The sequence below is a fragment of the Streptomyces sp. DT224 genome, assembly GCF_049844595.1.
Classification (GTDB): Bacteria; Actinomycetota; Actinomycetes; order Streptomycetales; family Streptomycetaceae; genus Streptomyces.
Map to the genome: position 1 here is coordinate 3496 of NZ_JBNCLI010000015.1, position 56337 is coordinate 59832.

Genomic DNA, 56337 nt, shown 5'->3' on the forward strand with positions numbered 1-56337 from the left:
GCCGGCCGTGTGGGGGGCGGTGGTGGACCGCGGGGCCACCTGCCCCGGGGCCGCGGGGACGGGCGGACGCACCGCCCGTCCCCGCGGCCGAGCGGTCATCGGTGGGGCCATTCGGCGTAAGCCGCCGCGACATGCGACGATGTGCGGCATGTCGCAGCAGCCCCCCGGTCGGAGCACGGCCCCGCCGTCCAAGCGCCCCGACGCGTCCATGCTGCTGCTGACGAACGTGATGGAGCACAGCCTGGACGACGGCTACGCCGAAGCGGCGGCGCGGCGGGCGGCGGAGGGGCGTGCGGGGATGCCCCGCACGCTCAAAGCCAAACTCGGCCTCGCCGCCTGCCTGGTCCTCGCTGCGCTGGTCGTCACGCTCGGAGCCGCCCAGGCGCGGGTGACCGCGCCGGTCCTGGCCAAGGAGAAGCAGGAGCTGATCGACCGTATCGACGCCGAGACGGCGGCGGCCGACACCCTGGAATCCCAGGTGGAGCAGGTCCGCGACGACGTCAGCAGCCGGCAGCGCAAGGCCCTCCAGGAACACGGGGGAGACCAGGGCGAGCTGGTGGCGCTGCTCTCCGGGGCCACGCCCGTGCACGGGCCGGGGGTCAAGGTCGTCGTGGACGACGCCGAGGACACCGACCAGGGTGGTGGCGGGCCCCGGGAGACGAGTGGCTTCTCCGACACCGGGCGGGTCCGGGACCGGGACATGCAGCGCGTCGTGAACGGGCTGTGGGAGTCCGGCGCGGAGGCCATCGCCATCAACGGACAGCGGCTGACGGCCCTGTCGGCGATCCGGGCCGCGGGCGACGCCATACTGGTCGACAACAAACCGCTCGTGCCCCCGTACTCGGTGCTCGCGGTGGGGGACGGCAAGAAGCTGGGTGCGGCCTTCCGGGACAGTGCCGACGGCCAGTACCTGCAGGCGCTGAAGGACACCTTCGACATCCGGACCAGCATCTCCGTCCAGGAGAAGCTGAGCCTTCCGGCCGCCCCGAGCCTGATCGTACGGACAGCAGAGCCCTACAAGGCCGCAGACACAGGGAAGGGCACATCGTGATCGCCGTACTGGGCCTCGTCGTGGGAGTCGTGGTCGGACTGTTGGTCCGGCCCGAAGTTCCGGCGGTGGTCGAGCCCTATCTCCCCATCGCCGTCGTCGCCGCGCTCGACGCGGTGTTCGGCGGGCTGCGGGCCATGCTCGACGGCATCTTCGTCGACAAGGTCTTCGTGGTCTCGTTCCTCTCGAACGTGGTCGTGGCGGCCCTCATCGTCTTCCTGGGCGACAAGCTGGGCGTCGGCGCCCAGCTCTCCACGGGCGTGGTGGTCGTCCTGGGCATCCGCATCTTCTCCAATGCCGCGGCGATCCGCCGGCACGTCTTCCGGGCCTGATGCCGATGAGCAACGACGCATTCAACGACGGCGGGGAGCAGCCGGCGGACGCCCCTCAAGAGCTCACCGGGCGTCAGCGGCTGGTCGCGGGCCTCTGGCCGCTCCGGGTGACCCGCGCCCAACTCATCGTCGCCCTCCTGCTGTTCGGCCTCGGCCTCGGGCTCGCCATCCAGGTGCGGTCCAACAGCGACAGCAACGCCCTGCGCGGCGCGCGCCAGGAGGACCTGGTGCGCATCCTGGACGAGGTGGACGACCGCACACAGCGGCTGGAGGACGAGAAGCAGCGCCTCGACGCCCAGCGCACGGAGCTGGAGAACAGCTCCGACCAGGCCGAGGAGGCCCGGAAGCAGACGGTCGAGAAGGAGCGGCAACTCGGCGTGCTCGCCGGGACCGTGGCGGCCCACGGCCCAGGGATCACCATGACGGTCGACGACGTCGGCGGTGGCGTGCGGCCCGACATGCTGCTCGACGCCCTGCAGGAGCTCAGGGCGGCCGGAGCCGAGGCCGTCGAGGTCAACGGGGTCCGCGTGGTGGCCAATACGTACTTCTCCGGTGACGCGGGCTCCGTCAAGGTGGACGGGCGCAAGATCACCGCGCCGTACGTCTTCAAGGTCATCGGCAAGCCGCAGGATCTGGAACCGGCGCTGAACATCCCCGGGGGTGTCGTGCAGACGCTGGAGAAGGAGCAGGCCACGGTGCATGTCGCCCGCGCCGACGACATTGCCGTGGACGCCTTGCGACCGGCGGAGCGGCCTGACTACGCTCGGTCGTCGGGCCAGTGATCCCCGGGCGCCCGGGCGTCGGGGAACACGAGCGGACGGTTGCGGGGGGTCGCCGCATCGTAATCGTGGCGCGTGGTGGAAACTGTCGGGTGGATACGGACGTTGTGAAGATGTCCGGGTCGGCAGGTGTATTCATTCAGGGTTCGTCCTGCCCCACGGGCGGGTCTGTTTCGGTCAAGGGGAATCGCCCGTGAAGTTGTTTGGGAAGTTGTTCGGCAAGAGCGCCCGCGATGAGGCCGCACGTCATCGTGCGCCGCGCCACGGTCAGCCCGACGAGCAGGGCGCGGAGCGCCCGCTCTTCCGCGACCAGGTGGCAGGCCAGGGGGGTGACTACCCGGGCGGTCCCGGCGCGTCGTCCGTTGACCCTGCCGGTCCCGGCCGCATAGGTTTCGGAGCCCCGAGCCAGGAGGCTTCGTCCATGCCGGTGTGTACGAGGTGCGGCCACCGCAATGCCGAGGCCAGTCGTTTCTGCTCCAACTGCGGCGCTCCGCTGCGGGGCGGGATCCCGGAGCGCGCCTCGGAGACGACGTCGACCATCTCGATCTCGGGCCTCGAGGCGTACGAGGCGGAGGCCACCGGCCAGACCGCCGTGCCGTCGCTGTCGCCCGAGGCGCAGGCCGCCGTCGACGCCCTGCCGCTCGGCTCGGCGCTCCTGGTGGTGCGACGGGGCCCGAACAGCGGCAGCCGGTTCCTGCTGGACGGCGAGCTGACCACGGCCGGCCGCCACCCGCAGAGCGACATCTTCCTGGACGACGTGACGGTCTCCCGCCGTCATGTGGAGTTCCGCCGGGGTGCCGACGGCAGCTTCACGGTCGGGGACGTCGGCAGCCTCAACGGCACCTATGTCAACCGTGAGCGGATCGACTCCGTCGCCCTGTCCAACGGCGACGAAGTGCAGATCGGCAAGTACCGGCTGGTCTTCTACGCGAACCAGCGGGGCATCTGACCCGCCCCCGGACGCCGTCCGGGGGGAACCCCAGGAAGGTCCATGCTGAGAACACCGAGCGGCGGTGCCCGACACGGCGCCGCCGCCGACAACCGGCCGATGAGCATCGGCACGGTGCTCCTGCAACTGCAGGAGGAGTTTCCCGAGGTCACCATCTCCAAGATCCGCTTCCTGGAGGCCGAGGGGCTCGTCGAACCGCAGCGGACCCCTTCCGGCTACCGGAAGTTCGTCGCGGCGGACGTCGAGCGGCTCGCCCAGGTGCTCCGCATGCAGCGGGACCACTACCTGCCGCTGAAGGTCATCCGTGAGCATATGGACGCCCTCGCCCGCGGCGAGCAGGTGGCCCTCCCGACGCCCGGCGGGGACCCGCGGCAGGCGGACGACGAGCCCGCCGGGGCGCCGGGCCGGGCCACGGCCGCCCGTATCGGCCGCGCGGAGCTTCTGGTCGCCGCCGAAGTCACCGAGAGCGACCTGGACGACTGGGAGTCGTACGGGCTGGTCGTGCCCTCGGCGGACGGCGGGTACGACGCCGGGATGGTCACCGTCGCCAGGCTTGTGGCGGAACTGGGTCGATTCGGTCTGGAACCTCGTCATCTGAGGGCCGTGCGGGCTGCCGCCGACCGGGAGGCCGGGCTCATCGAGCAGATGGTCGCGCCGCTGCGCCGGCACCGGAATCCGCAGACCAGGGCGCATGCGGAGGCGACCGCGAAGGAGCTGGCGGAGCTGTCCGTACGGCTGCATTCCGCGCTCGTGCAGACCGCTCTGCAGGTACGGCTGCACTGAAGGCGGACCAGCCCGACTACCCAAACCTGCCGGGCACGTCCTAGGGTTGCTGTGTGAACGAGCTCGACGTTGTGGGTGTCCGGGTGGAAATGCCCTCCAACCAACCGATCGTGCTCCTGCGTGAAGTGGGAGGCGACCGGTATCTCCCTATTTGGATCGGTCCCGGTGAGGCGACCGCAATCGCCTTCGCCCAGCAGGGCATGGCTCCGGCCAGGCCGCTGACCCATGATCTCTTCAAGGATGTGCTCGAGGCCGTCGGCCAGGAGCTCACCGAGGTCCGGATCACGGACCTGCGCGAAGGGGTTTTCTACGCGGAGCTGGTCTTCGCCGGCGGTGCCGAGGTGAGCGCGCGGCCTTCCGACGCCATAGCCCTCGCCCTGCGTACCGGCACGCCGATCTATGGCAGTGACGGGGTGCTGGACGACGCGGGGATCGCGATCCCCGACGAGCAGGAGGACGAGGTGGAGAAGTTCCGCGAGTTCCTCGACCAGATCTCTCCGGAGGACTTCGGGACGAACAACAGCCAGTGACGTCTACGGGGGCGGCCACCGGCACATCCGGTGAGCCTTTCCCCGTCAACGGTCACGCGAAACCACCCTCAGGGTGATTATCACTCGGCGTGCCGAGTGTGGCGATCGTTGACGCACCCCGGGTGACTGCCTACCTTCGAGTGGGCAGGTCAAGGACGGAGGTCGGCGTGAGAAGCAGCGGCGACGGTACGGCAGCGGGTGCGCCGTATCCGCAGCAGGGGAGTACGGCCGGCCGGACCATCAGGCAGTCGGCCGCGCCGGCTGCGACGGCGGGGGGCGGCGTGGCATCGGCCGACGACATCGGCTACCGAGGGCCCACGGCGTGCGCGGCGGCGGGAATCACGTACCGGCAGCTGGACTACTGGGCACGCACCGGTCTCGTGGAGCCGAGCGTCCGTCCGGCGTACGGGTCGGGCACCCAGCGGCTCTACAGCTTCCGGGATGTCGTCCTGTTGAAGATCGTGAAGCGCTTCCTCGACACCGGAGTGGCGCTCCAGAACATCCGGACCACGGTCCAGCACCTGCGGGCCCGCGGCTTCCAGGACCTGGAGCGGATGACGCTGATGAGCGACGGGGCCACGGTCTACGAGTGCTCCTCACCGGCCGAGGTGGTCGACCTGCTCCAGGGCGGCCAGGGCGTCTTCGGGATCGCCGTCGGAGTGGTCTGGCGGGACGTCGACGCGGCCCTGTCGCAGCTGCACGGGGAGCGCGTGGACACCGGCGAGACGCTGATCGGGCACAACCCGGCCGACGAGCTCGCCCGGCGCCGCAACCGGGCCGTCTGAGCCCCTGAGGGCGCGCCCCGGGGGCGGGAATCGCGGGCGCCCGGCCCGGGCCGACGCGGCGATTGTCAGTGCCGTAGGGCAGCATCGGCTGGTGTGAGAGCCGCGCCCACCATCCTGCACCTGGACATGGATGCCTTCTACGCCTCCGCGGAGCAGGCCGCGAAGCCCAGCCTGCGCGGCAAACCGGTCGTGGTGGGCGGGCTGGGGCCGCGCGGGGTCGTCGCGACCGCGTCGTACGAGGCGCGGCGCTTCGGGGTGCACTCGGCGATGCCGATGGCGCAGGCGAGACGGCTCGCTCCGAACGCCGCCTACCTGGTCCCGCGCTTCACGCTGTACCGGACGGTGAGCGACCAGGTCATGGAGCTGCTGGGCCGGCTCTCACCGCTGGTGGAACCGCTCAGCCTGGACGAGGCGTTCGTGGACCTCGAAGCGGGTGGCACGGCCGATGACACCGCCTCCGCCCTGGAGATCGGCCGGGAACTGCGCGAGGCCATCCGGGCGGTCACCGGGCTGAGTGGTTCCGTCGGGCTCGCCGGCTCCAAGATGCTCGCCAAGATCGCCTCCGAGGAGGCCAAGCCCGACGGGATCCGCCTGATCGAGCCCGGGACCGAACGCGCGCACCTCGCGCCCATGCCGGTGCGCACCCTGCCCGGCGTCGGCCCCGCCACGGCGGACCATCTGCGCCGCGCCGGCATGACGACGGTCGACGACCTCGCCGAGGCGGGCGAGGCGGAGCTGGTCCGGCTGCTGGGCAAGGCGCACGGAGCCGCGCTGCACCGGATGGCCTCCGGCTTCGACGACCGGCCCGTCGTCGCGGAGCGGGACGCGAAATCCGTATCCGTCGAGGACACCTTCGACATGGACCTGCACGACCGTGTCCGGGTGCGCGCCGAAGTGGAACGCCTGGCCGACCGGTGCGTCCAGCGCCTGCGGGGCGCAGGGCGCTCAGGGCGCACGGTGGTCCTCAAGGTGCGCCGGTACGACTTCTCCACGCTGACCCGCTCCGAGACGCTGCGCGGGCCCACGGACGACCCCGCGGTCGTCCGGGAGGCAGCCGCCCGGCTCCTGGAGGCCGTGGACACCACCGGCGGGGTGCGGCTGCTGGGCGTCGGCGTCACGGGGCTCGCCGACTACACCCAGGAGGACCTGTTCGCCCAGGCTGCCGGTGCCCGGGAGGCGGCGGCCCTCCCGGAGGACGACGGGGCACGGCCGCGGGAGGACGCAGACGGCCGCGAGGCGGCGGCGGACGGCGGGCCCGGACCGCAGGAGACCGCCGAGCAGCCGGCCGCGCGCCGCTGGCCGGCCGGGCACGACGTGCTGCACGAGGTCCACGGACACGGCTGGGTGCAGGGGAGCGGGGTCGGCCGGGTGACCGTGCGGTTCGAGGAACCGGGCGCCACGGCGCCCGGCCGGGTGCGTACGTTCCGCGTGGACGATCCCGCGCTGCGGGCCGCCGACCCCCTGCCGCTCGTCCCGGACCCGCCCGACTACTCCTCCTGGCCCGCCAGCCGGCCGAAGTCGCGGTCCGGGGCCGGCGGGCCCGGTGCGGCGTCCAGGCCGTAGTGACGGTAGAGCTGGAGCTCCTGCTCGGGGGAGAGGTGCCGGCCCACGCCGAAATCGGGGGCTTCCTTGATCAGCGCCCGGTCGAAGGGGACGCGCAGCGTGTCGTCCACGAATTCGCTGGGCTCCAGGGGGACGAAGGCGTCACGGCTGAAGAGCCCGGTGCGCACGGCAGCCCATTCGGGGACGCCGGTCGCGTCGTCCAGGTACACCTCGTCCACGGTCCCGATCTTGGTGCCCTTGCGGTCGAAAGCCTTGCGGCCGATCAGGCTGCGCGGGTCGATGTCGGTCTGCACGGGGTCCCTCCCACACGGGTCGCGGCTGGTCCACAGGGACTACAGAAATGCAGTTCCGTGGTCTTGGCCACTCGAGAATTCTCGCCGTGTACCCCGCTGGTAGGCTGGCCATGGCTGCTGACCCCGTGCGGGAGAGTCGTCCGGAGTCGATCCGGAGGACGCCGAAGGAGCAAATCCTCCCCGGAATCTCTCAGGCCCCCGTACCGCACGGACGAGGTCACTCTGGAAAGCAGGGCGGGTTGCGCGCGGCCGATGGGCCGTACGGAGCCTCTCCCTCACCGACGGTGAAAGCCGGCGCCCGCGTGGTGCCGGTGAAGCTCTCAGGTTGAGATGACAGAGGGGGAGGCCGTCAGGGCACCCGACGCCGCGGTGCCCCTCGCAGGTCGTGACAGACCAGGAGGCCTCCACCATGACCCCCCGTCGCACCCCGCTCACGCAGCTGGAACAGGGCATCCCCTTCGAGCAGCGCCACATCGGCCCGGACGCCGAGGCGCAGGCGAAGATGCTCGCCCAGGTCGGCTACGGCTCGCTGGACGAGCTGACCGCGGCCGCTGTGCCCGACGTGATCAAGAGCGCCGAGGCGCTGGCCCTGCCGGGGGCCCGGACCGAGGCCGAGGTGCTGGCCGAACTCCGCCTGCTCGCCGACCGCAACCAGGTCCTCGCCCCGATGATCGGGCTCGGCTACTACGGCACGTTCACCCCGCCGGTGATCCTGCGCAACGTCATGGAGAACCCCGCCTGGTACACGGCCTACACGCCGTACCAGCCCGAGATCTCCCAGGGCCGCCTCGAAGCCCTCCTGAACTTCCAGACGATGGTCGCCGAGCTGACCGGCCTGCCCACCTCGGGCGCCTCCCTGCTCGACGAGGGCACCGCCGCCGCGGAGGCCATGGCGCTCGCCCGGCGCGTCGGCAAGGTCAAGAACGGCGTCTTCCTGGTCGACGCCGACACCCTGCCGCAGTCCGTCGCGGTCATCGAGACCCGCGCCGAGCCGACCGGCGTCGAGGTCGTCGTCGCCGACCTCACCGACGGCATCCCGGCCGAGGTCGCCGAGCGCGGCGTCTTCGGTGTGCTCCTCCAGTACCCGGGTGCCTCCGGGGCCGTCCGGGACCTCAAGCCCGTGATCGACCAGGCGCACGAACTGGGCGCGATCGTCACCGTCGCCGCCGATCTGCTGGCCCTCACGCTGCTCACCTCGCCCGGCGAGCTGGGCGCCGACATCGCCGTCGGCACCACGCAGCGCTTCGGCGTGCCGATCGGCTTCGGCGGCCCGCACGCCGGCTACATGGCGGTCCGCGACACGTTCGCCCGCAGCCTGCCCGGCCGTCTGGTCGGTGTCTCCGTGGACGCCGACGGCAACAAGGCGTACCGGCTGGCCCTGCAGACCCGCGAGCAGCACATCCGCCGTGAGAAGGCCACCAGCAACATCTGCACCGCGCAGGTGCTGCTCGCCGTCATGGCGGGCATGTACGCCGTCTACCACGGCCCCGATGGCCTGCGCACGATCGCCCGGCGCACCCACCGCTATGCCGCGATCCTCGCCGAGGGCCTGCGTGCCGCCGGCGTCGACGTGGTGACCGGCTCCTACTTCGACACGCTCACCGTCCGCGTCCCGGGCAAGGCCGGCGAGGTCGTCGCCGACGCCCGCGAGCGCGGGGTGAACCTGCGCCTGGTGGACGCCGACACCGTCTCGCTGGCCTGCGACGAGACGACGACCCGTGCCCAGGTCGCCGCCGTCTGGGCCGCTTTCGGCGCCGACGGGGACGTCGAGGCGCTGGACGCCTCGACCGAGGACGCGCTGCCCGAGTCGCTGCTGCGCACCGACGCGATCCTCACCCACCCGGTCTTCCACCAGCACCGGTCCGAGACCGCGATGCTGCGCTACCTGCGCAAGCTCGCCGACCGCGACTACGCGCTGGACCGCGGCATGATCCCGCTCGGCTCCTGCACCATGAAGCTGAACGCGACCGCCGAGATGGAGTCGATCACCTGGCCCGAGTTCGGCGCGCTGCACCCGTTCGCGCCCGCCGAGCAGGCGCAGGGCTTCCTGACGCTCATCCGCGAGCTGGAGGAGCGGCTGGCCGAGGTCACCGGTTACGACGCGGTGTCCATCCAGCCGAACGCCGGCTCGCAGGGCGAGTTCGCGGGGCTGCTGGCCGTCCGCGCGTACCACCGCGCCAACGGCGACGAGAACCGGACCGTCTGTCTGATCCCGTCCTCCGCGCACGGCACCAACGCCGCGAGCGCCGTGATGGCCGGCATGAAGGTGGTCGTCGTCAAGACCGCCGACGACGGCGAGGTCGACATCGAGGACCTGCGCGCCAAGATCGCGCAGCACCGCGACGAGCTGGCCGTGCTCATGATCACCTACCCGTCGACGCACGGCGTCTTCGAGGAGCACGTCGCCGACATCTGCGCCGAGGTGCACGACGCCGGCGGCCAGGTCTACGTCGACGGCGCCAACCTCAACGCCCTGGTCGGCCTGGCCAAGCCCGGCCGGTTCGGCGGCGACGTCTCGCACCTCAACCTGCACAAGACCTTCTGCATCCCGCACGGCGGCGGCGGCCCGGGCGTCGGCCCGGTCGGTGTGCGCGCGCACCTCGCGCCCTACCTGCCCAACCACCCGCTTCAGCCCGCGGCGGGCCCGGAGACCGGCGTCGGACCGATCTCGGCGGCCCCCTGGGGCTCCGCCGGCATCCTCCCGATCTCGTGGGCGTACGTACGCCTGATGGGCGGCGAGGGCCTGAAGCGCGCGACGCAGGTGGCCGTACTCGCGGCCAACTACATCGCCAAGCGCCTCGAACCGCACTACCCGATCCTGTACAACGGCCCGGCCGGTCTCGTGGCGCACGAGTGCATCGTGGACCTCCGGCCGATCTCCAAGGCGACCGGCGTCAGCATCGACGATGTCGCCAAGCGGCTCATCGACTACGGCTTCCACTCGCCGACCATGTCGTTCCCGGTCGCCGGCACGCTGATGATCGAGCCGACCGAGAGCGAGGACCTCGCGGAGCTGGACCGCTTCTGCGACACGATGATCGCGATCCGCGCCGAGATCGAGAAGGTCGCGTCGGGGGAGTGGAGCGCGGACGACAACCCGCTCGCCAACGCCCCGCACACCGCCGCCGCGCTCGGCGGGGAGTGGAAGCACGCGTACAGCCGGGAGGTGGCGGTGTTCCCGGCCGGGGTCTCGGCCGCCGACAAGTACTGGCCGCCGGTGCGCCGGATCGACGGGGCGTTCGGTGACCGCAACCTCGTCTGCTCGTGCCCGCCCCTGGACGAGTACGACAACTGATCAGGTGAGCGAAGCGGTGTGACGCGGACACGCGTCGGGGCCGGTGCGGAGACTCTCCGGGCCGGCCCCTTCTCCGTACCTGCCGCTCAGGCGGCCTTGACCACCCGGCTCGCCGCCAGGGGCCTGTGCGGGGCGATGATCTGCCCGTCCGGAAGCAGCTCACCGGTGTCCTCGAAGAGCAGGACGCCGTTGCACAGCAGGCTCCAGCCCTGCTCCGGGTGGTGGGCCACCTGGCGGGCGGCCTCCCGGTCGGCTGAGTCGGCTGTCGGGCAGGGTGGCTGGTGCTGGCACATGGATGGGTTCTTTCGCTGCGTCGAGTTGAGTGGCCTGCGGTGTGAAGAGGTGTTCATGACCGCCCCCGTATCGATCGGTCGAATCCCAGTGTTGCCCTACGGGCGACAATCCGCAGGGATTTCGCCGCAGCGCTTCCACTCCTCCCATGACGCGTCACCCGCCCGGACGGTTCAACTCAACTGCACTGTCACTTCGGGTGGTTCGGGGTGGCCGGATGGGACTAGTCCGGATGGGCGGGGTGCCGTACGCGCGTCCGCGTGCCGCGCCCCGCCGCCCGGAGGGGGCGACGGGGCGCGGCACGCGGAGGGGACGGTCTCAGGCCGGGGCCGGCGAGCCCAGCAGCGGACCCGGGCCGGGCGTGATGCGGGTGGTGATCACCGGCAGCAGGTCGGCGGCCCGGTGCGGCCGGTGGGCGGCGAAGCCGGGAGGCGCCGGGGACAGCGGCACGAGCACGTCGTCCGGAGCGGGCGCGCCGCAGGAGGCGTCCGCCGTCGGGTCGCCGTGCAGCCACAGGGCCAGCATGTACAGGTCGGGGATGGACAGCAGCCTCGGCTGGTAGGGGCCGCTCATCCCTTCCGCCTGGCGCAGCGCCAGCTCCGTCGAGGCGATGTACGGGCCCTCGAAGAAGTGCGAGAAGGCCCAGCCGTCCGCGGTGAGCATGGTGTCCGCCGCCGCCACCGCCCGCTCCGTGCTGCGGATCTGGAAGCGCCAGGCGGCGAGCCGGGTGGCGGGTGCGAGGTCGCCCGGGGCGACGCCCAGCACATGGACGGGCAGCGGGTGTTCGGGGCTCAGAGGTCCCTGTGCGGACCGCAGGGCGGGCGTGCGGGCCTCGCGGACGGCGGTCGGTGAACCGAGCGCCGCGAGGACGCTGCGCAGCGCGGGCGCGGGGGCCGGGGGAACATGCAGCGGCATATTGGGTCGCCTCTCACTTCGGAGACACGGTGGTGCGCGGGCGGGTGCGGACGGCGTTGTCGGCGTGCGGGGCCAGAGGAGGCCGGTGACTGAGCCGGTGCGTCAACTCTCTGCCTCGTCCGCGGAGTTTATACGACACGTGTTCACGCGGTGTTTCCACTAGCCGCCACGGCTATTGCCGGCAAGGCGGTATCCGGACTTTATTATGCGGAGATCATGCTGATTCGGCGCGAGCGGCGCAGCCGCCGCCTCGGGTTTTTCCCGCGCTGCGGTCGGCCGAAACCCGTCGGGGCTTTACGGGCCCGCCGCACGGGGAAACGGCCCCCTGCGTCATGCCGAGTGAATGTGCCCGGGGCCCCGGCGCTCAGATTAGCGTGTGTGCGCCGTCCGCGGGGCGTTACGGATCACGTCCTGCGGGCATTATCGATCGTGATGCGGGCGGCCCGGGCCGCGTGCCGCCACTTGAGGAGGACACTTCGATGGGGGAGAAGGTCGTCGCGGGCGCCTTTGACCTGTCCGACCGGCAGAGGTATCGGAAGAAGCTGCAACAGTGCCTGGAGGCGCTGTCCGGGCTCCTGGCCGAGCGGCGGTTCGACCGGCCGCGCAACCTCATGGGCATGGAGATCGAACTCAATCTCACGGGCGCCGACGCCATGCCGAAGATGTTGAATGGGCAGGTGCTGGAGCGCATCGCGAGTCACGATTTCCAGACGGAACTGGGGATGTTCAATCTTGAGGTGAACATAGTCCCCCATCATCTGTCGGGGCGTGTTCTGGATCAGTTGGCCGAAGAGCTGCGGACCGGACTCGGATATGCCGACCGCAAGGCCGGTGAAGTCGATGCCGGGATCATGATGATCGGAATCCTGCCGACGCTCGGCCGTGACGACATGGTCCGGTCCAATCTCTCCGACGTCGACCGCTACGCCCTCCTGAACGATCAAATGCTGGCGGCGCGCGGGGAGAGTTTCTCGCTCGATATCGAAGGCGTCGAGCGGCTGGTCGCCACCGCCGGATCGATCACCCCGGAGGCTGCCTGCACCTCGCTGCAACTGCATCTCCAGGTCACTCCGGAACGCTTCGCCGACGTGTGGAACGCGGCGCAGACCGTCGCCGCCGTCCAGGTCGCCCTGGGCGCCAACTCGCCGTTCCTCTTCGGCCGCGAGGTGTGGCGTGAATCGCGGCCGCCGCTGTTCGAGCAGGCCACGGACACCCGGCCGCCCGAACTGCGCAACCAGGGCGTGCGGCCCAGGACCTGGTTCGGGGAGAGGTGGATCGGCTCGGTCGAGGAGCTCTTCGAGGAGAACCTGCGCTACTTCCCGCCGCTCCTGCCCATCTGCGACGAGGAGGAGCCCCTGCGGGTCCTCGCCGACGGCGGGGTGCCCCAGCTGAAGGAGCTGGTCCTCCACAACGGCACGGTCTACCGGTGGAACCGCCCGGTGTACGGGATCGCCGACGGCGTCCCGCACCTGCGGGTGGAGAACCGGGTGCTGCCCGCGGGCCCGACGGTCGCCGACGTCATCGCCAACACCGCGCTCTACTACGGCCTGGTGCGGGCGCTGGCGGGGGAATCGCGTCCGGTGTGGACCCGGATGCCGTTCTCCGCCGCCGCCGAGAACTTCGAGACCGCGTGCCGCCACGGCATCGAGGCCGAGCTGCTGTGGCCCCGGCCCGGCCGCTCCGGCGGGCTGACCCGGGTGCCCGTGACGAAGCTGGTGCGCGACGAGCTGCTGCCGCTCGCCGCCGCCGGGCTCGACGGCTGGAACATCGAGCCGGCGGACCGGGACCACTACCTCGGCATCATCGAGGAGCGGTGCAAGCGGCGGACGAACGGCGCGTCCTGGCAGGCCGACGCCTACCACCGGGGACGCGAGGCGGGCCTGGACCGGAGCGCCGCGCTCGCCGCGATGACCCGGCGTTACGGCGAGCTGATGCAGGGCGGCGACCCGGTGCACACCTGGCCGGCGGGCGTCCCGGCACCCTGACGGGCGGCCGGTGCGCCGCCGGTCCGGCCGCCTGCCCCTACTCCCCGGCAGCCCGGGCGGCCTGGCTCGCCGTCATCACGGCCTGGAGGATCACCGCCTGGATCTCGGCCGGGTCGTTCACCTGGTAGCCCCCGCCCCCGGTGACCTCGGCGATCTCCTCCAGCTCCGTGCGGTCCGCCTCGGGCCCGACGGCGATGGCCAGCAGCGGGACCGGGCGCGTCGGGTCGGCGATGGACTTCAGCTCCTCCACGAGGGCGGAGCGCGAGATGGACCGCTCGTCCTGGTTGGACCCGTCCGTGAGGATCACCACCGCGTTGAACTTGCCCTTCACATACGTGCGCTGCGCCTCCTTGTACGCGGCCAGCGCGGTGTCGTACAGACCGGTTGCGCCGTCCGGCACCGGCCGCAGCGCGGCGAAGGCGGCGGCGAGCTTCTCCCGGTGGGTGCCGCCGCCCTTCACGGGGTCGCCGAGCCTGGCGGTCGTCACCAGCCGGCGGTAGTCCTTGTCCCCGTCGAGCGTGGTCGCGAACTCCCAGAGTCCGACCTCGTCGTCCGGGGTGAACTGGTCCAGCGCCTGGATCAGCGACGCCTTGGTGACGTCCATCCGGGACCGGCTGCGGCCCGGCACCGTCGCGGCCATGGAACCGGAGGCGTCGACCACGGTGGTGAGCCGCGCGCTCTGCACGGTGATCGTCCACATGCCGAGCGTCTCCTGGAGCGCCTCGTCCGTCGGGGCGGGCGGCTGCGTGGCGTCGTACGGCTGGGGCGACCGGCCGCCCGCCGCCGCGACCAGCTTCCCGTCCGCCGTTCCGTACGTGGTCCGGAAGCCGTGCTCCCGGAAGGTGCGTACGGAGCTCTCCTCGGAGAGGAGGATCATGAACCGCAGCGCCGCCCGGCTCTCGTCCGTGGACTGGTGGCGCTCGTCCACCATCGTGAGCGGGTAGTTGAGCAGGGGGGTCCCGTCCTCGGGATAGAACAGGTCCAGCTTGCCGTCGGCCGTCGACTCGGCGTTGTGGGCGAAGGCGGCCTGTTCGGAGAGGAGCACCGCCTGGTTGCGCGCCGGGTTGCCCGCCTCGGCGCCCGAGCCGTCCTGCGGCAGGGTCGCCACGACCTGGGTGTCCCCGTCGGACATCCGCTGGGCGAGCAGCTTCGCGGTGGCCGCGACCCGGGTGTCGCTGTCGCCGCCCTGCTTCCCGGCGGAGACGCCGATGCTGTTGAGGGCCAGCAGGCCGGTCGCCGAGCGTGCGGGGTCGGCGGAGCCGAGACGTACCCGGTCGGACTGCATGGCCGCGCCCGTCAACTCGGCCCAGGTGTACGTCTTCTTCGGCCAGCCGAGGCTCTTGGCGGCGCGGGGGACGCCGGCGAGCGCGACCGGTGAGGTGGCGACGGAGGCACCGGGGGTGATGGGGGTGCCGTCCCCGGCGCCCTTGGCCCTCGTCAGCCACAGGTCCGAGTCGGGGAGCCATATCTGGTAGTCGGGACGGCCTCCGCTCGCGAGCGCGTCCGCGACCTTGTACGAGTCGCGGGCCACCACGTCCACGTCGACGCAGCGCCCGTCCGAGCGCACCTCGTCCGTACGCGCCCGGTCGGCGATGGCACGTACGGCGGGAGCGATGTCCGGGGAGGCGGCCATCGACAGGTGGACGGCACCCTCCTCGCACGACGTGGAGAACGGGAGCAGACCGCCCTGCACGGCGACCGCCGCTCCCCCCGCCACGACGAGGACGAGCACGGTGGCGATGGCCACGTTCCGGCGGCGGCGCGGTGGACGGTCCCCGCCTCCGGCCGCCGGTCGGTCATCGGGCAAGCTGTGACGTCCCATGTCGGTGGTGCCCCTCCTTGAGGATGTACAAGGAAAAGGGGGACCACGCCATCGGCAATGGCGCTCGTCCCCCGGCCAGTCGCGCATGATCTTCGTACCTGCATTCGAGACCCTAGCGGGGCGGTGAAGGGCGTGGGACGCGAATGCACAACTGAGGGCAGGTGTACAGGTGGAGGCGGGGCGCGTGGCTGATTCTTTTCCCCAGGAGGCCGTGTCACAACGGATTCTCCGGTCCGAGACGGTGCTGGTACTGGCGCTCTCGCTGGGGGCGAGCGGCGTATCCGCCCTTATCAGCTTTGTCGGATCGCTGACGAAACCAGGGGGTTTGAAGGACCAGGCGGCGACCCTCAACAGCTCGGCCGCCCCGGGCCGCCCTTGGCTGGATCTCGCCTGGCAGCTCTTCGGTATCGCGAGCGCGCTGGTGCCCGTCGCGCTGGTGGCGCATCTGCTCATCCGGGAAGGGACCGGGCTGCGGGTCCTCGGCTTCGACCGCACCCGGCCCGGACAGGACGCGGCCCGGGGCGCGGTCGTCGCGGCGGGCATCGGCAGCGCCGGGCTGGCCTTCTACCTGGTGGCCAGGGCGGCCGGCTTCAACCTCACCGTCGTGCCCGAGTCACTGCCCGACGTGTGGTGGAAGTTCCCCGTGCTCATCCTGTCGGCCCTCCAGAACGCCGTACTGGAAGAGGTGATCGTCGTCGGATACCTGCTGCGCCGGCTGGGGCAGCTGGGCTGGACGCCGATGGCGGCACTGCTGGCGAGTTCGGTGCTGCGTGGCTCGTACCACCTCTACCAGGGCATCGGCGGCTTCATCGGCAACATGGTGATGGGCGTCGTCTTCGTGCTGCTGTACCGGCGCTGGCAGCGGGTGGGCCCCCTCGTCGCGGCGCACGCGCTGCTGGACATCGGCGCGTTCGTCGGGTACGCCCTGCTCGCCGGGAAGGTGGGCTGGCTGCCCACGCCGTGAGCCCCGGTGTCACGGGCCGACGAGGAGTTCGCCGTCCAGCACCGTGACCGCGCGGCCGGTCAGCAGGGTGCGCGCGCCGCGCAACGAGGTGTGTACGAGACCGGAGCGGGCGGAGACCTGGAGCCCGGTCAGCCGGTCGCGGCCGAGCCGGGCCGACCAGAACGGGGCGAGAGCGGTGTGCGCGCTGCCGGTCACCGGGTCCTCGTCGATGCCCACGGCCGGGAAGAAGCCGCGCGAGACGTAGTCGTACGCACGCATCGGCGTGGAGGCGGCCGTGGCGATGACGCCGCGCCGCGAGAGGGCGGCCAGCGCCGCGAAGTCCGGGGCCAAAGCCCGTACGGCCGCCTCGTCCGCCAGCTCCACCAGCAGGTCCCCGACCTGCGCGCCGGTGTCGTGCACCGACACCGGCTCCGCGCCCAGGGCCTCCGCGAGGCCGTCCGGGGCCGGCTCGGGGGTCAGCGGGGCGGTCGGGAAGTCGAGCGTGAGGGAGCCGTCCGGGTGGGCGGCCGACGTCAGCGTGCCGCACCGGGCGGCGAAGCGGACCGTGCCCGTGGCGGCGCCCGTGGTGTGCAGGACATGGGCCGTGGCGAGGGTGGCGTGGCCGCACATGTCCACCTCGGTGACCGGGGTGAACCAGCGCAGCGCCCAGTCCGCCTCGCCGCCCGGCGGCAGCGGATGGGCGAACGCGGTCTCGGAGAGGTTCAGCTCGGCGGCGACCTGCTGGAGGAAGGAGTCCTCGGGGAAGCCCTCGGGGCCGAACAGCAGGACGCCGGCGGGGTTGCCGGTGAAGGGGCGGTCGGTGAACGCGTCTACGGTGCGAATCCTCATGCGCCGACCGTAGGGCTCCGTCCCGGCCGGGAACCAAGGCCAATCCCGGACCGGTGGCACCGAAACCGCGCCCGGCTTGACCTTGTCACGGTGACAAGCGCTTCACTCGGCCGTGAGGAGGTGGTCCCGATGACCACGGCGAACGAGGACACGGACATCACACGCGCGCTGCGCGGGCTGGAGCATGGTGACGCGTCGGTGCGGTTGCGGACCGCGCTGGCGGTCGGATCGGCGCCCGACGCACGGCTGGTGGACCGGCTCGTGGAGCGGTGCGCGACCGAACCGGACTTCTCCGTACGGGAGATGCTGACCTGGGCGCTCACCCGGCACCCGCGGGACCTGACGGTGCCCAGGCTCGTCGGCGAGCTCCGCTCGGAGCGCCCGCAGGCGCGCGGCCAGGCCCTGCACACGCTGTCCAAGACCGGGGACCGGCGGGCCTGGCCGGCGATCACCCGGGCCCTGCTCACCGACACCGACGAGGAGGTGGCGCGCGCCGCCTGGCGCACCGCGGTCGTCCTCGTGCCCGAGGACGAGGCGCCCGCACTCGCGGAGGTGCTGGCCGGGCAGCTCGGGCGCGGCGGACGTGAGACGCGGCTGAGCCTCAGCCGGGCGCTGATCGCACTGGGGGCGGCGGCCGCTCCGGCGCTGGACGCCGCCGCCGCGCACCCCGAGCCCCGCGTCCGCGAGCACGCGCTCGCCACCGAGGAGCTGCGGCGCGACCCGGACGCCGGGTTCGACCTCGCGATCGAGGAGGCGAAGCGGAGGGTGGCCCTCGGGGCGTACGGTCGGGAGGGGTGAGGGATGGTGCTGATCGGTGAGGTGGCGCGGCGGTCCGGGGTCAGCGCGCGCATGCTCCGGCATTACGAGTCGCTGGGGCTCGTGCGGCCCACGGGGCGCAACGACGTCGGATACCGCGAGTACTCCGGTGAGGACGTCCGGCGCATCTTCCACATCGAGAGCCTGCGGTCCCTCGGCCTCTCGCTGCGTGAGGTGGGGCGCGCCCTGGACGATCCCGGCTTCAGCCCGGCCGGTCTCGTGGACGACCTCGTCCGGCGGACCCGGGAACGCATCGCGAGCGAGACGGAGCTGCTGACCCGGCTCAGCCGGATCGGCGCCGCCGAGCCCGGGGACTGGGAGGGTGTCCTGCGCACCGTCGCCCTTCTCCAGGCGCTGGGCTCCGCCAGCCCGGGGACCCGGCAGCGGGCGGCTCTCTCCTCGGCGGGCGAGGCGCCCGTGCCGGTGGAGGCCCTGGTCGAGGCGGTGCTGAGCGAGCGGGACCCGAGCGTGGCCGGTGCGCTGCGGTGGGCGCTGGCGCGGACGGGCGACGGGCTCGCCCTGCTGGCTGAGGGCCTGGACTCGCCCGTCGCGGCGGTGCGCGCCCGCGCGGTGCGGGCGGTCGCCGGGATTCCGGGCGAGGCGGCGAGCGCCCTGCTGCGCGACGCCCTCGGGCATCCCGATGTCGCGGTACGCCAGTTCGCGGCGCCGGCGCTCGGTGCGCGCGGGGTGGCCGAGGCGGTCCCGACGCTCATCGACATGGTCGCGGACGCGGTGCGGGACGTGGACGCGGCCGACGCGCTGGGTGTGCTGGCAGCCGGTCCGGATACGGCCGAGCGGATCGCCACCGCGCTCGTCGAGCGCCTCGCCGACACCACCCTCGACGCACCGGCCCGCCGCCGCCTCACCCAGGCACTGGCGGACATCCCGGGCCCGACGGCGACCCGGGCGCTCGGGGAGCTTGCGGAGGACGGGGACCGGGGGGTCGCGGTGACGGCGGTGTACCTGCTGGGGCTGCGGGGGCGATGAGGGCGCGGTCACGTCGCGCGCAGGGCCGCCGCAGCCTCCAGTAGGGGCCAGCCGTCCACCTCCGTCCGACGCCGGTCGTCCGGCTGCCATCCGCGGGCGGCGGCCACGTCGAGCAGGGCGCGGACGGCGCCCGGTTCGTGCAGGTTGAGGGAGGCGCCCCGGACGTATCCCACGTCTCCGGAGCCCAGGGGAGCCCCGCCCGGGACGTACCGGTCCGGGCCCTCGGCGAAGACGATGCGCAGCGACCCGCCGGAACCGGCCGGCTGCCGGTGCAGCGTGAGGACCTGGCGGCAGGAACGGCCGTCGTCGTGCAGGTGACGCAGCGTCCACAGATACGTGTGCCCGTCGGCGACCAGCCGCCGGGCCTTCCTCGCTTTGCGCGGCATGGGCAGAAGGCTACGGCGCCCGATGTGCGGGGCGGGCCGCTCCGGGGTTGTCATGCAATCCTTTCCGATATATCGTTGAGGCATCGCGACAGTACAGCGATAGGAAACAGATCGATGTAGACAAAGGAGTGCGTCATGAGGGCACGTGGATTCGAGCATGAACATGGGCGTGGTCACGGGCGTGGCCCGTACGGACCCGAGGGGCGCCCCGGCGGTTTCGAGGGGCACCGGGCGGCATTCGGGCCGTTCGGGCCGCCGTTCGGCGGCGGGCCCTTCGGGGGCGGGCGGGGCCGGGGTGGCGGCCGGGGAAGGGCGCGGCGCGGTGATGTGCGCGCCTCGATCCTGGCGCTGCTCAAGGACCGGCCGATGCACGGGTACGAGATGATCCAGGAGATCGGCGAGCGCAGCGGAGGGGCCTGGCGGCCCAGCCCCGGCTCGGTGTACCCGACCCTTCAGCTGCTGGAGGACGAGGGGCTGATCACCAGCGCGAGCGAGGGCGGCAAGAAGCTGTTCACGCTCACCGACACCGGTCGCACCGAGGCCGAGACCGGGTCCGAGGCGCCCTGGGAAGAGGCCGGACGCGGTGTCGACTGGGAGAGCATGAACGAGGTCAGGCAGGCCGGGTTCGGTCTGATGGAGGCGTTCGGCCAGGTCTGGAAGACCGGTTCGGCCGATCAGCGCGACAAGGCGGTCGCCGTCATCAACGAGGCCCGCAAGAAGCTGTACCTCATCCTCGCCGACGAGCACTGAGCCCCGCCGTGGGCCGGTGCGGACGGAGCCCGGTGGCCTGCGCCGCCGGGCTCCACGCCGTCTACGCGTCCGTCGTGACGGGCCAGATCCGCGCGGCGTCGAAGCGGTCGGAGGCGCGGGGGTGCGGTCCGTCGTCGTGGCAGTGGAACGCGCACCAGAACAGATCCGCCGGCAGGGCGTCCAGTGGCGCGTGGACCTGGTAGACGTACTCGCGCCCGTCGAGCGCCGGCAGGGACACCAGCCAGCTCACCCGGCCCCCTCCCGCCGCACCGCGAACAACCCGCTCCGTCCTGTGGGACGTGTACGGGCGGGGGCTCGGTTGCCCCGTCCCGCGGAGTGCCGCACGCGTCAGGTGTCACCGGGGTGACGCTCCTGACCGCAGCTGTCATGATGTGCCGATGCACGCGTCTCAGGGGAGAAGCGCCGGCCTGGGACTCGCCCTCGCCTCGGCCTTCGCGTTCGGCGGTTCCGGAGTGGCGGCCAAGCCGCTGATCGAGGCGGGGCTCGACCCGCTCCACGTGGTCTGGCTGCGGGTGGCGGGCGCCGCGCTCGTCATGCTGCCGGTGGCCTGGCGCCACCGGGCGCTGGTGCGCCGCCGGCCCGTGCTCCTGCTCGGCTTCGGACTGCTCGCCGTCGCGGGCGTGCAAGCCTGCTACTTCGCCGCCATCTCCCGGATCCCGGTGGGCGTCGCGCTCCTCGTGGAATACCTCGCCCCGGCGCTCGTCCTCGGCTGGGTGCGCTTCGTGCAGCGGCGGCCGGTCACGCGGGCGGCGGCGCTCGGGGTCGTTCTCGCGGTCGGCGGCCTCGCCTGCGTGGTCGAGGTGTGGGCCGGACTCGGCTTCGACGCGGTCGGGCTGGTCCTCGCGCTCGGCGCGGCCTGCTGCCAGGTCGGCTACTTCATCCTTTCCGACCAGGGCGGCGGGCAGGCGTCACCGGGCGGGGCCGAACCCCCGCACCCGGTCGGCGTCATCGCGTACGGGCTGCTGATCGGCGCCCTCGTGCTCACCGTGATCGCCCGCCCCTGGGACATGGACCGGTCGGTGCTCGGCGGCGACGCGGTCATGGACGGTGCCCGGGTCCCGGCCTGGCTGCTGCTCGTCTGGATCGTGCTCCTGGCCACCGTCCTCGCGTACGTCACCGGGGTGATCTCCGTACGCCTGCTCTCCCCGGCCGTCGCGGGCGTCGTCGCCTGCCTCGAAGCGGTCATCGCCACCGTCCTCGCCTGGGTCCTCCTCGGTGAGCACCTGGCCGCGCCGCAGCTCATCGGCGGCGCGCTCGTCCTGGCCGGCGCGCTCATCGCGCAGTCGGCCACGCCCCGGCCGCCCTCCGGGCCGGTGGCCTCGGGGGCGGGAGCGCCGGAGGCTGTCGGGGATCGCTCCGACGCCCGGCTCTAGGGCAGGTACGCCGGTACGCCGATCGACGGGTCCAGGTCGTCCGCCGGGACCGGGGTGCCGTAGGCCGGGACGACGGGGACGACGCCGGACCAGTACGGCAGGCCGAGGTCCCGGGGGTCGTCGTTCGGGCCGCCCGTGCGGATCTTGGCGGAGACCTCCCGCAGCTCCAGCCGGACGACGGCGGTGGCGGCCAGTTCCTTGGCGTCGGCGGGCCGCGAGTCCTTCGAGCGCCCCGCCACCACCTGGTCCAGGATCGCGTCCAGGGCGATGCGCCGCTCCTCCGGATCGGTCACGGTGTACGCGGTGCCGTGGACGACCACCGACCGGTAGTTGAGCGAGTGGTGGAAGGCCGCACGGGCCAGCACCAGGCCGTCGACATGGGTCACCGTCAGGCACACGGGCAGCCCCTCGTCGCCGCTCCCGGCCGCCCGCAGTGGCCGCGAGCCGGTCGAGCCGTGCACGTACAGGCGCTCGCCGACCCGGCCGAAGAGCGTCGGCAGCACGACCGGAGCGCCGTCGCGCACGAAGCCGAGGTGGCAGAGGTAGGCGGCGTCGAGTATCGAGTGGACCGTCTCCCGGTCGTAGGCGGCGCGGTCCCGCGACCGGGTGGGGATGCTGCGGTCCGTCGGCTCGTAGCCGGATGAATGGTCCGGGGACGTGGTCTGCTGGGGAGCGGTCTCCGGCATTGCGGACTCCATTGCACTAGTGCATACTGTTGTTTGTGCTAGGAGAGTATCGGATCAGTGGGCGGCGTGCACAGGAAATCGCCGCCAGCGTCGAACGCGGGGTCGCTTCGGGCGAGCTGCCGCCGGGTCATGTGCTGCCTCCCATGCGGGAGCTGGCGGCCCGGCTGGAGGTGAACCCGAACACCGTCGCGGCGGCCTACCGCACCCTGCGCGAGCGCGGGGTGATCGAGACCGCCGGGCGCCGGGGCAGCCGGATCAGGCCGCGCCCCGCGAGCACCGCGCGCGGTTCGATGCGGGTCGAGGCGCCGCCCGGGGTGCGGGACCTGGGCGACGGCAGCCCCGACCCGGCGCTGCTCCCGCGCCTCGGCGAGGCGTTCGCGGCGGTCGCCGAGGCGTACGCGCACGAGCCCGGGCTGTACGGCGAGGCCGCCGTGGACCCGGAGTTCGCCGCGCTCGCGCGCGCCGCGATGGACGCCGACGGGGTGCCCGCCGGACCGGTGGCCGCCGCCTCCGGTTCGCTGGACGCGATCGAGCGGGTGCTCTCCGCCCACCTCAGGCCGGGCGACCGGGTCGCGGTCGAGGACCCCGGCTGGGGCGGACTCCTGGACCTGGTGCCCGCGCTCGGCATGCGGCCCGTGCCGATGGCGCTGGACGAGGACGGGCCGTTGCCGGACGCGCTCGAGGCGGCGCTCCAGGCCGGTGCGCGGGCCGTCGTGATCACGGACCGGGCGCAGAACCCGACCGGGGCCACGGTCTCCGAGGACCGGGCGGGGCGGCTGCGGGCCGTCCTCGCCCGGCACCCGGACGTCCTCCTCGTCGAGGACGACCACGGCCACGCCATCGTGGACCAGCCGCTGCACCCGCTGGCCGGGGCCACGGGCCGGTGGGCGTTCGTCCGCTCGGTGGCCAAGGCGTACGGGCCGGACCTGCGGGTCGCGGTGCTGACCGGGGACGCGGTCACGGTCGACCGGGTGGCCGGCCGCCAGCGGCTCGGGCCCGGCTGGGTCAGCCGGCTGCTGCAGCGGACCGTGGTGCACCTGTGGAACACCGGCGCCGTGGACTCGCGCGCGGTGGCCCGGTCCTACGCCCGCCGCCGGGACGCCCTCGTCCGGGCGCTGACGGAGCGGGGCGTGGCGGCCTACGGGCGCAGCGGGATGAACGTGTGGGTGCCGGTGAGCGACGAGACGGGGGCGGTGGCCCGGCTGTTGCAGGCGGGCTGGGCGGTGGCGCCCGGGGCCCGGTTCCGTATCGCCGCGCCCCAGGCGGTCCGGATCACCGTCTCCCCGCTCACCGACGCCGACATCGCGCCGCTGGCCGACGCGGTGGCGCGGGCGGCGGGGCCGGCGAGGCCGCTGAGCTACGGATGAGGTTCCGGATCCCGGCGTCGAGGGTGAGGCCCCCGGCGGTGCGGATGAGGCCCCGGCGGTGCGGATGAGGCCCCGGTCCCTCAGGCGCGCCGTCGGCTCTGGGTGAGCGCGGCTCCGGCCAGGACGACGAGCGCGCCGACGGGGGTGTTCCAGCTCAGCTGCTCGCCGAGCACGGCCACGCCCGCCGCCGTGGCGATGACCGGGATGAAGTAGGTGACCATCTGCGCGGTGGTCGGTCCGACCTCGTTGACCAGGCCGTACTGGAGCAGCACCGCCAGCCCCGTGCCCAGCGCCCCGAGCGCGACGACGGCCAGCGTGGGCAGGACCGGGAAGCCGCCCGGGACGGTGGTGAACAGCGGGGTGACGACCGCGAGCTGTACGGTGCCCAGGAAGAGCTGGCCGCCGGTGAGCGCGAGGGTCGACGCGCCGCTGCCGGCCAGCGTCCGGCGGACGTAGATCCAGCCGACCGGGTAGCTCAGCGAGGCCAGGAGCGCCATCGCGGTGCCGCTGAAGTCCAGCCCGGAGAAGCCCTGCCAGGCGCCCAGCACCGTCAGGACGCCGACGAAGCCGAGGCCGAGACCGGCGACGCGGCGGCGGGTCGGCCGGTCCTCCGAGAGGGCGACGAGCGACAGCGCCATGCCCCACAGTGGCGAGGTCGCGTTGCAGATGCCCGCCAGCGTCGACGGGATGGACAGCTCGGCGTAGGCGAACAGGGAGAACGGCAGGGCGTTCAGGAAGAAGGCCGCCACCGCCAGATGGCCCCACGTCCGGGCGGACCGCGGCAGCCGCTCCCGCTTCACCGCCATGACCACCGCCAGGACCGCCGTGCCCGACAGGAGCCGCCCCAGGGTCACCTGGAACGGGGCGTACGCGTCGGTCCCCACCTTGATCAGGAGGAAGCTGAAGCCCCAGATCAGCGAGAGCGCCGCGAAGCGCAGCCGCCAGTCCAGGGCCGGCCGCCCGGTGGGGGCGTCCGGCGGCTCGGGAAGTACGGCAGGGCACGGCTCGGGGGTGGCTCTCGGTGCGGTCGGGGCGCTCATGGTGACCACGATCGCCGCCTCCACCTCGTAGCACAAGTGAGATTTTGTACGTTGCTTCACGTAGCATCGCTTACATGTTGAACCTGGAGCGCCTGCGTACCCTGGACGCCCTGGCCAGGCTCGGTTCGGTCAGCGGCGCCGCCGAGGGGCTGCACGTCACGACCTCGGCCGTCTCGCAGCAGATGGCGAAGCTGGAGCGCGAGGTCGGCCAGCAGCTCCTCGCCAGGAACGGGCGCGGGGTGCGGCTCACCGACGCGGGCCGGCTGCTCGCCGACCACGCGGCCCGCATCCTCTCGCAGGTCGAGCTGGCGCAGTCCGACATCGAGGCCCAGCGCGGTGAGGTCGTGGGGGAGATCCGGCTCGGCGCGTTCCCCACGGCCGCGCGCGGCCTCTTCCCCTCGACGCTGCTCGCCCTCCGCACCGGCCACCCCGAACTGCGGGTGCGCACCCTGGAACTGGAGCCCGAGGCCGGCATCCGGGCGGTGCTCCGGGGTGACATCGATCTCGCGGTGGTCCTGGACTGGAGCAACAAGCGGCTCCCTGTGCCCGGCGGGCTGACCCGGGCGGAACTGCTGGACGACGCCCCGGACATCGCGATGCCGGCGAGCCATCCGCTCGCCGGGCGGCCCGAAGTGGACCTGGAGGACTTCGCGGACGACGACTGGGTGTCCTGGCCCGAGGGCGAATTCTGCTACGACTGGCTGATGTTCACGCTCCGCTCCAAGGGCATCGAACCGCGCATCGCCCACCTCGCGGGTGAACACCACACCCAACTCGCGCTGATCGCCGCGGGGATGGGCGTGTGCGTGGCGCCCCGGCTGGGGCGGGGACCCGTGCCCGACGGGGTACGGCTGGTGCCGGTGCGCCAGCGGATGCGCCGCCATGTCCACGCGGTGTGGCGGACGGACGCGGACCGGCGGCCCTCGGTCCGCGCGGCGGTCGCGGCGCTGCGCGAGGCGGGGCGGGAGCTGGACGACCCCCTGGGGTGAGCCGGAGACGACCCCGCGGGAGGGGCCGGACAGCCCCTGGGGTGAGCCGGACGACCCCGTGAGGTGAAGGGGCGCGCCGTCAGACCCGCAGCGCGTTCCGCAGGAAGTCCCGCTCCAGCCGCAGCAGCCCGCTCGCCGTGCGGTCCCGGCCCACCAGGTGACCGGCCCCGGACAGCGGCAGGACCGTGTGCGGGCGGCCCGCGGCGAGCAGGGCCGAGGACAGGCGCAGGGTGTGTGCCACGCAGACGTTGTCGTCGCCGAGCCCGTGCACCAGCATCAGCGGCCGGGTCAGCGACGCGGCCTCCGCCAGCAGGGAACTGCGGTCGTAGTTCTCCGGCATCACGTCCGGGTGACCCAGGAAGCGCTCCTCCCAGTGGGTGTCGTAGAGCCGCCGGTCCGCCGGGGCCGCGCCCGCCACCGCCGCGTGGAAGACCTCCGGGTGCCGGAGCACCGCCGCCGCCGCGAGATACCCGCTGAACGACCAGCCGCGCATCGCCACCCGGGCCAGGTCCAGCTCGGGGCGGTCGGCGGCCACCGCGTGCAGGGCGTCGATCTGGTCCTCCAGCACGGCCGTCAGCCGGTCGCCGTGCACCGCCTTCTCCCACGCATCGCCGCGCCCCGGCGTGCCCCGCCCGTCCGTCACGAGGACCGCGAACCCCTGCTCCGCGAACCACTGGGCCACCGCCGTCCACCACGCCCGCACCTTCAGCACGACCTGCATGCCGTGACCGGCGTACGGGCTCAGCAGCACCGGCAGCGGTCCGTCGCCGGGCCGGTGCCAGGACGGCAGGTAGAGGCGGCTGCGCAACTCGCGCGCGCCCGGACTCAGGGCCAGGGGGCGCGGGGTGACGAGCGGTTCCTCGGCCAGGACGGCGATCCGCCCCGTCGCCGCGCCGTGCCGCAGCACGGTCACCGTATGGCCGTCCGGCGTCCGGCTGTCGAGGACCACCACCGGGCCCCCGACGGCGGCGGTGTGCACCCCGGGCGCGTCGGACACCCGGGCGAGGCCCCCGGCCGTGCCGTAGGACCAGACGTGGACCTCGGTGGGCTCGTCGCCGCCCGTGAAGTACACCCGTCCGTCCGCCGTGCCGAGCACCTCGCGCACCTCCAGGCCCGGAGGCGTCGGGGTGCCGCCGATGTCCAGGCCCTGGGTGTCGCCGCCGGGATGCGCGGGGACGACGAGCGCGCCGGACGGCAGGCGCAGCGGAGTGCCCGGGCGCAGGGCGACCCAGGCGGGATCGTGGGCGCGGTGCAGGGTCCTGGTGGCGCCGGTCGCCTCGTCCACCGCCAGCACGTGCACGGAGCGCTGGTCCCTGCTCTGCACGGCAACCAGAGGGCCCCGGTCGTCCCAGTCCGCCGCCACCACGTACTCGAATGCCCGGTCCGTCCAGGCGGCTTCGGGATGCCCGTCGCCCGCCGCGCCGGGGAGCCGGACGGCGGTGTGCTCCCCGGACAGCCGCACGAGGTGCAGTGAGACCTTCGCGTTGGGGGTCCCGGCGGCCGGGTACGCCATCTCGCGGGGCGGGCGCTCGGGGTGCGCGGGGTCGGTGAGGTAGCGGCGCCGGACGCCGGTGGTGTCGGTGCGGGCGACCAGGAGGGCGTCGCCACGGGGGGACCACCAGTAGCCGCGCGTACGGCCGATGGACTCCTGCGAGACGTGGTCGGACAGGCCGTACGTGACGTGCGCGCCGTCCGGTCCCGCGAGCGCGCGGTCCCCGGTGCCGTCCGCCCGTACCGTACGCAGTGCGCCGCCGGAGACGTACGCGATCAGCGAGCCGTCCGGGGAGGGGCGGGGATCGACGGCGGGGCCGGACGTCGGCAGGCGGCGGGGCGCGGAGCCGTCGGTGCGGACGGTCCGGAGTGTGCCCGCGAGGGCGAAGGCCGCCAGGCGCACCGAGGCGTCGGTGGCGTACGAGACCACTCCGGAGGAGGTCTCGTGGGCGCGTTCCCGCCGGGCCCGCTCCTCCGGCGGGACCTCCCCGGGGGAGTCCTCCGCGAAGCCCGGCGCGAGCGGGTCGGCGAGCAGCCGTTCCGTGCCGTCCTCGTACAGCCAGAGCCGGCTCACCGGGTCGGTGCCCGACGTGCCCCGGACGAACAGGACGCGCTCACCGTCCGGGGAGACGGTGAACTGCCGGGGCACACCCAGCGAGAAGCGCCGGGTGCGGGCGAACTGGCCGGGGAAGCAGGGGAAGGGGTCGGCCGCGCGGCTGTCGGTGGTGTCCGTCATCCCGACACCATGACAGGCGGCGCGGCCGGCGGGCCGTCCGGGGCCGCCCGGGCCCCGGACGGCCGCGATCAGTGCGCGGAGGGCGCTGCGGGCTGGGACGCCGCCGCGGTCTCCTCCGCCAGGCGCTCCATGCCGCTCTGGGTGCGCAGCGGCTTCTCCTTGATGAAGAGCACCGCGACGAGCGCCAGGAACGCGAAGGGGGCGCCGATCAGGAAGACGTCGGCGGTGGCGACGCCGTACGCGTTCTCCACGATGACGCGCGCCGGCTCCGGCAGCTTGCTGAGCTCGGGGACACCGCCGCCGGTGCCGCCGCCGGCCGCCCCGCCGAAGCCCTTCTCCAGCTCCTGGGCCACCCGGTGGCCGAGGACCGCGCCCAGCGCGCTCGTACCGATGGCGCCGCCGAGGCTGCGGAAGAACGACAGGACCGAGGTGGCCGCACCGAGTTCGGAGGCGGGCACGTCGTTCTGGGCGGCCAGCACGAGGTTCTGCATCAGCATGCCGACGCCGACGCCGAGGACCACCATGTAGACGCTGAGCAGGCCGAACGAGGAGTCGGCGCCGATCGTGGAGAGCAGCCCCATGCCCGCGGTCATGATGACGCCGCCCGCGATGAGGAAGCCCTTCCACTTGCCCCGGGCGGAGATGATCTGCCCGGCCACGGTGGTCGAGATCATCAGGCCGAGGATCATCGGCAGGCTCATCAGGCCCGCGGTCGTCGGGGACTTGCCCAGCGAGATCTGGAAGTACTGCGAGAGGAACACCGTGCCGCCGAACATGGCGACACCGACCAGCAGGCTCGCCAGCGTCGTCAGTGCCACGGTGCGGTTGCGGAAGATGCCCAGCGGGATGATCGGTTCCGCCACCCGGGACTCGACCCACACCGCGGCGGCCAGCAGGACCACACCGGCGGAGACGAGCGCGGCCGTCTGCCAGGACGCCCAGTCGAAGCGGTTGCCCGCGAGGGTCACCCACAGCAGCAGCGAGCTGACCCCGCTCATGATGAGGACGGCTCCGACGTAGTCGATCTTGACCTCGCGGCGGATCGTGGGCAGCTTGAGCGTGAGCTGCAGCAGCACGATCGCGAGCAGCGCGAAGGGCACGCCGATGAAGAAGCACCAGCGCCAGCCCAGCCACGAGGTGTCCACGAGGACCCCGCCGATCAGCGGACCCGCGACCGTGCCCACGGCGAAGACGGCACCGAAGATGCCGGAGTAGCGGCCGAGTTCACGCGGCGGGATGATCGCCGCCATCACGACCTGGGCGAGGGCGGTGAGACCGCCCGCGCCGATGCCCTGGACGACACGGCTGACGATGAGCAGCCCGACGCTGTGCGAGAAGCCGGCGACGAGCGAGCCGACGACGAACATCGACAGCGAGAGCTGGATGAGCAGCTTCTTGTCGTACAGGTCCGAGAGCTTGCCCCAGATCGGGACGGTCGCCGTCATGGCGAGGAGTTCGGCCGTGACCACCCAGGTGTACGAGGACTGGGTGCCGTGCAGGTCGGCGATGATCCGGGGCAGGGCGTTGGACACGACCGTGGAGGCCAGGATGGCGACGAACATGCCGGCCATCAGGCCCGACATGGCCTGGAGTATCTGGCGGCGCGTCATGCCTGACGCGACCCCCTCGGTCGTACCGGCGGTGCCGGCTTCGGGTGTGACGGCAGCGGTCATCGGCTGACGTTCCTCATTCTCTGGTGACTGGCTCCGCGCCCAGTGGCGCGGCGCGGAGGGTGGTGCGGTGGGTGACGAGCGGGTAGGCGGGGTGCGCCGGGCGGCTCAGCCCTTCAGACCGGCGGCCAGTGAGGCGAACGCCTCGCGGTACAGGCTCTGGAAGGTACGGGTACGGCCCGTGGCCACCCAGACCTCGACCGCGGCGCGCACCGCGGCCAGGGCCACGTGTGCGAGGAGCCGGGGGTGGAGGTCGGTCTCGGGGTCCTGGCCGAGGCGTTCGGCGACGACGGCGACCATGGCGTTCTCGTCGGCGCCCCGGGCGGCCAGGAAGTTGGGGAGGAGGGCCGGGCTCTTCTTCAGCACCTCCAGCTGGAGCTCCCAGCGCTCGTGGTCCTCCTCGATGGAGGCGAGCTCCTGGGCGATGGCCTCGCTGAGGGCTTCGAGCGCGGTCAGGTGCCCGGGGGCGCCGAGTACGGCCCGGCGGGTCCGCTCGGCGTTCTCCTGGACGGGGCGCGTGATCGCGTCCTCCAGGCACGGGAAGTAGTTGAAGAACGTGCGCACGGAGACCCCGACGGCGTCCGTGACCGCTTCCACGGTCACGTGCTCGAAGCCGCGTTCGGCGGCCATGCGCAGGGCCACGCCCGCCAGGGCGTCACGCGTGGCGCGCTTCTTGCGTTCACGCAGCCCGAGGGGCGGGTCGTCGCTCATGAAGGTGCATGCTATGCAATTTTGCAGGCCGGGCAAAATTTTAGGCGAGGGGGGCAGGTGTGCGCGGGGGGCGGGTGTGCGGGAATCGATGGCCTGTGGGTCGGTCCCGGTGACAGGCGGTCCCGGTGACCCCACCTCATGACTTCACCGGTCTGCTGCGGCTCGTCGACGAGCGGTCCGCGGCCTTCCGCGCCGCGATGGCCTCCGCGCCCGGCTTCGACGCCCCCGTGCCGGGCTGCCCCGGCTGGAATCCGTACGACCTCGCCCGGCACCTGGGCGGTGGTGACCGCTACTGGGCCGCCATCGTCAAGGCCGGCCCCGCCGCCGCCCCGCCCGCCGAGGCCCTGGCCGCCCGCGCCGCCCTCGTCGCGTCGTCCGACTCCGCCGTCGCGCCGGCGAGCAGCGGGACGAACTACCGCCGTGCGTCTGCGGATGCGCCGACCGGAAGCCGCTGTTCGACGGCACCGGCCTCAACGCCTTCGGCGAGGTCTTCATCGACGAGCCCCGGGTGAGGGCTGACAACTGCTCTCCGCCGTGGACCGGCAGAAGTCCACCGGCACCGCCCCATGGACGTTGTTATCGCTCACCTGAGGGGTCCTTGATGCTGCTGCAAGACCTTGACAAAGGGTTGAGGCAACTTGAGTGAGCGCTCACAATGCTAGGTGTGTATCAGTCCGAGAGAACTCCTCCGACCTCCTCCACGGCCCTCTTCGCCGGAGGCCCACCCGTCTGCCGCCCCGACGCGTACTCCGGGCAGCGGTGGACCTTCGGCTTCCCCGGCGGGATCGTGGCGGAGGTGCACACGCGTGGTGCCCGCCTCCACGGCCTCTGGGTGCCGGACCGGAACGGCGACATGGCCGACGTCGTCCTGGCGCCCGCCGACCCGGCCCAGACAGCCACCGCCGCCCGGTACTTCGGCGCCACCGTAGGCCGCTACGCCAATCGCATCGCACACGGCCGGTTCACCCTGGACGGCACGCCCCACCGGCTGACGACGCAGGAGAACGGCCACTGCCTGCACGGCGGGACGGACGGGTTCGACAACCGGCTCTGGGAAGCCGAAAGCGTGCACACCCCCGAGCGGACCGGGGTGCTCCTGCACCTCCGCAGCCCCGACGGCGACCAGGGCTTCCCCGGGAACCTCGACGTCACGGTCGGCGTGCTCGCCGGCAGGGACGGCGACCTCACCTTCTCCTACGCGGCGGTCACCGACGCCGCCACCCCGGTCAGCCTGACCAACCACGCCTACTTCAACCTCGATGGCGAGGGCGCCGGCGGCATCCTCGGCCACGAACTGTCCATCGCGGCCACCCACTTCACGCCCGTCGGCCCGGACCTCATCCCCCGTGGCGCCCATCTCCCCGTCACCGGAACACCCTTCGACCTGCGCCGGCCGCGCGTGATCGGCGAGGCACTGGCGTGCCCCGCTCAGCAACTCGCGGAGACGGGAGGCGGGTTCGACCACAACTTCGTACTGAAGGCACGCCGGGACGACGCGCCGCGCACCGCCGCCGTCCTGTACGCCCCGGCCACGGGCCGGTCCCTGGAGGTGCTGACCACCGAACCCGGCCTGCAGGTCTACACCGGGGGACAGCTCGACGGAACCGTCGTCGGCAAGGGCGGTGCGCGCTACCGGGCGGGCGCCGGCATCGCGCTGGAGACCCAGCACTTCCCCGACTCGCCCAACCGCCCCGGCGACCCGTCCACCGTGCTGCGGCCCGGTGACGCGTACCGGTCGAGAACGGTCCTGCGGTTCGGCACCAGGGGCTGAGGGGACGCGGCTGTGCCCGCCGGTTCACCGAACCGGCGGGCACAGCCGCGTCAGGGGCGGGTCAGGCGCCCGCCCTCCGCTTGTTCCACACGTCGAAGCCGACCGCCGCGAGCAGCACCAGGCCCTTGATGACCTGCTGCCAGTCGGTGCCGACCCCGACCAGGTTCATGCCGTTGTTGAGCACACCGAGGACCAGGCCCCCGATGATGGCCCCCAGGACGGTGCCGACACCGCCGCTCATCGACGCCCCGCCGATGAACGCGGCCGCGATGGCCTCCAGTTCGAAGTTCACCCCCGCCTTCGGCGAGGCCGCGTTGAAGCGCGCCGCGAAGACCAGGCCGGCCAGCGCGGCGAGCATCCCCATGTTGAGGAAGACCGCGAAGGTCACCTTCCGGTCCTTGACCCCGGACAGCTTCGCGGCGGGCAGGTTGCCGCCGATCGCGTACACATGGCGCCCGATGACCGCGTTGCGCATCACGTAGCCGAAGCCGACCAGCAGCACCGCCAGGATCAGCAGCACCACCGGCGCGCCCTTGTAGCTCGCCAGCAGCAGGGTCGTGACCAGTACGGCGGCGACCAGCGCCGTCACCTTGAGCGCGAACAGGCCCGTCGGCAGGGTCTCCAACGTGAACTCGCGCTGCCGCCGCCGGTCCCGCAGCTCCTGGAACACCACGTACGCCGCCAGACCCAGGCCCAGCAGCAGCGTGATGTTGTGGTAGTTCGTCTCCGGACCCGCCTCGGGCAGGAAGCCGTTGGCGACCCGCTGCATGCCCTCCGGGAACGGGCCGAGCGTCTGGCCCTTGAGGAAGATCTCCGTCAGCCCCCGGAACAGCAGCATGCCCGCGAGCGTCACGATGAACGACGGGATGCCGACGTACGCGATGAAGAAGCCCTGCAGCGCCCCGGCGACGGCCCCGAGCAGCAGGGTGAGGACCACGGCGACGGGCCAGGCCAGATGGTGCTCGACCATGAGCACCGCTCCGACGCCTCCGACCAGCGCCATCAGGGAACCCACCGACAGGTCGATGTGCCCGGCGATGATGACGATCATCATGCCGATGGCCAGGATCAGGATGTAGCTGTTCTGGAGCACCAGGTTGGAGACGTTGCGCGGAAGCAGCAGGTCGCCCCCCGTCCAGACCTGGAACAGGAGCACGATCAGACCGAGCGCGAAGAGCATGCCGTACTGGCGCATGTTGCGCCGTATGCCGTCCAGGAGCACCCGGACGACCGGGACTCCCGTCAGCGGTGAACCGCCCCCGCCCGACGGTGGTGTGGCTTTCTTGTGGATGCTGACGTCGGTGCTCATGCGTGGTGTCCTTCGGGTGGTACGGGGGTGTCCTGGGTCATGTGCCGCATCAGCACTTCCTGGGTGGCGTCCTCGCGGGCGACCTCACCGGTCAGCCGGCCGGCGGCCATGGTGTACACGCGGTCGCACATGCCGAGCAGTTCGGGCAGCTCGGAGGAGATGAAGAGGATCGCCTTGCCCTCGGCGGCGAGCCGGTCGATCACGGTGTAGATCTCGAACTTGGCGCCCACGTCCACGCCGCGTGTGGGCTCGTCCAGGATGAGGACGTCCGGACCGGTGAGGATCCACTTGCTGAGGACGACCTTCTGCTGGTTGCCGCCGGAGAGCCGGCCGACCGGTTCCAGGACGTTCGGCGTCTTGATGTTCATGGTCCGGCGGTACCGCTCGGCCACCTTGCGTTCCTCGTGGCCGTCCACCACACCCCGGCGGGCGAGGGAGCCGAGCGAGGCGAGCGAGATGTTGCGGCCCACCGAGTCCCCGAGGTCGAGGCCGTAGTGCTTGCGGTCCTCGGTGACGTACGCGATGCCGTGGCCGACCGCCTCGGGCACCGTACGGGTACGCACCTCGCGGCCGTCCCTGAGGACGGAGCCCCGCTCGTAGTGCCCGTACGAGCGCCCGAAGACGCTCATCGCGAGCTCGGTCCGGCCGGCGCCCATGAGCCCGGCGATGCCCACGATCTCGCCGCGCCGGACCTGGAGCGACACCCCGTCGACCACCTTGCGGGCCCGGTCGAGCGGGTGGCGCACCGTCCAGTCCCGGACCTCCAGCGCGGGCCGGGCGTCGGTCTCGCCGGTGTACGGGGTGCGGTCGGGGAAGCGGCTGTCGAGGTCCCGGCCCACCATGCCGCGGATGATGCGTTCCTCGGTGGTGGCCGGGTCGTTGACGTCCAGGGTCTCGATGGACCGCCCGTCGCGCAGGATGGTGACCGAGTCGGCGATCCGGGCGATCTCGTTCAGCTTGTGCGAGATGATGATCGAGGTGATGCCCTGGTCCTTCAGCTCCCGCATCAGCCGCAGCAGCTTCGCGCTGTCCTCGTCGTTCAGCGCGGCGGTGGGCTCGTCCAGGATCAGCAGCCGGACGTCCTTCGCCAGCGCCTTCGCGATCTCCACCAACTGCTGCTTGCCGACGCCGATGTCGGAGACGCGGGTCTCCGGATGGTCGTCCAGACCGACCCGCTTGAGCAGCGCGGACGCGCGGCGCAGCGACTCGCGCCAGTCGATGATCCCGCGCCGGGCCGGTTCGTTGCCCAGGAACACGTTCTCGGCGATCGACAGATGCGGGACGAGTGCGAGTTCCTGGTGGATGATGACGATCCCGCGCTGCTCGCTGGCCCGGATGTCCCTGAACCGGCACGGTTCGCCGTCGAGGAGGATCTCGCCCTCGTAGGAGCCGTGCGGGTGGACGCCGGAGAGCACCTTCATGAGCGTCGACTTGCCGGCACCGTTCTCGCCGCACAGGGCGTGCACCTCGCCGCGCCGCACGGACAGGGTCACCTCGGAGAGCGCCCTGACACCGGGGAACGTCTTGACGATGGACCGCATTTCGAGAACGGGGCCGGGTGCGGCGGGTGCCTCGGGTGCGGCGGGGCTCACCCGAGCTCCTTGGCGTCGATGTAGCCGGAGTCGACCAGGACCTTCCGGTAGTTCGTCTTGTCGACGCTGACCGGGTCCAGCAGGAAGGCGGGCACGACCTTCTTGCCGTTGTCGTACGTGGACTCGTCGTTGACCTCGGGCTTTTTGCCGTTCAGGACCGCGGTCACCATGTCCGCCGCGACCTGGGCCAGGGCGCGGGTGTCCTTGTAGACGGTCTGGGTCTGCTGGCCCGCGATGATCGACTTCACGGACGCGACCTCCGCGTCCTGACCCGTGACGACCGGCAGCGGCTTGGACTTGCTCCCGTAGTCGTCGGACTTCAGGGCGGACAGGATGCCGATGGAGATGCCGTCGTACGGGGAGAGCACCGCGTCGACGTGGGCGGAGGAGTACGCGGAGGTCAGCAGGTCGTCCATGCGCTTCTGCGCGGTCCCGCCGTCCCAGCGCAGCGTGGTGACCTGGTTGAGCCGGGTCTGCTTGGACCGCACGACCAGCTGCTTCTTGTCGAAGTACGGCTTCAGCACCTTCATGGCGCCGTTGAAGAAGTACTTGGTGTTGTTGTCGTCGTTGGACCCGGCGAACAGCTCGATGTTGAACGGGCCCTTCTTCGCGCCGCTCTTCAGCCCGAGCTTGTCGACGATGTACGTGGCCTGGAGCTCGCCGACCTTCTCGTTGTCGAAGGAGGCGTAGTAGTCGACGTGCGGAGAGCCCAGGATGAGCCGGTCGTACGAGATCACGGGGATGTCGGCGTCCGCGGCCTGCTGGAGGACGTTGGACAGGGCCTCGCCGTTGATGGCGGCCACGACGAGCGCGTCGACGCCCTGCGTGATCATGTTCTCGATCTGGGCGACCTGCTGGTCGGGGTCGTCCTCCCCGTACTGGAGCGTGGTGGCGAACCCGGCCTTCTTCAGGCTCGCGGTCATGTTCTTGCCGTCGGCGATCCACCGCTCGGAGGACTTGGTCGGCATGGCGATGCCGATGGTGACGTCCTTCTTGTCCTTCTTCTCCTGGCTTCCTCCCGCGCTGTCCTGCCCGCAGGCGGTGAGGAGCAGGGCGCAGCCGGTGGTCACTGCCACGAGGGCGGACGCGGCTCGGAAGTTTTTCATGGGCATGACCTGACAATCCCGTCGTCGCGGCGGCCTGGGTGAAGCTCGATTGTTAGCGCTCGCATCAGGGGGGTGCAAGGGTCCCCACGTCTTTTCTTGCGCCGAGGTGCGGCCGTAACCGGAGGAAAGGGAGGTAATCGTGGCGCATCCCGCAGGTTCGGCGTGGGGGTTGCGCTACGCGCAGGGATGAGTGTGGTCGCCGGGGCGGACGGGAACGACAAAAGTGCACGCAGCCCTTGCTCCTACCGGTTGTGAGCGCTAACAATCAACGGGGGCCCATGCCGCCCCTCCACCCCGGACGAGAGAGACCGCATCGTGACGCCACACGCCTATTCCGATCCCGTCGAACGTCACCACCCCGACGCCTGCACGGTCGGTGTGGACTTCGGCACCCTTTCCGGGCGTGCCGTGGTGGTCAGGGTGCGGGACGGTGCCGAGCTGGGCTCGGCGGTCCACGACTACCGCCACGCCGTCATCGAGGAGTGCCTCCCGCTCAGCGGCGTGCCGCTGCCGCCCGACTGGGCGTTGCAGCATCCTGAGGACTGGCGCGACGTGTTGCGTACCGCCGTCCCGGCGGCGGTTGCGGCTGCCGGTGTCGACCCGGCCCGGGTCATCGGTATCGCGACCGACTTCACCGCCTGTACGGTTTTGCCGGCCACCGCGGAGGGCGTTCCGCTCGCTCTGCTGCCCGAGTGGGCCGGGCGGCCGCACGCCTGGCCGAAGTTGTGGAAGCATCATGCGGCCCAGGGGCAGGCGGACCGCATCAACGCCCTCGCGCACGAGCGGGGCGAGAAGTGGATCAGCCGGTACGGGGGCAGGATCTCCTCCGAGTGGCAGTTCGCGAAGGCGCTGCAGGTGCTGGAGGAGGATCCCGGGGTCTATGCGGCCTGTGCCCGCTGGATCGAGGCGGCCGACTGGATCGTCTGGCAGCTGACCGGCGCCGAGTCGCGCAACACGTGCACGGCCGGCTACAAGGGCATCCACCAGGACGGGGCCTACCCCTCGTCCGGGTTCCTCGCCCGGCTCCACCCGGAATTCGCGGACTTCCCGGCGACCCGGCTGGAGCACCCGCTGTCGGCGCTGGGCTCACGCGTCGGCGGCCTGAGCGGGCGCGCCGCCGCCTGGACCGGGCTGCCCGAGGGCATCGCCGTGGCCGCGGGCAACGTCGACGCGCATGTCGCCGCCCCCGCCGCCGGGGCCGTCGAGAACGGCCGGCTGCTCGCCATCATGGGCACCTCCACCTGCCACGTGCTCAACGGCGCCACCCTCGCCGACGTCCCCGGTATCTGCGGGGTGGTCGAGGGCGGGATCGTGGAGGGCGCCTACGGCTACGAGGCCGGGCAGAGCGCGGTGGGCGACATCTTCGCCTGGTGGCTCCGGCAGGGCGTGCCGGAGGACTACCGCAGCGAGGCGAGGGACGCGGGGGAGGACCTGCACCAGCTCCTGACCCGCAAGGCCGCGGGACAGCCGGTCGGGGCGCACGGGCTGGTCGCTCTGGACTGGATGAACGGCAACCGTTCCACCCTGGTCGATCACCACCTCTCCGGTGTCGTCGCGGGGCTCACCCTCGACACCCGCCCCGAGGACGTCTACCTCGCCCTGCTCGAATCCACCGCGTACGGGACCCGGGTGATCGTGGAGGCGTTCGAGGCCGGCGGGATTCCCGTGGAGGAGTTCATCGTCACCGGCGGGCTCAGGAAGAACGCCCTCCTCATGCAGATCTACGCCGATGTCCTGCGCCGCCCCGTCTCCCTCGGCACCTCCGAGCAGGGGCCCGCCCTCGGCTCCGCCATCCACGCCGCCGTGGCCGCGGGTGGGCACCCCGACGTCCGGAGCGCCGCCGCCGCGATGGGGAGCGTCCAGCGGCACGCGTACATCCCCGACCCGGGCCGGGCGGACGCCTACGACGCGCTGTTCGCCGAGTACCGCGTCCTGCACGACCACTTCGGCACCGGCACGGACCTGCTCCTGCACCGGCTGCGCAGGATCCGCAACGCCGCGCGTACCGCGACGGCCGGCTGACCGGCACCCCCGCCGCCCGCCCGGGACCGCCAGGCCCGGACCTTTCTTCCCCGCACAACCGAGGAGCACACCCGACATGACGCTCGCCCAGCCCGACCGCGAGATCTGGTTTCTCACCGGCAGCCAGTCCCTCTACGGCGAGGAGACCCTGGCCCAGGTCGCCGACCAGTCACGGGTCATCCGCGACACCCTCGCCGGCCAGCCGCAGATGACGGTGCGCGTGGTCTGGAAGCCCGTCCTCACCGACGCGGCCGCCATCCGCAGGGTCTGTCTCGACGCGAACGCCGACGACCGGTGCATCGGCCTCATCGCCTGGATGCACACCTTCTCCCCGGCCAAGATGTGGATCGCCGGCCTCGACGCGCTGCGCAAACCGCTGCTGCACCTGCACACCCAGGCCAACCGCCGACTGCCCTGGTCCACCATCGACATGGACTTCATGAACCTGAACCAGGCCGCCCACGGCGACCGCGAGTTCGGCTTCGTGCAGACCCGCCTCGGCGTCCCCCGCAAGACCGTCGCCGGCCACGTCACCACCCCCGAGGTCGTCGACCGCATCGCCGGCTGGGCACGCGCCGCCGTGGGCCGCGCCGAACTCGCCGGCCTCAGGCTCGCCCGCTTCGGCGACAACATGCGCGACGTCGCCGTCACCGAGGGCGACAAGGTCGAGGCCCAGCTCCGCTTCGGCGTCTCGGTCAACACCTACGGCGTCAACGACCTCGTCACCGCCGTCGACGCCGCCGACGAGGACACCGTCACCACGCTCGTCAAGGAGTACCAGGACCTCTACACCCTCGCCCCCGAACTGCGCCCCGGCGGCGAGCGCCACGACTCCCTGCGCTACGCCGCCCGCATCGAGGCCGGTCTGCGCGCCTTCCTCACCGAGGGCGGCTTCCACGCCTTCACCACGAACTTCGAGGACCTCGGCGGCCTGCGCCAGCTGCCCGGGCTCGCCGTCCAGCGCCTGATGGCCGACGGCTACGGCTTCGGCGGCGAGGGCGACTGGAAGACCTCCGTCCTGCTGCGCACGCTCAAGGCCATGGCGCACGGGCTGCCCGGCGGCACCTCCTTCATGGAGGACTACACCTACGACCTCACACCCGGCCAGGAACTCATCCTCGGCGCCCACATGCTGGAGGTCTGCCCCTCGCTCACCACGGCGACCCCCAGCTGCGAGATCCACCCGCTCTCCATCGGCGGCCGGGAGGACCCCGTCCGGCTCGTCTTCGACGCCGCCCCCGGCCCCGCCGTGGTCGTCGGCCTCGCGGACATGGGCGACCGCTTCCGGCTCGTCGCCAACCACATCGACGTCGTCACCCCGCCCGAGCCACTGCCCAAGCTGCCCGTCGCCCGCGCCGTCTGGCGGCCCAGCCCCGACCTGCGCACCTCCACCGAGGCATGGCTGACGGCCGGAGCACCGCACCACACCGTCCTCACCACCGCACTCGGCGGCGAGGAACTGGAAGACCTCGCCGAGATGCTGCGCACCGAACTCGCCGTCATCGACCGGGACACCACCATCCGGAGCTTCACCCGCGAACTGCGCTGGAACCAGGCGTACCACCGGCTGGCCCAGAGCCTGTGACCGCCACCGACACCACCACCAGGACGGAGCCCTCCGTGACCGGGACCGTATCGAAAGAGCTGCGCCGGGAAGTACTCGAAGCCAACCTCCGCATCCCCCGGGCCGGGCTCGCCACCCTCACCTGGGGCAATGTGAGCGGTGTGGACCGGGAGGCCGGTGTCTTCGTCATCAAGCCGTCCGGGGTCTCCTACGACGCGCTGGGCGCCGACGACCTCGTCGTCGTCTCCCTCGCCGACGGAAGCGTCGTGGAGGGCCGGCTGCGCCCGTCCACCGACACCGAGACCCACCGCAGCCTCTACCTGGCGTTCCCCTCGATCGGCGGGGTGACCCACACCCACTCCACCCACGCGGTCGCCTTCGCCCAGGCCAGGCGCCCGATCCCGGTGCTCGGCACCACCCACGCCGACACCTTCGACGGGCCCGTCCCCGTCACCGCCGCGCTGACGCCCGAGCAGTGCGCCGAGGACTACGAGTACAACACCGGGCAGGTCATCGTGGACCTCCTGGAGCGCGACGACCCCCGGGCCGCGGCGGTGCCCGGCGCCCTGGTCGCCCACCACGGCCCGTTCACCTGGGGCGCCGACGCGACCAAGTCCCTGGAGCACGCCATCATCTGCGAGGCGGTCGCCGAGATGGCCCTGCACACCATCGCCCTGGGCGCGGTGGAGCCCCCGCAGCACCTGCTGGACCGCCACTTCACCCGTAAACACGGCCCCGGCGCCTACTACGGCAACCCCGGAGCCGCGTGACCCCACCGCACACCACGCCCGCCAGGGCCCCGCACACGGTGTGCGGGGCCCTGGCGCCGGTCGTGGCGCGACCCCGGACGCGTCCTGCCGGGGGCCCGGTCAGCGGCCGGCGGGCGGCCGCACGCTCTCCCGGCGGACGAACTCCGGGAGTATGACGGGCTGCGCGTCCTTCGTCCCGGCTCCGTTCATCAGGCCGAGCAGGAGGTCGAGCGTCGTGGTGGCGACCGCGCCGAAGTCCTGGCGCACGGTGGTCAGCGGCGGCGAGTAGAACGCCGACTCGGGCACGTCGTCGAACCCGATGATGCTCACCTGGTCCGGGACCGAACGCCCCCGTTCGGTCATGGCGCGCAGGGCGCCGAGGGCCTGGTGGTCGTTGGCCGCGAAGACCGCGGTGACCTCGGGCATCCGGGCCAGCATCTGCCCCGCCCGGTACCCGGAGGCGGCGGACCAGTCGCCCGTGCTGACCGGAGGCACCTCCGCCCCGGCCTCCTGCAGCGCCCGGCGCCACCCGCGGATGCGGCCCGCCGCGTCGAACCAGTCCGGCGGGCCCGAGACGTGCCACACCGTCTCGTGCCCCGCTTCCAGCAGGTGCTTCGTGGCCTCGTATGCGCCCTGCTCCTGGTCCACGGACACCATCGGCGCCCCGCGCCCGGGGTCGCCGTCGACGGTGACCAGGGGGACCTCGGCGGGCACTTGGGCCAGCGCGGCGTCGGCCGAGGCGGTGGGCGCGATGACCACGATCCCGGCGACGCGCTCGTCGCGGTGGCGCTCGACGGCGGCGGTGATCGAGGACTGCCCGAGCTCGGGCACCCGGTGCACGCTGACCGCGAAGCCCTGGCGGGCGGCGGCGATCTCGAACGCGGCCAGGAGCGAGGAGGGGCCGTACAGCGTCGAGTTCTGGGCGATCACGCCGATCAGCTGCGAGCGCCCGGTCACCAGGGCGCGCGCCGCGCGGTTGGGCCGGTAGCCCAGCTCCTTCACCGCCGCGAGCACCCTCAGCCGGGTCTGCTCGCGCACGTTGGGGTGGCTGTTGAGTACCCGGGACACCGTCTGATGCGACACGCCCGCGAGCCGCGCGACATCGGTCATCGCCGGTTCCCGCACCACCGGACTCGTCGCCGTGGCGTCCTCCACACCCATCTCCTCCTGACGGTGACCGCCCCGCCCCGGCTTGCCGGCGGGGCCGCGGGTGATCCGCATGAACGTTCAATCTACGCCCGGCCAAGGTACGGCCCCCTCGGCACGGGCTCCACCGCCCGCGCCGAGGCCGGTCCTCGGCAGGCGACCGACTCATAGTGAGCGCTAACAGTCTCGTCCACAACCAGTGCGCGCCGATGCCGAATTGTGGTTCCCCCAGGGGTTGACGCGGTAAATGTTAGCGCTCACTGTTGACGCCCGTGGCCCCCGATCGCAGAGGTCGGTGGCAGGGCGCACGGTTCACGATGGAGGACGACGCTGTGTTCAAGAGAATTGCCATGGCCGGCTGCGCGCTGGCGCTGGCCACGCTGACGGCCTGCGGGAGCGGCGACGGCGGCGGGTCGAAGGCGTCCGGCGGCGACAAGCTGGTCATGGGCTTCGCCCAGGTGGGCGCGGAGAGCGGCTGGCGCACCGCCAACACCAAGTCGGTACGGGAGTCGGCCAAGAGCGCCGGCATCGAGCTGAAGTTCTCCGACGCGCAGCAGAAGCAGGAGAACCAGATCAAGGCCATCCGCTCCTACATCCAGCAGAAGGTCGACGTGATCGCCTTCAGCCCGGTCGTGGAGACGGGCTGGGACGCCGTCCTGCTGGAGGCCAAGCGCGCGAAGATCCCGGTGATCCTCACCGACCGCGCCGTCGACTCCGAGGACACCTCGCTGTACAAGACGTTCCTCGGCTCGGACTTCGTCGAGGAGGGCCGCAAGGCCGGCAAGTGGCTGACCGAGAACACGAACGGTCCGGCCAAGGTCGCGGAGATCCAGGGCACCACCGGTGCCGCACCTGCCATCGACCGGCAGAAGGGCTTCAAGGAGGCCATCGCCGGGAAGTCCGACATCAAGATCGTGGCCTCGCAGAGCGGTGACTTCACCCGGGCGGGCGGCAAGCAGGTCATGGAGGCACTGCTGAAGTCGCACCCCGACATCAACGTCGTGTACTCGCACAACGACGACATGGGCCTCGGCGCCATCGAGGCGATCAAGGCGGCCGGCAAGAAGCCCGGCACCGACATCAAGATCATCACCGTGGACGCGGTCAAGGCCGGCATGCAGGCCCTCGCGGACGGCGAGATCAACTACATCGTCGAGTGCAACCCCCTCCTCGGCGACCAGCTGATGGACCTGGCCAAGAAGGTCGTCAAGGGCGAGAAGGTCCCGGAGCGCGTCGTCACCGAGGAGACCGCCTTTACCTCGGAGCAGGCGGCGAAGGTCCTCAAGGACCGGAAGTACTGACAGGCGCCGCGGCCCCGCCACCGGGACGGGTGGCGGGGCCGCTCCCCCCTTGACGAAAGCACGGGTCATGACCGATTCCCCAGCGGCCGGCGCCAGCCCGGTCGTCGACATGCGCGGTATCACCGTCGAGTTCGCCGGCGTCAAGGCGCTGGCCGGCGTCGACTTCCGCCTGTTCCCCGGTGAGGTGCACGCACTCATGGGTGAGAACGGCGCGGGCAAGTCCACCCTGATCAAGGCCCTCACCGGGGTTCACCGGCCTGCGGCGGGCACCATCCGGCTGAACGACGAGCCGGTCGACTTCACCACCCCCGGCCAGGCCCAGGACGCCGGGATCAGCACCGTCTACCAGGAGGTCAACCTCTGCCCGAACCTGTCGGTGGCCGAGAACATCCTGCTCGGCCACGAACCGCGCAGACTGGGCGCCATCGACGGGCGGGCCATGCGGGCCCGCGCCGCGGAACTCCTGGCCCGGATCGGTCTGACCATCGACCCCGGCTCCGTACTGAACAGCCATTCCATCGCCGTGCAGCAACTGGTGGCGATCGCCCGGGCGCTGGTCGTGGACGCCCGGGTGCTCGTCCTGGACGAGCCGACCTCCAGTCTCGACAGCGACGAGGTCGAGGAACTGTTCCGCATCGTGCGCGTGCTGCGGGACGAGGGCGTGGCGATCCTCTTCGTCTCGCACTTCCTGGACCAGGTCTACGAGCTGTCGGACCGGATGACCGTACTGCGCAACGGAAAGCTGGTGGGGGAGTACCTGCCGGAGGACCTCGACCGCATGGCGCTGGTGTCGGCGATGCTGGGCCGTGAGCTCGGCGTGCTGTCCGAGGTCGAGCGCCGCTCGGAGGAACGCGCACCGGGCAGCGCCCCGGTCCTGGTCGCCCGCGGCCTCGGCCGGGCCGGTGCGATCGAGCCGTTCGACCTGGACATCCACGAGGGCGAGGTCGTCGGCCTCGCCGGGCTGCTGGGGTCCGGCCGCACCGAACTCGCGCGGCTGCTGTGCGGCGCCGACCGCGCCGACAAGGGCACCCTCTCCGTGGGCGGCGAGACGGTACGGGCCCGGGGGCCGCGCTCCCTCATCGCCAAGGGGATCGCCTTCTGCTCCGAGGACCGCAAGGCCGAGGGCGTCGTCGCCGATCTCAGCGTCCGCGACAACCTGATCCTCGCCACCCAGGCGTCCCGGGGCTGGGCGCGGCCGGTGCCCCGGCGCACCGCCGAGGCGATGGTGGCCGAGTACATCGAGCGGCTGGACATCCGCCCGGCCGACCCCGACGCCGTGATGGGCAACCTCTCCGGCGGCAACCAGCAGAAGGTGCTGCTGGCCCGGTGGCTGGTGACCCGGCCCCGGCTCCTCATCCTGGACGAGCCCACCCGGGGCATCGACGTCGGCGCCAAGGCACAGATTCAGAAGGTGGTCGCCGAACTGGCGGCCGAGGGCATGGCGGTGCTGTTCATCTCCGCCGAACTGGAGGAGGTGGTACGGGTGTCCGACCGGGTCGTGGTCCTGCGGGACCGGCACAAGGTGGCCGAACTGTCCGGCGGTGACGTCTCCGTCGACGCCGTCATGTCGGCCATCGCGGCCGACGCCCACGCGGAAGCGGCGGTGGCCTCGTGATCCGCGGACGTCTCCTCTGGCCGCTCGTCTCACTGGCCGGCCTGCTCCTGCTCAACGTCGTCTTCACGCACTCCTTCTTCGAACTGCGCATCCAGGACGGCCACTTGTACGGCAGCCTGGTCGACATCCTGCGCAACGGCGCTCCGACCATGCTCATCGCCGTGGGCATGACCCTGGTCATCGCCACCCGGGGCATCGACCTGTCCGTGGGCGCGGTCGCCGCGATCGCGGGAGCGATCGGCTGCACCTGGATCGCCGACGGCGGGGACGTGCCGACCGCGATCCTCCTCGCCCTGGCCGTATGCGTGCTGCTCGGTCTCTGGAACGGCTTCCTGGTCTCCGTGCTCGGCATCCAGCCGATCATCGCGACCCTCGTCCTGATGACGGCCGGACGCGGCGGCGCGATGCTGCTCACGGAAGGCCAGATCGTCACCGTCGACAGCTCCGCGTACCGTCAGATCGGGGCGGGCTTCCTCGTCCTGCCGATCGCGATCCTGATCAGCCTCGCGGTCCTCGGCGGCGTCGCCCTGCTGACCCGCCGTACCGCCCTCGGCATGCTGATCGAGGCGGTGGGCGCCAACCCCGAGGCCAGCAAGCTCGCCGGGGTCCGCTCCCGCACGATCACCTGGACCGTGTACGTGTTCGCCGCGTTCTGCGCCGGTGTGGCCGGACTGATGATCAGCTCCAACGTCAGCGCCGCCGACGCCAACAACGCCGGTCTGTGGATCGAGATGGACGCCATCCTCGCGGTCGTCATCGGCGGCACCTCGCTCGCCGGCGGCCGCTACTCCCTCGGCGGCACCCTCGTCGGAGCGCTCGTCATCCAGACGCTGACGACGACCGTCTACTCCATCGGCGTCCCCACCAACGTCACCCTGCTGTTCAAGGCGGTCGTGGTGATCACCGTATGCCTGCTGCAGTCGCCGCGCACGGCGCGGATCATCGGCGGCCGGCGCAAGCCCCCCGTAACCGCACCCCAGACCCAGAAGGTGGCCGCCGGATGAGCTCATCGGCCCTCGCGTCCGTAAGACTGCGCCTTCCCCAGCGATTCCTGCCCGTCGTCGCCACCGTCGTGGTCTTCGCGGTGACCTTCGGCATCGGCTCGGTCCGCTACCCGGACTTCGCCTCCGGCCAGGTCGTCGCCAACCTCTTCATCGACAACGCGTTCCTCATCGTGCTCGCCGTCGGCATGACCTTCGTCATCCTCACCGGTGGCATCGACCTCTCCGTGGGCGCCGTCGCCGCGCTGTCCACCATGATCGCCGCGTCCACCCTCCGGGCGGGCTGGCCGGTCCTGCTGTCCGTGCTCGCCGTCCTCGTCTCCGGGACCGTCCTCGGCCTGCTGATGGGCCTGGTCATCCACTACTTCGACGTACAGCCGTTCATCGTCACCCTGGCCGGGATGTTCCTGGCCCGGGGGCTGTGCTTCCTGATCAGCGTCGAGTCGGTGTCCATCACCGACACGTCCTTCCGCGCATTCGCCACCGGCACGATCGAACTGCCCGGCGACGTCACGCTCACCTACAGCGTGCTCGTCGCCCTGGCCGCGGTGGCGGCGGCGGTCTACGTCCTCCACCTCACCCGCTTCGGCCGCACGGTGTACGCGGTCGGCGGCAGCGAGACCTCGGCGCGGCTGATGGGCCTGCCCACCACGAGGGCCAAGGTCGGCGTCTACGCGGTGAGCGGCTTCTGCTCCGCCCTGGGCGGCCTGCTGTTCGCGCTGTACATGCTCTCCGGCTACGGCCTGCACGCGGTCGGCATGGAGCTGGACGTCATCGCCGCGGTGGTCATCGGCGGCACCCTGCTGGCCGGCGGGGTCGGCTATGTGGCCGGTTCGACGGCGGGCGTCCTGGTGCTCGGCACCGTACAGGCGCTGATCTCCTTCGAGGGCACCCTCAGCTCATGGTGGACCAAGATCGTCATCGGCGCCCTGCTGCTGGCCTTCATCGTCCTCCAGCGGGTCATCGTGCGGCAGCGGCGGTGAACGGCCCTTACACAATCCACTTCGCGCCATTACGCTGCGCCCATGGCGACCGCCCGGGAACCTGCCCTGATCGAGCTCAGAGGCCCGGGGATCACAGCTGCCGAATGCGCCGTGGGCGCGCTCCTGCTGCTGGGCGCCGGCGGGTTCTGCGTCTACGCCACGGTCCGCACCGTGGCCGAGATCGGTGAGACCGGCGCCGGATGGGGATGGGCCGGCCTGGGCGTCGCCCTGGCCGCGGCGTTCGTCGCGTGGATCGGCCTGGGCACCATCATCGGCGCCCGCGACGAACGGCGGGCCACTCGGCGCCTCGCCGCCCAGGGCGTCGACGCGACCGCTCTGGTCCTGGCGGTCGCGTCCGCCTCGCCCACCAACGACTACCGCGACCGGATCCGGCTCACGCTCCGTGTCAGCGGCCCCGGGGTCGACCCGTTCGAGTGCGAGGGCAAGGTGCTGAAGGACCGGTTCGGCGGTGCGACGCAGGGGACCGTGCTGCCGGCCCGGGTCGATCCGCTGACCCGGGAGTTCAGCATCGAGCGACCGCCCGCGCCACCGGCGCCCGGCCGCGGGGACGCCTGAGCCGTACCCGGACGATCGCCCTCGGTCGCCGTACGCCCTTGACGGTCCGCTCAGTCGTCCGTGGAATACGAGGTTGACGACGGCCCGTCCGCCTTCGCCCCGGATCGTCGCCGGGTGGGTCCCCCCGCCGACCGGAAAGCCTCTCCGAGACTGGACCGAGCGCCAGGGAGAGCTCCTGCCGGAATGGCTCACCGCCGTGAGACAAGACGATCCTTTCAGCCTCAACCTGAGCCAGAACCCGAGACCGGGAGGCGCCTGAGCCGGAGCCTGTTCCGGGTGAGGGTTCGAGAGCGACTCGGGAGACGTCGTGACCGGCCCCGGCGCGGCGATCGTTTCGACCAGCCGGGCTCACGAACCCCCGGGGCACCGCCGCCCGCCGGCATCCACACCCCTCAGTACGGCCGCCGGCCCGTCCAGGTCCCGGTGTACCGGGTGCGCCGCCGGGTCCGGGTCGGGTGCGCAGCGGCAGGATGCCGACAGTGGCCCTGTTCCGCCATCTTGATGTATTGGGAAGCGACTTCCACTCCCCTAGGGTCTCCTCCGACCTGGTTCCCTTTCGGACGGTGGTTTCGCATGTCTCGTCGCACGGTGGTCTTCGCATCCGCGTTGCTGGCAGTGTCCGGCCTGGCCGTGGCACAGCCCCCGGTCTCGGCCTCGGAAAGCCCGCCGTCACAGGCGCCGAAGGCAGCGGCGCAGCGATCGACGGAATCGGTCACCCTGATCACCGGCGACCAGGTGACGCTGAGCACGGTGGGCGGCCAGAAGGTCGTCCAAGTGACGGACCCCCAGGGCGGGGCGCCGGGATTCCGGACCCATCAGGTCGGCGACGACCTGTACGTGGTGCCCGACACCGCGGCCCCGCTGATCGCCGAGGACAGAGTCGACGAACAGCTGTTCAACGTGACCAAGCTGGTCGCCGACCGGTACGACGACGCGCATACCTCGTCGATCCCCCTGATCGTGAGCTACCCGAACAGCCGCGCGGCCACCTCGGCACCCGCACCCCGCGGTGCCCGCGTCCGCGACCGGCTGCCCCGGCTCCACATGGCTGCGATGCAGGCCACGAAGTCGGCGACGCCGGCGTTCTGGGAGGACGTACGGCACGGCCGCTCCGCCGCTCCCGGCAAGATCTGGCTCGACGCGAAGGTCTCCTCCACCGACACCGCGTCCCTCGATCAGGTCCACGCCGCCCAGGCGTGGGCGGCCGGCTACACCGGCAAGGGGGTGAAGGTCGCGGTCCTGGACACCGGAATCGACGCCGGTCACCCCGATGTCGCCGCGTCGATCGCGGCGAGCAAGGACTTCACCGGCAACGGCAGCACCGCCGACGGTCACGGACACGGCACCCACGCCGCGTCCTCCGTCGTCGGTAACGGCTCCGCTTCCCAGGGCCGTTACCGGGAAGGCGTGGCGCCGGACGCGTCGTTGTACGTCGGCAAGGTCCTGACCGACACCGGCTCCGGCCCGACCTCCGGAGTCCTGGCCGGAATACAGTGGGCGCTGGAGAACGACGTCAAGGTCGTCAGCATGAGCCTGGGCGCGACGGTGAAGCTCTGCAACGACCCGATGGCGGCCGCCATCGATCAGCTCTCCGCCGCGTCCGACACCCTGTTCGTGATCGCCGCCGGGAACGCGGGCCCCGCCCCCGGGAGCGTGTCGTCGCCCGGCTGCGCGGCCTCCGCCCTCACCGTCGCGGCCGACGACAGCAACCTGAAGACGGCCTCGTTCTCCGCGAGAGGCCCCGTGGACGACGGCGCCGGGCACACCTACCTGAAGCCCGACATGGCCGCGCCCGGCGTCGGCGTCATCGGTGCCCGCGCGGCCGGGACCTCGCTGGGCGTCCCCGTCGACGAGCACTACACCACGCTGTCGGGCACCTCGATGGCCACGCCCCACGTGGCGGGAGCCGCCGCCGTCCTCGCGCAGCGCCACCCGGACTGGACCGGTGCGCAGCTGAAGCAGGGGCTGATGTCGAGCGTGCGCCCGGATGCCCTCAACCCGCCTCTCGCCGAGGGCACGGGCTTCCTGGACGTGGAGCACGCGGTGTCCGCCACGGTCACCGGACCGGGCTACGTCGACGGGGACGACCTGTCCTGGCCGCACGGCCCCGACCAGGTCAGCGAGCGCGAGGTCACATGGAAGAACACCGGTGACTCCGACGTCACCCTGAACCTGAAGACGACCGCCTTCGACGGGACCGGCCGCCCGGCGCCGCAGGGCACCGCCTCCCTGAGCACCGGGAGCGTGACGGTCCCGGCAGGCGGGAGCGCCTCGGCGACCTTGCGCATGTCCGTTCCCGAGGGCGTCCCGGACGGCGGATACGGCGAGTTCACCGGCAGGATCACCGCCACCGCCACCGACGGCGGGCAGCACGCGGTGACCAGCTTCGGCTTCTACGCCGAGCCCAACACGGTCACGGTCACGTTCCAGGGCATCACCCGGGGCGGCGGACAGGCCGGGACCGTCAGCTACGTCAACCTGATCTCGCGCGACGCCGCCACGGCGACCCGGGTGTACTTCCGTGACGGCAAGGCCACCGCGACGATCCCCGCCGGAACCTACGACCTCGACGCGGGGATCTACGGTTACGACCCGGGCATCGATGAGCAGGACCTCTACCACACCGTGAAGTCGATCGGCTTCCTCTTCCGCCCCGGACTGCGGTTCACCGAGGACACGACTCAGACCCTCGACGCACGGACGGCGCACCGGGTGGAACTCTCGGCCTCCCAGCCTCTGGAGAGCCACTCCACGAGCGTGGGATACCAACGGCACGTCGGTGGCGTCACCTTCGCGTCCAGCGTGGTCTCCGGGGCCAACGTGACGGACATCGCCGTCTCGGACGTCCCGGCCGGTCAATGGCCCGACGCCCGCGTCGACTTCGTCGCCCGCGCCTACGCCCCGCTGCTGAAGATCGCCACCACCGCCGGTCGCACCCTGGACGCGATGTACGCCAAGTACAGCCCCGTCACGACGGACGGCATCGCCTACCTCCCCAAGGGCGGCTCGGCCTCCGTGGTCGACGTCGGCGGCGGCACGGCCGCGGAGCTCGCCGCCGCCGACGTGGCCGGCCGGTTCGTCCTGGTCGACCTCGGCAGCAAGGACTCCGAGTCGACGATCCGTCTCGAGCAGGTGACGAAGGACGCGGTCCAGCGCGGTGCCCGGGGCGTCGTCGTCGCCCACGGCTTCGCCGGCCGATGGTCTCCCTTCGCGAAGGACGACATCCCGGTCGTCGCCATCACCACCGACGACTACGCGGCCCTCAAGCAGGAGCTGGCGAACGGGACCACCCGGCTGACGTGGAGCGGAACGCCGAACAGCCCGTACGTCTACAACGTCCACATACCGTGGACCGACGGGATCCCGGCGGACCAGACCCACGCTCTCGACGAGGCCGGTCTCGCCCAGGTCGAGGAGACCTGGTCCAGCCAGGTCCGCCGGCAGCAGTACGGCGACGGCCTCGCCGTGGCGTACACCCCCGGCTCCACGCCCGTCACCGCAGGTGTCGTCCAGCCGGTCCTCGCACCGACGAAGCGCACCGCGTACTACACCACCGGCGAGGCCAGTTGGGTGCACTGGGGGACGAGCAACACGGCGGCCGGCGCCGATCAGATGGCCGGCCGCCCCGCCCGCTACGAGAAGCCCGCCCGTCACACGGAGGACTGGTACGGCGGCCCCCTCCACCCGCAGCCGGCGACGAGCATCGTGAACGGTGAGACCACACCGCTGGCCTCGCGGACCGGTGACGCCATCTCCACCGTGATCCCCTCGGTGGGGGACAGCGGAGGCCATGTCTCCTTCCAGGCCCTCACCGATCAGTTCGCCCTGAAGCTGACCCGCGACGGCGAAGCGGTCGGAACGACGGCCCTCGGCGGGCTCGCCTCCTGGTCGGTGCCGTCCGGATCCGGCCACTACGAGCTCTCCATGGTGCAGAATCGCCGTACCGACCTGCCCATCTTCCGCACCTGGGCTCTCTCGAAGTCGATCAGCACACGCTGGTCGTTCGACTCCGACTCCGTCGACAGGCAGACGTCCCTGCCTCTGCTCGTACCGTCGTACGACATGGCGCTGAACCAGTACAACCAGGCCCCCGCTTCCAGCAGTTACCGTGTCGAGCTGAGCGCACCGGGCCAGCCCGGCTATGCAGGCCGCGCGGACACGCTGACCGCGCAGGTGTCCTACGACGGCGGCGGCTCGTGGCGGGACGTCCGGACGTCCCGCAGCGGCGGCTCCTGGGTGGCGTCGGTGGACAACCGTCCCGCGCGCGGCGGCTTCGTCTCCCTGCGCGTCAAGGCGGCGACGTCGGACGGAGCGGGTGTCGAACAGACACTGATCTCCGCGTACGCGGTGCGGTGAGGAGGACTCAGATCCTCCGGGCGTAGACGAGTTGGGCTCCGAGCTGGAACCGGGTCGCGACGCTGTTGCGCGTCATCAACTGCGTGATACGTCGCTGCACGGTCCGCTCGGAGCAGCCCAGCGCCCGGCCGATCGCGGGATCGGTCAGGCCGCTGGCGAGGAGGCGCACGAGCTCCTCCTCCCAGTCCGGCACCCCCTGCGCGATGTGGCTGTCCTCGAAGGTCAGGGGCAGCGCCCGGTCCCAGGTCATCTCGAACAGCTCCAGAAGCCCGTCGAGCAGGGCCGAGGGGGTGATCAGGACGGCCGAGTCGAGGGCTCCGGCGCTGCCCTGAAGGGGGACCATCGCGAGTCGCCGGTCGACGACCACCAGCTTCATCGGGAGGCGGTCGCTGATACGGGCCCTCTCGCCGCCGGCTATCGCTTCACGAGCCAGGTCCTGGCGTATCTCGTCGCTCAGGGCCTCCTGTGTGTAGACCGTGCGGTAGGTGACCCCGCGGCCCATCGCGTCCAGCTGAGCGGGGTTGCCCGAGGGGGGTGCCACGTAGGGCGGCCGGTCGAAGATGAGGACCTCCTCGGCGGCGTTGGCCTGCAGCTCCTCGAAGGCCGCCCAGCCGGCGTCGGACTCGCCCACGGTCTGGATGAGGTCCTCATGCCGGCGATTGCGCCTGCGCCACCGGTGAATCAGACTGTCCGAGACCTGCCGGGTGCGGTCGAGTTGCGTCTCCCAGCGGCGGATGGTGGGCAGGAGGGCGGAGTCCGGAGGGACGGGAAGGATCTCGTCCGAGGAGTCGGTACCGGGTTCGACGAGCCCCAGTTCCCGCAGCCGGCCGACCGCCGCCAGGACCTCGGCCGAGGTCAGGCCGACGGTCCGTGACACCTGCTCCGTGGTCCGTGGGTGGGTGAACAGCAGGCACTCGTACACCGACCAGTCGGCGGCATCGATCAACACGCGACATCCCTCACTCGCTACGGCTTGCCGGGGCCAGAGGCCAGAGCACAGGTTAGCCAAGGTGATCTCCGTACTGAACGGCTCGTCACAACGGTTCACCACTGCGGACTTGTCTCGACCGGTCGACGCCCGGCGTCCCGTTCGGGCGGACACGCGCTGATCGGGGCCCATTCGTCCAGCACTCGATGATGTTCACCGCGAGCCTTGCGCCGCGCCGTCTCCTTGCACGCCGGGAACGGTTTCGCGGTCAGGCGCCCATTGCGGTGAGCTTCACCACCCCGCGCCGGACATGAAGTGGCGTAGTGGGCGGGTCCGACCTTCGACGTCGAGTGCCCGAGCCATGTGGACAGGCTGACGACCGACTCGCCGGCCTCCGGCTGCACGCTCGGGTGCGTGTGGCGGGGACGCGGAACATGGCCTCACGTGGGGCGGCACAGCGCGGGACCCGGCGGATTCGGTTGCCGTTGTGCCGCACCTTCTCGCCCCCGGGCTTGATCAGTCCGGCGACGGCGAGCACACGCTTCCCGTTACGGTCGTTCCAGGCGCGGCGTAGATGCGGTTGCCGTGCGACGAGGTGAGGATCAGGTCGACTGTGATCGGCCTCCCCCGGCGCACTTCGAGCGCGGTGGTGGGGGGGGGCCTCCGGGTTCCGCCAGGACAGCGTGCGACTCCCCGCCGGCGATCACCCTCGGTTACTATGCTCACTTCATGCCGGAAGCCGGCAGCAAGGGGCGCGGCGCCATCGACGGTCTGCTTGGGGAGCGGGGAGACCGGCTCGCCGGCCGTCCCCGGATTCTCCCCAGCGCCGTCGACCCGTGCTTCCCGCCGCTCCGCTCCGGAGAAGTGGGCCGTGGATTGTAAGGCTGAAGAGATGGGTGGCCTGGGAAAGTGTTGCAAGAGGTTGTAGCGACCCGCTACGTCACGCCCCTGCGTGAAGGCGGCTCGCTCCCCGGGATCGTCGAGGCCGACGACCTCGGCACGTACGTCATGAAGTTCACCGGAGCCGGCCAGGGCCGCAAGACCCTTGTCGCGGAGGTGATCTGCGGGCAGCTCGGGCGGCGGCTCGGCCTGCGGGTGCCCGAGCTCGTGCAGATCCAGCTCGACCCGGTCATCGGGCTCGCCGAGCCCGACCAGGAGGTGCAGGAGCTGCTGAAGGCCAGCGGCGGCCTGAACCTCGGGATGGACTTCCTGCCCGGCTCGCTCGGCTTCGACGCGCTCGCCTACGAGGTCGACCCGCGCGAGGCCGGGCGGATCGTCTGGTTCGACGCGCTGATCAACAACGTCGACCGGTCCTGGCGCAACCCGAACATGCTCGTCTGGCACGGCGACCTCTGGCTCATCGACCACGGCGCCACCATGATCTGGCACCACAACTGGCCCGGCGCCCAGGCGTCCGCCGCCAAGCCGTACAACGCCTCCGACCACGCCCTCGCCCCCTTCCGGCCCGACATCGCGTCGGCCGCCGCCGAGCTCGCCCCGCTGGTGACGCCCGGGCTGCTCGCCGAGGCCGCCGCCGACGTCCCCGACGAGTGGCTGGTGGACGAGCCGGGCTTCGATTCGACCGACGAGCTGCGGCAGGCGTACGTGGACGCGCTGGCCACCCGCGCGGCCACCATCCACGAACGGATCATCATGGACGCACCCACCCCCGACAAGCCGTCCCAGGCCCCGGGCTGGATCACCGAGCGTCTCGCCCCGGGCGGCCGGGCATGAGCGGGCGCGATGTCTTCGAGTACGCGCTGCTGCGCGTCGTCCCCCGCGTCCAGCGCGGGGAGTGCTTCAACGCCGGGGTGGTGGTCTACTGCCGCGCCAAGGGCTTCGTGGCCGCCCGCACCGAGCTGGACGAGGCCAAGCTGAAGGCGCTCGACCCCGGCGCCGACGTGACCGGGGTCCGGGCCGCGCTGCACGCCGTCGAGGGCGTCTGCCGCGGCGGTAGGGACGCGGGGCAGGCCGCCGGCGACGACGCGGGCAGGCGCTTCCGCTGGCTGATCGCGCCGCGCTCCACCGTCGTCCAGCCCGGGCCCGTGCACAGCGGCCTCACCGCCGATCCCGAGGCCGAGGTGGAGCGGCTGCTCGACCTGCTGGTGCGCTGACCGGCACCCCCGGGCCGCCGTCCGCGCTCCGCGTGACGGCGGCCCGGCGGAGTGTGACATGCGCCGCTGCGCCCGTGGCCCGTTGACACCGGGTGCCAGGGCTTCTAGCGTCTCGTCTGCTGAAGGTACTAAGCGGTTGCTCAGTCATCGGGCGGTCTCTCTCCGGAGACCCCGACGTCCGCTGAGCCGCTATCCAAGGGCGAGGAGAGCCAAGCATGTCGACCAGCGAGCAGCGCGTAGCCATCGTGACGGGAGCGGCCCGGGGTATTGGTGCCGCCACCGCGGTACGCCTGGCGGCCGAGGGCCGCGCCGTCGCCGTACTCGACCTCGACGAGGCGGCCTGCAAGGACACCGTCGAGAAGATCACCGCGGCCGGGGGCAAGGCCCTCGCCGTCGGCTGTGACGTGTCGGACAGCGCGCAGGTGGAGGCCGCCGTCGCACGGGTCGCCGCCGAACTCGGCGCCCCGACGATCCTCGTCAACAACGCGGGCGTGCTCCGCGACAACCTGCTCTTCAAGATGAGCGAGTCCGACTGGGACACCGTCATGAACGTGCACCTCAAGGGCGCGTTCCTGATGGCCAAGGCCGTCCAGAAGCACATGGTGGACGCCAAGTTCGGCCGTATCGTCTCGCTGTCCTCCTCCTCGGCGCTCGGCAACCGCGGCCAGGCCAACTACTCGGCGGTCAAGGCGGGCCTCCAGGGCTTCACCAAGACCCTCGCCAAGGAGCTCGGCAAGTTCGGCATCACCGCCAACGCCGTCGCGCCCGGCTTCATCGTCACCGAGATGACCGCGCAGACCGCGGCCCGCGTCGGCATGGGCTTCGAGGAGTTCCAGGCGGCCGCAGCGACGCAGATCCCGGTCCAGCGCGTCGGCGTCCCCGACGACATCGCCAACGCCATCGCCTTCTTCACGGGCGACGCCGCCGGCTTCGTCTCCGGCCAGGTCATGTACGTGGCCGGCGGACCGCTCAACTGACCCGGAGGGCTGCGGACATCATGACTGTGCAGGACAGCGGCAAGGTCGCGCTGATCACCGGCGCGAGCCGGGGCATCGGCTACGGCATCGCGCAGGCGCTCGTCGAGCGCGGCGACCGGGTGTGCATCACCGGGCGCAACGAGGACGCGCTGAAGGAGGCCGTCGAGACGCTCGGCGCCGACCGGGTCATCGGTGTCGCCGGCAAGGCGCACGACGAGGCGCACCAGGCTGTGGCGGTCGCCCGCACCATGGAGGCGTTCGGCCGGGTCGACTTCCTGGTCAACAACGCCGGCACCAACCCGGTCTTCGGGCCGATCGCGGAGCTCGACCTGAACGTCGCCCGCAAGGTCTTCGAGACCAACGTGGTCTCGGCGCTCGGCTTCGCCCAGCAGACCTGGAAGGCGTGGCAGAAGGAGAACGGCGGGGCGATCGTCAACATCGCCTCGGTCGCCGGCGTCTCCGCCTCGCCCTTCATCGGCGCGTACGGGATGAGCAAGGCGGCCATGGTCAACCTGACCCTCCAGCTGGCGCACGAGTTCGCGCCGGTGGTCCGGGTCAACTCGATCGCGCCGGCGGTCGTCAAGACCCGGTTCGCCCAGGCGCTGTACGAGGGCCGCGAGGAGGAGGCGGCCGCCGCCTACCCGCTCGGCCGGCTCGGGGTGCCGGAGGACATCGGCGGCGCGGCCGCCTTCCTCACGTCGGACCAGTCCGCCTGGATCACGGGCCAGACCCTGGTCGTCGACGGTGGCATTTTCCTGAATGCCGGAGTCGGCTGATCCGGCCTGGGCCGATATGGTCCCGATTGCCTCAAGTGCCCCGCCGGGCCTGCGGATTGACCCGGCGGGGCGCTGCGGTATGGTCTGCCGACCCATGGCTGATCGAGGAGCGTGCACGTGTTCTACCGGGCCAGTCTGCAGGCCGCTGCAGCCCTTGCGTCCCTGTCCTTGCTGGCCGGCTGCGGGCTGCTGCCCGGCGGCGGATCGGATGTGGAGCAGAAGCTCGCCGTCGGGACGACGAGTGAGCCTTCGACCCTGGACCCGGC

At 71.9% G+C, this 56337-nt stretch carries 50 protein-coding genes and 1 riboswitch (1 of these 51 only partly in view); of the genes, 33 read left to right on the top strand and 17 right to left on the bottom strand.

Going from position 1 to position 56337, the window contains the following annotated elements:
- The first annotated feature begins 148 nt into the window (after positions 1–148).
- The 8 genes from ACLQ2N_RS31695 to ACLQ2N_RS31730 all read left to right on the top strand — a co-directional run bounded on the left by ACLQ2N_RS31695 (position 149) and on the right by ACLQ2N_RS31730 (position 6769).
- The gene (locus ACLQ2N_RS31695; protein ID WP_425818471.1) at positions 149–1051 is read left to right on the top strand and encodes a DUF881 domain-containing protein; all 903 of its coding nucleotides are present in this window, start codon (positions 149–151) and stop codon (positions 1049–1051) included.
- On the top strand, positions 1048–1380 hold the full coding sequence (locus ACLQ2N_RS31700; protein ID WP_003970459.1) for a small basic family protein: 333 nt from the start codon (positions 1048–1050) through the stop codon (positions 1378–1380). The genes ACLQ2N_RS31695 and ACLQ2N_RS31700 overlap by 4 nt, the downstream gene beginning before the upstream one ends.
- Before the next feature lie 5 nt (positions 1381–1385).
- Positions 1386–2162 carry a DUF881 domain-containing protein gene (locus tag ACLQ2N_RS31705; RefSeq protein ID WP_425818476.1) on the top strand — a complete coding sequence of 259 codons (777 nt, stop codon included), beginning with the start codon at positions 1386–1388 and terminating at the stop codon, positions 2160–2162.
- 130 nt (positions 2163–2292) lie between these two features.
- Positions 2293–3108 carry an FHA domain-containing protein gene (locus tag ACLQ2N_RS31710; RefSeq protein WP_425818727.1) on the top strand — a complete coding sequence of 272 codons (816 nt, stop codon included), beginning with the start codon at positions 2293–2295 and terminating at the stop codon, positions 3106–3108.
- 42 nt (positions 3109–3150) lie between these two features.
- A complete protein-coding gene (locus ACLQ2N_RS31715; protein ID WP_425818478.1) occupies positions 3151–3891 on the top strand; it encodes a MerR family transcriptional regulator in 741 nt (246 codons plus the stop codon).
- A 53-nt stretch (positions 3892–3944) separates the two neighbouring features.
- Positions 3945–4421 (top strand): bifunctional nuclease domain-containing protein, encoded by a 477-nt coding sequence (locus ACLQ2N_RS31720; protein WP_164403789.1) that lies wholly within the window; start codon positions 3945–3947, stop codon positions 4419–4421.
- Positions 4422–4660: 239 nt separating this feature from the next.
- Positions 4661–5206, top strand: coding sequence for a MerR family transcriptional regulator (locus ACLQ2N_RS31725; protein WP_425818729.1), 546 nt, complete (start codon positions 4661–4663; stop codon positions 5204–5206).
- A 93-nt stretch (positions 5207–5299) separates the two neighbouring features.
- The gene (locus ACLQ2N_RS31730) at positions 5300–6769 is read left to right on the top strand and encodes a DNA polymerase IV (RefSeq protein ID WP_425818480.1); all 1470 of its coding nucleotides are present in this window, start codon (positions 5300–5302) and stop codon (positions 6767–6769) included.
- Here the strand turns inward: ACLQ2N_RS31730 and ACLQ2N_RS31735 are convergent.
- Complete coding sequence (locus ACLQ2N_RS31735; protein ID WP_425818482.1) at positions 6694–7062, bottom strand: PRC-barrel domain-containing protein; 369 nt, start codon at positions 7060–7062, stop codon at positions 6694–6696. The genes ACLQ2N_RS31730 and ACLQ2N_RS31735 overlap by 76 nt on opposite strands.
- A 118-nt stretch (positions 7063–7180) precedes the next feature.
- Positions 7181–7278: riboswitch (glycine riboswitch) on the top strand.
- A gap of 193 nt (positions 7279–7471) precedes the next feature.
- Between ACLQ2N_RS31735 and gcvP the strand changes: the two genes are divergently transcribed.
- Entirely contained in the window at positions 7472–10357 is a 2886-nt protein-coding gene (gcvP, locus tag ACLQ2N_RS31740; protein WP_425818484.1) for an aminomethyl-transferring glycine dehydrogenase, read from the top strand.
- A gap of 86 nt (positions 10358–10443) precedes the next feature.
- On the opposite strand, the gene ACLQ2N_RS31745 is transcribed toward gcvP, so the two are convergent.
- Together ACLQ2N_RS31745 and ACLQ2N_RS31750 are read right to left on the bottom strand one after the other, a co-directional pair.
- Positions 10444–10650: a DUF5999 family protein gene (locus tag ACLQ2N_RS31745; protein ID WP_073969024.1), complete on the bottom strand. Its 207-nt coding sequence runs from the start codon at positions 10648–10650 to the stop codon at positions 10444–10446.
- A 316-nt stretch (positions 10651–10966) separates the two neighbouring features.
- Positions 10967–11563: a hypothetical protein gene (locus tag ACLQ2N_RS31750; protein ID WP_425818486.1), complete on the bottom strand. Its 597-nt coding sequence runs from the start codon at positions 11561–11563 to the stop codon at positions 10967–10969.
- Positions 11564–12042: 479 nt separating this feature from the next.
- Between ACLQ2N_RS31750 and ACLQ2N_RS31755 the strand changes: the two genes are divergently transcribed.
- A complete protein-coding gene (locus ACLQ2N_RS31755) occupies positions 12043–13548 on the top strand; it encodes a glutamate-cysteine ligase family protein (protein ID WP_425818488.1) in 1506 nt (501 codons plus the stop codon).
- A gap of 37 nt (positions 13549–13585) precedes the next feature.
- On the opposite strand, the gene ACLQ2N_RS31760 is transcribed toward ACLQ2N_RS31755, so the two are convergent.
- Positions 13586–15370, bottom strand: a complete 1785-nt coding sequence (locus ACLQ2N_RS31760; protein WP_425818490.1) for a substrate-binding domain-containing protein — start codon at positions 15368–15370, stop codon at positions 13586–13588.
- Between the two features lie 184 nt (positions 15371–15554).
- Between ACLQ2N_RS31760 and ACLQ2N_RS31765 the strand changes: the two genes are divergently transcribed.
- Entirely contained in the window at positions 15555–16334 is a 780-nt protein-coding gene (locus tag ACLQ2N_RS31765; protein WP_425818492.1) for a CPBP family intramembrane glutamic endopeptidase, read from the top strand.
- A gap of 9 nt (positions 16335–16343) precedes the next feature.
- Here the strand turns inward: ACLQ2N_RS31765 and ACLQ2N_RS31770 are convergent, their stop codons facing one another.
- The gene (locus ACLQ2N_RS31770) at positions 16344–17162 is read right to left on the bottom strand and encodes a PhzF family phenazine biosynthesis protein (RefSeq protein WP_425818494.1); all 819 of its coding nucleotides are present in this window, start codon (positions 17160–17162) and stop codon (positions 16344–16346) included.
- A gap of 129 nt (positions 17163–17291) precedes the next feature.
- Between ACLQ2N_RS31770 and ACLQ2N_RS31775 the strand changes: the two genes are divergently transcribed.
- Positions 17292–17960 carry a HEAT repeat domain-containing protein gene (locus ACLQ2N_RS31775; RefSeq protein ID WP_425818496.1) on the top strand — a complete coding sequence of 223 codons (669 nt, stop codon included), beginning with the start codon at positions 17292–17294 and terminating at the stop codon, positions 17958–17960.
- Between the two features lie 6 nt (positions 17961–17966).
- Positions 17967–18965, top strand: coding sequence for a HEAT repeat domain-containing protein (locus tag ACLQ2N_RS31780; protein ID WP_425818731.1), 999 nt, complete (start codon positions 17967–17969; stop codon positions 18963–18965).
- 8 nt (positions 18966–18973) lie between these two features.
- Here ACLQ2N_RS31780 and ACLQ2N_RS31785 read toward each other — a convergent pair whose 3' ends face one another.
- Entirely contained in the window at positions 18974–19351 is a 378-nt protein-coding gene (locus tag ACLQ2N_RS31785) for a hypothetical protein (protein WP_425818498.1), read from the bottom strand.
- Between the two features lie 135 nt (positions 19352–19486).
- On the opposite strand from ACLQ2N_RS31785, the gene ACLQ2N_RS31790 reads away from it, so the two are divergent.
- Positions 19487–20101, top strand: a complete 615-nt coding sequence (locus tag ACLQ2N_RS31790; protein ID WP_425818500.1) for a PadR family transcriptional regulator — start codon at positions 19487–19489, stop codon at positions 20099–20101.
- Positions 20102–20162: 61 nt separating this feature from the next.
- Here the strand turns inward: ACLQ2N_RS31790 and ACLQ2N_RS31795 are convergent, their stop codons facing one another.
- Positions 20163–20351 (bottom strand): hypothetical protein, encoded by a 189-nt coding sequence (locus ACLQ2N_RS31795; protein WP_425818502.1) that lies wholly within the window; start codon positions 20349–20351, stop codon positions 20163–20165.
- 148 nt (positions 20352–20499) lie between these two features.
- Between ACLQ2N_RS31795 and ACLQ2N_RS31800 the strand changes: the two genes are divergently transcribed.
- Positions 20500–21495 carry an EamA family transporter gene (locus ACLQ2N_RS31800; protein ID WP_425818504.1) on the top strand — a complete coding sequence of 332 codons (996 nt, stop codon included), beginning with the start codon at positions 20500–20502 and terminating at the stop codon, positions 21493–21495.
- On the opposite strand, the gene ACLQ2N_RS31805 is transcribed toward ACLQ2N_RS31800, so the two are convergent.
- Positions 21492–22181 carry a pyridoxamine 5'-phosphate oxidase family protein gene (locus ACLQ2N_RS31805; RefSeq protein ID WP_425818506.1) on the bottom strand — a complete coding sequence of 230 codons (690 nt, stop codon included), beginning with the start codon at positions 22179–22181 and terminating at the stop codon, positions 21492–21494. The genes ACLQ2N_RS31800 and ACLQ2N_RS31805 overlap by 4 nt on opposite strands.
- 35 nt (positions 22182–22216) lie before the next feature.
- On the opposite strand from ACLQ2N_RS31805, the gene ACLQ2N_RS31810 reads away from it, so the two are divergent.
- Positions 22217–23548: an aminotransferase class I/II-fold pyridoxal phosphate-dependent enzyme gene (locus ACLQ2N_RS31810; RefSeq protein ID WP_425818508.1), complete on the top strand. Its 1332-nt coding sequence runs from the start codon at positions 22217–22219 to the stop codon at positions 23546–23548.
- A gap of 80 nt (positions 23549–23628) precedes the next feature.
- On the opposite strand, the gene ACLQ2N_RS31815 is transcribed toward ACLQ2N_RS31810, so the two are convergent.
- Complete coding sequence (locus ACLQ2N_RS31815; protein WP_425818510.1) at positions 23629–24624, bottom strand: DMT family transporter; 996 nt, start codon at positions 24622–24624, stop codon at positions 23629–23631.
- 38 nt (positions 24625–24662) lie between these two features.
- Between ACLQ2N_RS31815 and ACLQ2N_RS31820 the strand changes: the two genes are divergently transcribed.
- Positions 24663–25577 (top strand): LysR family transcriptional regulator, encoded by a 915-nt coding sequence (locus tag ACLQ2N_RS31820; protein ID WP_425818512.1) that lies wholly within the window; start codon positions 24663–24665, stop codon positions 25575–25577.
- Between the two features lie 79 nt (positions 25578–25656).
- Here ACLQ2N_RS31820 and ACLQ2N_RS31825 read toward each other — a convergent pair whose 3' ends face one another.
- From ACLQ2N_RS31825 to ACLQ2N_RS31835, 3 genes are all read right to left on the bottom strand, one after another.
- On the bottom strand, positions 25657–27804 hold the full coding sequence (locus tag ACLQ2N_RS31825; protein WP_425818514.1) for a prolyl oligopeptidase family serine peptidase: 2148 nt from the start codon (positions 27802–27804) through the stop codon (positions 25657–25659).
- Between the two features lie 68 nt (positions 27805–27872).
- The gene (locus tag ACLQ2N_RS31830; protein ID WP_425818516.1) at positions 27873–29477 is read right to left on the bottom strand and encodes an MDR family MFS transporter; all 1605 of its coding nucleotides are present in this window, start codon (positions 29475–29477) and stop codon (positions 27873–27875) included.
- 105 nt (positions 29478–29582) lie between these two features.
- The gene (locus ACLQ2N_RS31835; RefSeq protein WP_425818518.1) at positions 29583–30185 is read right to left on the bottom strand and encodes a TetR family transcriptional regulator; all 603 of its coding nucleotides are present in this window, start codon (positions 30183–30185) and stop codon (positions 29583–29585) included.
- 125 nt (positions 30186–30310) lie between these two features.
- Here ACLQ2N_RS31835 and ACLQ2N_RS31840 point away from each other — a divergent pair, with 125 nt between their 5' ends.
- Both ACLQ2N_RS31840 and ACLQ2N_RS31845 read left to right on the top strand, forming a co-directional pair.
- The gene (locus ACLQ2N_RS31840) at positions 30311–30697 is read left to right on the top strand and encodes a maleylpyruvate isomerase N-terminal domain-containing protein (RefSeq protein WP_425818520.1); all 387 of its coding nucleotides are present in this window, start codon (positions 30311–30313) and stop codon (positions 30695–30697) included.
- A gap of 152 nt (positions 30698–30849) precedes the next feature.
- A complete protein-coding gene (locus tag ACLQ2N_RS31845; RefSeq protein ID WP_425818522.1) occupies positions 30850–31956 on the top strand; it encodes an aldose epimerase family protein in 1107 nt (368 codons plus the stop codon).
- A 61-nt stretch (positions 31957–32017) separates the two neighbouring features.
- Here the strand turns inward: ACLQ2N_RS31845 and mmsB are convergent, their stop codons facing one another.
- From mmsB to chvE, 3 genes are read right to left on the bottom strand one after another with little or no spacing between them, the layout of a single operon-like run.
- Positions 32018–33265 carry a multiple monosaccharide ABC transporter permease gene (mmsB, locus tag ACLQ2N_RS31850; protein WP_425818524.1) on the bottom strand — a complete coding sequence of 416 codons (1248 nt, stop codon included), beginning with the start codon at positions 33263–33265 and terminating at the stop codon, positions 32018–32020.
- Complete coding sequence (gene mmsA, locus ACLQ2N_RS31855) at positions 33262–34806, bottom strand: multiple monosaccharide ABC transporter ATP-binding protein (protein WP_425818733.1); 1545 nt, start codon at positions 34804–34806, stop codon at positions 33262–33264. Before mmsA ends, mmsB begins: the two co-directional genes overlap by 4 nt.
- A gap of 47 nt (positions 34807–34853) precedes the next feature.
- Positions 34854–35963, bottom strand: a complete 1110-nt coding sequence (chvE, locus tag ACLQ2N_RS31860; protein WP_425818526.1) for a multiple monosaccharide ABC transporter substrate-binding protein — start codon at positions 35961–35963, stop codon at positions 34854–34856.
- Positions 35964–36278: 315 nt separating this feature from the next.
- On the opposite strand from chvE, the gene araB reads away from it, so the two are divergent.
- From araB to araD, 3 genes are all read left to right on the top strand, one after another.
- Positions 36279–37985: a ribulokinase gene (gene araB / locus ACLQ2N_RS31865; RefSeq protein ID WP_425818528.1), complete on the top strand. Its 1707-nt coding sequence runs from the start codon at positions 36279–36281 to the stop codon at positions 37983–37985.
- A gap of 76 nt (positions 37986–38061) precedes the next feature.
- On the top strand, positions 38062–39570 hold the full coding sequence (araA, locus tag ACLQ2N_RS31870; protein ID WP_425818530.1) for an L-arabinose isomerase: 1509 nt from the start codon (positions 38062–38064) through the stop codon (positions 39568–39570).
- Between the two features lie 35 nt (positions 39571–39605).
- Entirely contained in the window at positions 39606–40319 is a 714-nt protein-coding gene (gene araD / locus ACLQ2N_RS31875) for an L-ribulose-5-phosphate 4-epimerase AraD (protein WP_425818532.1), read from the top strand.
- Positions 40320–40418: 99 nt separating this feature from the next.
- Here the strand turns inward: araD and ACLQ2N_RS31880 are convergent, their stop codons facing one another.
- Entirely contained in the window at positions 40419–41519 is a 1101-nt protein-coding gene (locus tag ACLQ2N_RS31880; protein WP_425818534.1) for a LacI family DNA-binding transcriptional regulator, read from the bottom strand.
- A 275-nt stretch (positions 41520–41794) separates the two neighbouring features.
- On the opposite strand from ACLQ2N_RS31880, the gene ACLQ2N_RS31885 reads away from it, so the two are divergent.
- From ACLQ2N_RS31885 to ACLQ2N_RS31910, 6 genes are all read left to right on the top strand, one after another.
- Positions 41795–42745: an ABC transporter substrate-binding protein gene (locus tag ACLQ2N_RS31885; RefSeq protein WP_425818735.1), complete on the top strand. Its 951-nt coding sequence runs from the start codon at positions 41795–41797 to the stop codon at positions 42743–42745.
- 67 nt (positions 42746–42812) lie between these two features.
- Complete coding sequence (locus ACLQ2N_RS31890; protein WP_425818536.1) at positions 42813–44360, top strand: sugar ABC transporter ATP-binding protein; 1548 nt, start codon at positions 42813–42815, stop codon at positions 44358–44360.
- Positions 44357–45364, top strand: coding sequence for an ABC transporter permease (locus ACLQ2N_RS31895; protein WP_425818538.1), 1008 nt, complete (start codon positions 44357–44359; stop codon positions 45362–45364). The genes ACLQ2N_RS31890 and ACLQ2N_RS31895 overlap by 4 nt, the downstream gene beginning before the upstream one ends.
- Entirely contained in the window at positions 45361–46344 is a 984-nt protein-coding gene (gene yjfF / locus ACLQ2N_RS31900; protein ID WP_425818540.1) for a galactofuranose ABC transporter, permease protein YjfF, read from the top strand. Before ACLQ2N_RS31895 ends, yjfF begins: the two co-directional genes overlap by 4 nt.
- A 42-nt stretch (positions 46345–46386) precedes the next feature.
- A complete protein-coding gene (locus ACLQ2N_RS31905; protein ID WP_425818542.1) occupies positions 46387–46920 on the top strand; it encodes a hypothetical protein in 534 nt (177 codons plus the stop codon).
- A 573-nt stretch (positions 46921–47493) separates the two neighbouring features.
- Complete coding sequence (locus ACLQ2N_RS31910) at positions 47494–51276, top strand: S8 family serine peptidase (protein ID WP_425818544.1); 3783 nt, start codon at positions 47494–47496, stop codon at positions 51274–51276.
- Between the two features lie 7 nt (positions 51277–51283).
- Here ACLQ2N_RS31910 and ACLQ2N_RS31915 read toward each other — a convergent pair whose 3' ends face one another.
- Positions 51284–52225 carry a helix-turn-helix domain-containing protein gene (locus ACLQ2N_RS31915; RefSeq protein ID WP_425818546.1) on the bottom strand — a complete coding sequence of 314 codons (942 nt, stop codon included), beginning with the start codon at positions 52223–52225 and terminating at the stop codon, positions 51284–51286.
- Positions 52226–53113: 888 nt separating this feature from the next.
- Here ACLQ2N_RS31915 and ACLQ2N_RS31920 point away from each other — a divergent pair.
- The 5 genes from ACLQ2N_RS31920 to ACLQ2N_RS31940 all read left to right on the top strand — a co-directional run.
- Positions 53114–53938: a HipA family kinase gene (locus ACLQ2N_RS31920; RefSeq protein ID WP_425818548.1), complete on the top strand. Its 825-nt coding sequence runs from the start codon at positions 53114–53116 to the stop codon at positions 53936–53938.
- Complete coding sequence (locus ACLQ2N_RS31925) at positions 53935–54318, top strand: DUF3037 domain-containing protein (protein WP_425818550.1); 384 nt, start codon at positions 53935–53937, stop codon at positions 54316–54318. The genes ACLQ2N_RS31920 and ACLQ2N_RS31925 overlap by 4 nt, the downstream gene beginning before the upstream one ends.
- Positions 54319–54533: 215 nt before the next feature.
- Positions 54534–55295 carry a 3-oxoacyl-ACP reductase FabG gene (gene fabG, locus ACLQ2N_RS31930; RefSeq protein ID WP_383305048.1) on the top strand — a complete coding sequence of 254 codons (762 nt, stop codon included), beginning with the start codon at positions 54534–54536 and terminating at the stop codon, positions 55293–55295.
- A 20-nt stretch (positions 55296–55315) separates the two neighbouring features.
- The gene (locus ACLQ2N_RS31935; protein ID WP_425818552.1) at positions 55316–56071 is read left to right on the top strand and encodes an SDR family oxidoreductase; all 756 of its coding nucleotides are present in this window, start codon (positions 55316–55318) and stop codon (positions 56069–56071) included.
- 117 nt (positions 56072–56188) lie between these two features.
- On the top strand, positions 56189–56337 hold the beginning of the coding sequence (locus tag ACLQ2N_RS31940; RefSeq protein WP_425818554.1) for an ABC transporter substrate-binding protein. Its footprint extends 1438 nt past the window's final position; the window shows 149 of its 1587 coding nt (coding positions 1–149); its start codon is at positions 56189–56191; the stop codon falls past the right edge of the window.

What these genes read in the sequence shown, in the direction of transcription:
- ACLQ2N_RS31695 (WP_425818471.1), top strand. Translation starts at nt 149, where the DNA reads ATGTCGCAGCAGCCCCCCGGTCGGAGCACGGCCCCGCCGTCCAAGCGC.
- ACLQ2N_RS31705 (WP_425818476.1), top strand. Translation starts at nt 1,386, where the DNA reads ATGAGCAACGACGCATTCAACGACGGCGGGGAGCAGCCGGCGGACGCC.
- ACLQ2N_RS31715 (WP_425818478.1), top strand. Translation starts at nt 3,151, where the DNA reads ATGCTGAGAACACCGAGCGGCGGTGCCCGACACGGCGCCGCCGCCGAC.
- gcvP (WP_425818484.1), top strand. Translation starts at nt 7,472, where the DNA reads ATGACCCCCCGTCGCACCCCGCTCACGCAGCTGGAACAGGGCATCCCC.
- ACLQ2N_RS31745 (WP_073969024.1), bottom strand. Translation starts at nt 10,650, where the DNA reads ATGTGCCAGCACCAGCCACCCTGCCCGACAGCCGACTCAGCCGACCGG.
- ACLQ2N_RS31750 (WP_425818486.1), bottom strand. Translation starts at nt 11,563, where the DNA reads ATGCCGCTGCATGTTCCCCCGGCCCCCGCGCCCGCGCTGCGCAGCGTC.
- ACLQ2N_RS31755 (WP_425818488.1), top strand. Translation starts at nt 12,043, where the DNA reads ATGGGGGAGAAGGTCGTCGCGGGCGCCTTTGACCTGTCCGACCGGCAG.
- ACLQ2N_RS31760 (WP_425818490.1), bottom strand. Translation starts at nt 15,370, where the DNA reads ATGGGACGTCACAGCTTGCCCGATGACCGACCGGCGGCCGGAGGCGGG.
- ACLQ2N_RS31770 (WP_425818494.1), bottom strand. Translation starts at nt 17,162, where the DNA reads ATGAGGATTCGCACCGTAGACGCGTTCACCGACCGCCCCTTCACCGGC.
- ACLQ2N_RS31775 (WP_425818496.1), top strand. Translation starts at nt 17,292, where the DNA reads ATGACCACGGCGAACGAGGACACGGACATCACACGCGCGCTGCGCGGG.
- ACLQ2N_RS31785 (WP_425818498.1), bottom strand. Translation starts at nt 19,351, where the DNA reads ATGCCGCGCAAAGCGAGGAAGGCCCGGCGGCTGGTCGCCGACGGGCAC.
- ACLQ2N_RS31790 (WP_425818500.1), top strand. Translation starts at nt 19,487, where the DNA reads ATGAGGGCACGTGGATTCGAGCATGAACATGGGCGTGGTCACGGGCGT.
- ACLQ2N_RS31800 (WP_425818504.1), top strand. Translation starts at nt 20,500, where the DNA reads ATGCACGCGTCTCAGGGGAGAAGCGCCGGCCTGGGACTCGCCCTCGCC.
- ACLQ2N_RS31805 (WP_425818506.1), bottom strand. Translation starts at nt 22,181, where the DNA reads ATGCCGGAGACCGCTCCCCAGCAGACCACGTCCCCGGACCATTCATCC.
- ACLQ2N_RS31820 (WP_425818512.1), top strand. Translation starts at nt 24,663, where the DNA reads ATGTTGAACCTGGAGCGCCTGCGTACCCTGGACGCCCTGGCCAGGCTC.
- ACLQ2N_RS31825 (WP_425818514.1), bottom strand. Translation starts at nt 27,804, where the DNA reads ATGACGGACACCACCGACAGCCGCGCGGCCGACCCCTTCCCCTGCTTC.
- ACLQ2N_RS31830 (WP_425818516.1), bottom strand. Translation starts at nt 29,477, where the DNA reads ATGACCGCTGCCGTCACACCCGAAGCCGGCACCGCCGGTACGACCGAG.
- ACLQ2N_RS31835 (WP_425818518.1), bottom strand. Translation starts at nt 30,185, where the DNA reads ATGAGCGACGACCCGCCCCTCGGGCTGCGTGAACGCAAGAAGCGCGCC.
- mmsB (WP_425818524.1), bottom strand. Translation starts at nt 33,265, where the DNA reads ATGAGCACCGACGTCAGCATCCACAAGAAAGCCACACCACCGTCGGGC.
- mmsA (WP_425818733.1), bottom strand. Translation starts at nt 34,806, where the DNA reads ATGCGGTCCATCGTCAAGACGTTCCCCGGTGTCAGGGCGCTCTCCGAG.
- chvE (WP_425818526.1), bottom strand. Translation starts at nt 35,963, where the DNA reads ATGAAAAACTTCCGAGCCGCGTCCGCCCTCGTGGCAGTGACCACCGGC.
- araA (WP_425818530.1), top strand. Translation starts at nt 38,062, where the DNA reads ATGACGCTCGCCCAGCCCGACCGCGAGATCTGGTTTCTCACCGGCAGC.
- ACLQ2N_RS31880 (WP_425818534.1), bottom strand. Translation starts at nt 41,519, where the DNA reads ATGCGGATCACCCGCGGCCCCGCCGGCAAGCCGGGGCGGGGCGGTCAC.
- ACLQ2N_RS31885 (WP_425818735.1), top strand. Translation starts at nt 41,795, where the DNA reads ATGGCCGGCTGCGCGCTGGCGCTGGCCACGCTGACGGCCTGCGGGAGC.
- ACLQ2N_RS31890 (WP_425818536.1), top strand. Translation starts at nt 42,813, where the DNA reads ATGACCGATTCCCCAGCGGCCGGCGCCAGCCCGGTCGTCGACATGCGC.
- yjfF (WP_425818540.1), top strand. Translation starts at nt 45,361, where the DNA reads ATGAGCTCATCGGCCCTCGCGTCCGTAAGACTGCGCCTTCCCCAGCGA.
- ACLQ2N_RS31905 (WP_425818542.1), top strand. Translation starts at nt 46,387, where the DNA reads ATGGCGACCGCCCGGGAACCTGCCCTGATCGAGCTCAGAGGCCCGGGG.
- ACLQ2N_RS31910 (WP_425818544.1), top strand. Translation starts at nt 47,494, where the DNA reads ATGTCTCGTCGCACGGTGGTCTTCGCATCCGCGTTGCTGGCAGTGTCC.
- ACLQ2N_RS31925 (WP_425818550.1), top strand. Translation starts at nt 53,935, where the DNA reads ATGAGCGGGCGCGATGTCTTCGAGTACGCGCTGCTGCGCGTCGTCCCC.
- fabG (WP_383305048.1), top strand. Translation starts at nt 54,534, where the DNA reads ATGTCGACCAGCGAGCAGCGCGTAGCCATCGTGACGGGAGCGGCCCGG.
- ACLQ2N_RS31935 (WP_425818552.1), top strand. Translation starts at nt 55,316, where the DNA reads ATGACTGTGCAGGACAGCGGCAAGGTCGCGCTGATCACCGGCGCGAGC.